This window comes from Halorussus rarus, assembly GCF_003369835.1.
Taxonomy (GTDB): domain Archaea; phylum Halobacteriota; class Halobacteria; order Halobacteriales; family Haladaptataceae; genus Halorussus; species Halorussus rarus.
Window position 1 is genome coordinate 934267 of record NZ_QPMJ01000002.1, and the last position, 54803, is coordinate 989069.

Sequence of the window (54803 nt, forward strand, 5' to 3'; positions counted from 1 at the left end):
ACTTGCTCCGCATCGCGGCAACGTCGTCGCCGTTGTACTCGAAGCGCCACGTGGGAATCTCTGTGTCTGCCTTCCGGAACGGGTACCCAGGGACCCAGTCGGAGGCTTTCTCCGAACCGGTCGTGTTGACGACGTACTCGGGCTCTTCGTCCTTCCCGATGTTCTCCAGCAGGTACGTCCGCACCATATACTCGGTAACACTGCTGTCGAACCGATCTGTGACCTTGTTCACCGTGAACTGGTCTCCGGGTTCCAGATCCTCGATGTACTCCAGGATCTGGTCGCCGATCCGCTCGGGAACGGTCGGAACGATCTTTACCGTCGTCGGGTCACGGTCTCCCAGCGATCCGAGGTAACGACCGCCAGCTTCCAAGACGTAGTCGTCTACGAGGAATTCGTTAACCGCCTCGCGGGCGACGGACTCGGTCTCGTCCGGCGGCAGAAACATCGACTCCTCGGCACGGATTTCGCCGATGATCGTGTCGAGGTTCGCGTAACCGTCGTCGTCGATGTGCGTCTCGATGCGGTCTACGAGAGACGATGCACCGACGACCTCCGCACCGCCGACGTCGCGGACCGTCGCGTCGGATTGGGGCTTATCGAGGATCTCGTTCCCTTTGACGATGACGTACTGCTCCTCACGAGCGAGCCGACCGATGGCCCGCATCACGACGTCGTGGCTGTCGCCGTCGATCCAGATCTCGCCGTCTTCGACGAGTTCCAGTTCGAAGTCACCGATATCGAGGGCGGTCGTTCCGCTCCCGAACCGCTGACGCAGTTCCTGCTCGACATCATCGACACCCCACACGTCCACGTCGTCTTGCTGGACGAGGACGGTGTCCAGCGAACTCCCGGAGAGATCATCGCGGAACCCTCCAGTGTCACGGGCGAGCACCGGTTTGTCCGAGAGCGCTTTGACAGTCGCATTTAGGACGTCGTTCGCACTGCCAGGGATCGGAAGGTCCGGGTCGCGGAGGAACTGCTCGTAGATATCTTCTACCGAGATCTCTCCGCGACGTTCTAAGAGATCTTCAGCGATCTCCCAGACGTGCGACTGGAGGTCGAATGGATCTGCGGACGCTGAGTCCGCGATGTTCGAGGCATTCAGCTCTGCCTCGTCGTGAACGTACACGTCAAGTTCCATTGGCGTCATCTGCTCCCAGTCGTTGAGCAGATCGTTCCCGTCAAGCACCTCACCGTACAGGAGTTGGAGTTCTTCACGGAGTTCATTCTCCTCCTGCTCCCGCATTCCCTGGATCGACGTCCGAATTTCGTCATCGAGGGATTCGTCGGCGAGTACCTGCCGTGCGCCCTCGATGTACCGCGCCTTATCGATGTACCGTGTCCCCGACTCGATGGCTTTGTCGCCCGAGGGTTGGACGAACACGAGCGTGTTACGCCACTCCCGGCCACGCCCGTCGTTCGTGATGACCTTCTCGACTTCCTCGTTCGTCCACTGGTCGTCCTTCACGACGACCTTGACCTCGCGGTCGTCCGGGATGTCCTGCATATCGTTCGTCCGGAATCCGACCGGATGCGCGTTCGACCCGAAAATATCGGTGATGAAGTCCGCGACTTCAGCCTTCGCCGACGTCTCGGAGACGTCCACGGCCGCGTTCCGGATGAGCGCGTTCGGGTTCTGCCGGTCGCGGATCGCGTACTTCCCGTTCAGCTTGTGGAGATGCCACGCGACACCGTGGAGACGTTCGAGATTGAGGACAACGTCGGAGACAAGATCGCCAGTCTGGTAGGCACCCATGACGATCTCCGAGACCTCCGCGCCCTCGCCCTCGCTCGGCTTCAGCGAGTACAGGAGGATCGTGTTCAGAATACGTCGGCCGTGGGGAACATCGTCTTCATCGATGCGGCTTTTGATGTCGCCCGTCGCCGCGTTCAACCGCTCGTAGTTGATCTTCGCCAGCTCGTCCTCAAACTCGATAGCGTCGATATCACCGTGCGTGATCAGATCCGTCTGATCCTGCATCTCCAAGAGAACCTTCGAGAAGAGGTAGATCATCCCCCGCGTGTTCTGGTTATCTTCGTCAGCGTAGTACCGCGTCTCAAGCGCGTCCAAAAGCACGGGATGGAACGGATACAGATCGTGCATCTCCGACAGCAGATCATCGGGAATGGAGACGTGATCCGACTGGTCGTACGCGTCGTAGTACCCATTGACGATTTCGCGGGCGGCGTTCTCGTTCACTGAATCGATCAGGCGGTGACGCAGGACCTCGCGTTTGTCCACCTGATTATTCATGTTGACCTCGACCGCCTGTTCCCGGTTCAGGATGTCGTGGACCTCGGAGCCCTCACGGAGGACAGAGACGATAGTGTATAGTTCGAGATCGGAGAGCGCCGTCGATTCGAGGAGCGACTGGAGGAAGGCTTTGTTCGCACTTTTCCGGTCGCCCTGGAGTGTATCGAACCAGTCCTCCAGTTCGTCCACGAAGAACGCGACCGTGTCGTCGCCGACGGCCTCCTGAATCGTCTGCATATCGGGATACCCGCCCGAACTGAACGTTCCAGGATCGTAATCGAGCGCCTCGAAGAACGGTTCCCAGAGATACTCATACTGCTCGTTCTGCATAGCGACTGTGACCGGCGTCGCCGACTCGGGAAGTGCCGTGTCGAAGCCTTCGACCGAGTCGCTTGCCCACGTACCTGCTGCGTCGGGGTCGTCGAAGCAGTGGTACAGCGCCACCATCTGGTGGGACTTCCCACTGCCGTACGGACCGTAGAGGATGTGCGTCCCACGCGGGTCATCGCCCGTGAGCGAATCACGGAGAATCGAAAGCGCCTCACGGAGCCCCTGGGTCATCAGGGTTCGCTCGAAGAAGAGTTCCGCGTCTGACTCGAACTCGTCATCGTCATCCACGTTGTAGAGCTTCACCTGGCCATCGATCTGCCCCTCTTCCCGAAGCTCACGGCTGAGAGTTACCGTGTCTTCGAGGGTGTTCGACAAGGATCCTGTCTGTGCCATCTTGATACTTAAACACACCTCTTGGACACCCAATAAACACTATGGTCCTGCGAACTTCCTCGCTTCTCAGGACCAATCAGACGTGCTCGCCTGCTTCGGTCGGTCACAAAACGTATTTCACGCGAACCTGTCTCTACGAGACTATGGGAAGTTACGACCTCGTTGATGTTGAGGTCACACACGAGTCTGCGGACGATTTTCTCGATTCATTGTCTGAGGATGGTGCAGAGGAGGATCATTTACAGAGCATCCAAGCTGTTCGTCTCCAAGCGGGCCAGCCGGACTCCGAACTTCGCTCGCTGAAAGAGTTGGACGAAAACTCCGTCAAGCTACTGGAACATCAGGTGGATGCAGCCTATCGGGCTCTCTTCGAAATGGACGGGAAGGCCCTTCTCGCTGACGAGGTCGGGCTCGGGAAGACCATCGAAGTTGGGATGATTCTCAAGGAGATGCACTTTCGAGAGACGGACGAGTCAGTCCTCATCCTCACGCCTGCGCAGCTGGCGAAACAGTGGCAGGCTGAACTCCGGGAGAAGTTCGGCCTTGAATTCGTCTGCAACTACGACGATGAATTCGAGGACTTCGACGCGCATGACTACATCATTGCGAGCATCGACACCGCGAAGAGTGAGAGGCACCGCCAGACGGTTCTCGACCGTGACTGGGACGTTCTGGTTCTTGACGAGGCGCACTACGTCAAGAACGAAGAGACGGATCGATACGACTTGATCGACCGACTTTCGTATAATTACGCGTTCTTCCTCACGGCGACGCCGATCCAGAATGAACTGACGGACCTGTATAACGTCGTCTCGCTTCTCCGTCCCGGACTGTTCGGCACACGCGACGTCTTCCACCAGTACTTCGTGAACAGCAATCAGGAGACGTTGGTGAACCGGGACGAGCTACAGGACCGGTTGAACAAGGTGATGATTCGGAACCGGCGAGAGGATACGGATATCGACTTCACGGACCGAACCATCGATACACGGACATTCGATCCGACTCCGAAGGAACGTGAACTCTACCAGGCAGTCTCTGACTACGTCAAGGGTGCCTACAGCCAGGATCAGGGTCAGAAGCTCGTGTTGATGCTCCTTCAGAAGGAAGTCGTTAGCAGTCCCGTAGCGCTCAAGGAAACAATCGAGAAACGACTCTATGAGCAGTCTGAACTCACCCACGCGGACGAACTAGAGTCAATTCTGGATCTGATCGAAGAGATTGATACAGTAACGAAACAGGAGCGCCTTCTGGATATCGTCGAAGAAGCTCGTGACACCGTCGAAATGGGGCGTGTGATCGTCTTCACCCAGTTTCGGGCGACTCAACGCCAAGTACTTGATCGCCTCGCCTCAGAAGGGTATACCGTCCACGCGTTCCACGGTGGACACTCCAGTAGTGAAAAGGAACAGATCGTGGAGGACTTCGAGGAAGAAGGTGGAATCCTTGTTTCAACCGATGCAATGAGTGAAGGTCGCAACCTTCAATTTTGTAACATAATGGTGAACCTGGATTTACCGTGGAATCCAATGCGCGTCGAACAGCGAATTGGACGTGTTCACCGGATCGGACAGAAACGAAACGTCTTCATTTTCAACATGGCGCTAAAGGACACTGTTGAAGAATACGTACTGGAGCGGCTCTACCACAAAATCGACCTGTTCCAACAGAGCGTGGGCGAGCTAAGTTCAATTTTGAGTCGGTTAGAAGAGTCCGGTACGAGCTTTGAAGATCAGATTTTCGACCGACTGGTTAATGCTGGTTCAGAGGTCGATCTGGAGAACGATTTCGATGCGATGGCCGTTGATCTGCAGGAACAACGTGAACTTGCGGATAAACTGGAGGAGTTCAACAACGGAGTCTTCGAAGGATTCGACCTGGGGGAAAGCGATGACTGAGGCAGCACTCGCGGTCACGCAGTCTCTCGTTGAGAGATTCACCGAGAACTACTTGGAGTCACTCGGTGGCACCATTGAGAAACGAGGGGACACCTGGGAAGTTACGATACCAGACAATGAGGATACGGAATTGCCGGCGGGAAGCCTATCGTTGCTTTGTGGCGCAGACAGAGACGAAGATGCTACTGGAGAGTCTCTTCATCCAGAGAGTGAGTTTTTTCAGCGGATTCTCAGAGAGGCAACTGAGCGTCACCCTACCGGGAAACTATCGATAGAAGCCGATCAGGATGACGTGGAAATCCCACAGTGGATCAAAGAAGGCGACGTCGAAGCCAGGGAGGCACAGTTCACTCCGTATTACGACCGCACAGCGATTGTGGTCCTCTTCGAGGTGAGTATCGAAACCGTCAGTGAGTACCAACAAGAGCTCCTTCGCGCCATCGCTATCGACCATCGCTCGGAACAGAGACTTCCAGCGTTGGAAGAGACGTTCCTTCATATGACGTCGATAACCACGAACGGCTCTCCCACTACCACGCAATCGTCATTGGCGGAGACAGACGCACGATCACTGCTTAACACAGCCCAGGATCAGCTGATGAAGGGCATCCAGAACGAGATTGAGGAGGTCCATAATGAGGCATCCAGAGCAGCGGACGCAGAGGTCGAAGAGTACCGCCAACTGCAACAACAACGGATCCAAGAGCTGGAGGAGGAACGTTCTAAGCTGTCCTCAAAGATCGATGAGCTGAGTGAAGCGATCAATGGCAGTGATCAGGACGATCGCGTGGCGAGACTGAAGAAGCGGAAAGAGGCAAAATCTGAGTATGAAGAGGTCGATTCGGAATTGAGTACTCTGCACGAACGACGAGACCAGGGGTTTCCCCAGAAGCAGGAAGAGATACGAAAGCGGCATGCGTTGGATATTCGGGTGACTCCCCTCACGGTAACACAGGTAGAGTACGAACGGGGAGAGATCGATATCGAACTGGCTGAGCAAGGAGTTTCCCGAACGGTGACGCTCGGATATGGGAGCGGGATCGGAACTATGGACACCGTCCAGTGTTCTTCATGTGATAGTGTGTTGAGCGTAGATAACCCTCTGAAGACGATCAAAGGCTCGCTTCAATGCAGAGCCTGCAGTTCTTCTAACGACTAGAGTAGGTACAGCAAAAATAATCGAATGTCAGTAATCATCGTGTGAGAGCAGATCTTTTCCTTCGACATTCTTTGGGAGTCCATCTGCTGCGTCAAGCGGACGGAAGAGGTAGGTGTCGTTGAGGTAGTCGTTGTTGAGGGCCTCCCGGAGTTCGACGAATGTTAGGCTCTCTCCCTGCTGGAGCTTTCGTTGAATTCGGGCTTGTGCTTCGCGTGGGAGGCCGTACTGTAGGTCGAGGTTAAAGTCAAGAACAGTTTGGTCCTCTGTAAGTCCTTTCTCGACCCCGTTCTTGAGGATGTCACGGAACCGATCGTCGGGTGGATATGACTTTGAGTTGGGTGCGTGCTGGCAGAGGGAGAACAGGAACGCGATCGCATCTTCTGCGGCGGTGAATAACTCTTCGTCGGCAATCCCGTCGTCCACAGCTAGTTGGGTTCTGTCTTTGCTTGCTAGTTCTGTTGCGAGGTATTCGAAGTCGTAGAGTGCGTTCCGAGCTCGGTTCCGGATCCGGAGCCGCGCGTTCCGTTCACTATCTTGATTTAGGTTCTTTCGCCCGAGCAGGTATTGTCTGTCATCTTTCGTCAGAACTCCACGGTTTCGGTCCAGTCCAGTCATAATCCGATTCAGTCTACAATCTCGCTCCAATATAAGTATATGGCATAATTCGTCATCTGATTCCGATGACGGCGTTCCCGATTTTACTAACAGGCTACCGGATTGGGTGGTACATGGATACGAACTGAACTATGAAATTGGCAAAAATAGACCCTCACGTCAGCTGTCCGATCATCTGTGGCGGATACATGCGCGCAAGCGGCTTCTTCTTCAACGCCGAGGATCAAACCTACCTCATTACCGCTCGCCACAACCTCCTGCCCACAGACGCGTCAACCCTCGCCACGGGCCAACTCTCGCTTTCTTACCGAACCGAGGACTACCTCCCAACGATTGATATCTACCTGCGAGATGATCCCGCCTTCACGGTGAAACGGGTCAATCTCACCGAACAATCAGGCATTCTTCTTGATGCCGGCATTGACGTGATCGGCGTCCCCATTACCTTCTCGCCCGAAGACTACGGGTATGTCGTCTGGACGCTTGATGACATTACCCCCGAGAACTCGCCTGAATTCCTTGATATCATCGGCTACCCCGGACCATCCTTCCCGGACCCCGACCCGTACGACAGGGAGACCTACGCACAGACGATCACTGAGCCGTACATTCTCACGCTTCAAGACGACTTCCCCACTCACCAAGAGGTATCACCTTCCACCGATCAGATTGCATTGGGAATCGTTAGCGGTGTAGATGATAGTACTCCCAGCTACAGGGGGTACAGTGGTTCGCCTGTCCTCGGAGACAACCTCGCAGGCATTCACTGCGCAGATGTCGGAATAACGGCGATAAACCCAGATACTGGCGAAAAGAGCGCACATCCGGCTATCGCCTACTGGCAGGCAGACGTCCTCGGACAACTCCTGAAATAATCCCGACTTCTGGATGCAGCCACAAGGCCTGAACACCCAGTGGGCAACTTTCCAACTTTATATAGTAGTCTAAGAGCCACGGTCTGTATGCGAAACAAAGGGCAACTCAGACATCGGGAACCGGGTCTTCGAGGCCGACCCCACGGTTCACACGGCGATGTCAGCAGTGGCTTCGATGTATGCACGCCAATGTATGTACCACCCGGACGAACGTGCATAGATTCGTCCTCGCCACCGCCCATGTTGCCACGGCCGCGACGCGGCGGAGAAGCACCGCATATAAACAAAACCGGGTTCAGTCACCGCAGATTCACGCTCTGACGACCCCCGTATGCACAACGCCTTATGACGACTGACCGCACTACTCTCCGACTCAGCGACGACCGGAAGCGGCTGCTTGACCAGGCGAGCACGATCGTAGCCTCCGACCCGACGGACGACCCGCCGATGTCGGACGTCATTGATGCCGCACTGACGCACCTTATCGAGTCACATGAGAACATAGAGGATGTCCGCGATCAGTACCCGGCGAAGCAGGTTAAACAGTGCTGTAACACGTCTGTGCTTAGATTGCGATACCGAACGTCCATCGAGTCGAAGTGGCGGTAGCTACGTCAACAGGCCGAATATCGACGAAAAACCGGATATTCTTCCACCGTCAGTTAAGATCGTCCGCAGCCGGCACCTGCACGTCCTCTAACGGTAGACTCACCGACCTTGCTCCTCTGGCTCGCTGCCCTGTCGATTGCATCAGCGAACTCGTCCGGATTCCAATCGACAATTTCTGCACCGTTCTCTTTCAATTTGTCAGGCACGTCCTCATCAGTGATGTTGTCATCCACCTTGATAGCCACCAGACCATTCCCGTCTTTCAGTGACCGTTCGATCTCGTAGTCCACCCAGTCGCTGTCCTTCGTGTTCTCGCCTACTAAGACCACCGTAGTGGAGGTTCCCTTGATCTCATCCCGGATACACTGCTGGATGTACCCTCTGTTCGTGCTGTCAACAGGATCCAGAAGGTGTCGGTCCTGGAACTCAACATCGACGTTTTTGTTCCATCGAAGCAGCCGGAAGCCCTTTGCTTTCATCCGATCGCTTCCTTCGTAACTAATAAAGACTCGACGGGTGGTCATTATTTCATCCGGCCTGGTAAGCCGTGCTTATTGACACAACGTGACTAGGCCTCTTGTGCTTTTCGCGTAGTAATCTCCCAGTACCGATTCTCCTGACTCGTGAGCGCCATCACCCGCTCGACAAACATCTTCTCGGGATTCTCCGCGCCCTCGTATTCCTTTGTCCCGGTTTTGAACATCTGCTCTTCCCGTCGAAGCCCTTCAGCGGTGGTCCGATAGTTCATCCACTTCTTCTGATAGTTCAGGTACGATTCGAGGGCTTCGAGGATGATAAGTAGAACAGAGGCGATGATGATGGTATTCTGCCAAAACGTGCTGGAAGTTACCGGGAACAACGTGACGGCAACGGGAAGAAGCGCAGCTAAAGCAATCTGGGATATCTTCATCCATCGGTGATACTTCTTGTTGCTGATTGCCTTTGTATCGTACCACTCGAATTGTGGCTCATAGAATTCTTCGTAGAATTCGTCGAAGTTCTCTACCATATGTGATGCCCTGTGTTACAGAATGGACTCTTCTTCAATTTTGGTCCATCGGTCGCTTAGGATCTGCTCAAGGTCGGTACCCAGGTTCTCCGCAGCGATGAGAAGGTTAGAGACGGTTTCTACTGTCTCCTCTTCCAAGACCTCGCGGGTGTTCATCGGTTCCATGTGGTCCAGCGATTCCATCGCGTTCGCCATACGACCCGCCGGAGAGGCCATTCGCGTGAACAGCCACTCTTTCAGTTCCTCCGAATCCATCACTTCATCGGAAGGATTCAGCGCTTCTCCCCATTCAGCGACTCCGTCTGCCTCAAGGCCGAACATCTCCTCCAGCTCACTTTGCAAGTCCAAATTAAGTGTGTTCGCCGCTGCCAGTCCGACGATGAAGCTGTCAGCAAGCGTCTTTTCGATTTGTTCAATCCGCATATCATCATCGGAATAATCACGGGACATACGGCCTACGTACTTCGAAAAGTGATGCACGTAGTGGTTCATCCTGTCCGGATATGGGAGTGTAAAGATATCTCGGTGATGCTCCTTATCGTGTTCTTGCTGCCGTTTCTGCAGGTCAAGTAGTGTGGTGTTGCTCATGTGTTGATCGCTCTTGCGGGAATAATTCCCCCACCATTATCACAGTTAGGGCACAGTTTCAGTGGAGCCTCATTTTCAAACTCGTGGTCACATATCAGACAGAACCAGTTGGACACGCTCTCTGAGGCGATAAGAGATGGGTCAATGTTCATCGTCTCCATTTTTGTTTCAAGAATCTGCTTTGTTTCGTTATCTTCCCCGGCTTGCATCGTCCCCACGTAGCTCTGGACAGATTCCCAGTCGAATCCGGCTTCTCTCTCCCAAGTTGGGTACCGGTATTCGTGATACCGCTTGTTGATAAGTTCCAGTCGTCGGATCTCGTTCAGGTACTGTTGGGAACAATCCTCCCGATCATCGAAGAGATCAAGAAGAGCGTCGGTTGTCTCGGAGGAGATGAGTTTCTTTCTGAACCCGGTCAAAATCCCGTCGAACCCAGTTTCATCGGCTACGGTTTCGAAGCTGATCGGTGGGTAGATCCACTTCATCTGGTCCGCCACGAGACGGTAGTCGTCCTGGATACTGCCGTTCCGGTAATTAGTGAGCAGCGGTGGACCCAGCGAGTACCAGCCAATATGGTAGTACCCGGCAAGATGGCGCTCACCTTTGATGTTTGTGCAGAAGAAGAGGTAGGGGCGGTTGTTCTTCACCAGGCCGGATCGAATGTCCCGGGTGCAGGTAGAGCACAATCCGTAACTCATCGTCTCAAGGTTCGGGTCGCTCTTGTTGTCGTTGACCTTGGTCACCTCTCGGACGGGATATTTGCTGATCTCGTCCTCACAGTAGTAGAGTGTCAGATAGCTTTGGGCATCTTCCGATGCCTGATGCTCCTCCCACGATCCGTTAGGAGGCGCGTAATCAGGTGCCCCATCGGATTCATACCTCATTTTACGTCTGGGTTGATGTATTCTCCCCATAAAGTGTTTCTCCTGCCTAATATTCGGTGAGGACAAGTGTGTCGTAAGATTCAATGAGTCAACGATTGGCTTTCAGAACATACGAGTAATGTCTGAGTCCTTGATACAGCCCGATGATATTCGGAATAGTCTTGACGAGGAATCACTTGATCTGTTCTGGCAGTTCATCACCGAACGGCAGCAGGTATGGTATCGTCGGGTCATTGAAGGCCGACCGTCACCATGGACTGATGACGAGATTTTGCAGGAGTACCGGTTCACGAACGTTTACCGCGAGCTGGACCCCGGGACACAGTACGTGATTCAGAAAATCTTGGAGGCGGACGCCTCGCGTCAGGACAAGATTCTGAACGTGATGCTATACCGGTTGATCGGCCGGCTCGAAACCCACGAGTATCTCGGGTTTCAGTCACTGGAGACCTTCGATGCAGCAGAGTTCGAAGAGGAACTGAAACATCGACGGGACGACTTAGAGGAGACGGTATTCACCGGGGCGTACATGGTGAGCGGCTACAATCAGATGGGTTCTTCTGATAAGGTGGAAAATGTAGCTTCGCTTTTCAATGAAATCACGGATGAGACAGAGTTCTTTGACAACATGCTTTCTACCGAATCTCTGGAAGAGGCCTACAAGCTAATCCGTTCACAGCACGGGTTCGGGAATTTCCTTTCGTACCAAGTTCTTGTCGATCTTCTGTATCCTGTAGACTACTACGATGGCGACTCTGTACTCTTGTTTTCTCCGGATGACTGGTCGGCTCCCGGCCCGGGTGCTCAGAAGGGGCTAAAACAGCTTGTCACAGAGTTCAATGGTTTTGATCGTCTTGACGTGATGCGGTGGCTCCGCCAAAACCAGCAACAGGAGTTCGAACGATTGGACCTGGACTTTCCTTACCTGGAGACAAAAGACGGGGATCGTTTGGAGCTGTCATTAGCAAATATCCAGAACTGCCTCTGTGAGTTCTACAAGTACCATAAGATTCTGCACTCGAACGGCCGTGCCCGGCGCTGCTTCCGGAATACCGAAGCACGCTCATATGACGAACTGCGTGACCTATATGAAGGATCACCTGTGATTAGCCTCCCAAACACCGCCGAATAGATGATTTCGGCTTTGTTGGAACTCTTATATAGTGATATATTCAGACACGGTTACGGTCAGTACAGGGCGCATATTCAGCATTCCAGATCGCCGGTCAGAATGAATAGCCAGTGGCCAGTATAGTCTATTCTCTCCTCAGCCCGACTGATTAGCGGTTTAGGTTAGCTTCTTTACTTCTCCTTGGTCAACTATTCTCAAACCTTCCCATTTCAATATATTATTCAAGTTCTCTACAATTTGTTCTCTTTCTTTATCATTCCTCATATAGTGTATAGGATGAGCTAATTTTCCAATAATAGATATTATATTTGACGGGTTTTCTTTATTTAGCTCTTTGAGTTTTTCTAAAATCGTGCTCTTCCTTGCACTCTCTAGATCTACTCCCATTTCTTTAGCCTCAACTGGAAATGTTGCAACCCACTCATGTATACTGCCTTCTTTTGCATCATCCCAATCTATCTCAAAATTTAATCGCTCAAAAAATCTTTTGATTTCCGTCCCTTGTTTTACATCTCCGATAATTTCCGCGATATAGTCCAGGGATTCAGGATCAAAATCTTCCAAATCGCTATTTGTTAGCGGTTTTGTGCGACTTTCCAATATCTCTTGGTAGAGTTCCTGGGCGACCTCGGAAACAGACATTGAATCTCCGGCTCTGTTGAAACCCTCAGAGAGTTACAGGTTGGGCCGGTAGTCTGACCGGATGGAAGCCCTCCCGAAGTCACGGTTGCTCCGGTTCGTTGAGCAGGCGTATCACTTGGCTCGACGAGCTGTTGCTCGCTACTCCTCAAAGTTCTCGAAACGACGGTACACACTTCATCAACACATCGTCCTCCTCTGTCTCAAGGTTCGGAAGAATACGACGTATCGAACGCTTCTTGACGAACTTATCGAGATGCCCCGGATTCGGAGTGCCATTGATCTGACGGAACTCCCCTCACCTTCGACGTTGTGTAAGGCGTTCAAGCGACTCGACATGGCTGTTTGGCGGGTTCTTCTCAACCTCTCAGTCACGCTTCTCCCGACCAATGGTGTCGTTGGGATTGATGCCTCCGGTTTCGACCGGAGTCACGCCTCGAAACACTATACAAAGCGAACGGAGATGACGATTCAGCAGTTGAAAGTCACGCTCCTCGTAGACACAAGGTCGAACGCAATCATTGACTTACACGTGACGACGACACGAAAACACGACTCACAGATCGCACCGTCGCTCATCAAGCGGAACTACGGTGACGTAGAGATTCTCCTCGGTGACAAGGGATACGACGATCAGAAGATTCGTGTCTTAGCTCACGAGGAGGGTGTTCGCCCGCTCATCAAGCACCGCGAGTTTTCGTCGCTACACAAGGCGTGGAACGCTCGGTTGGACGCTAACCTCTATGGTCAACGGAGTCAGAACGAGACAGTAAACTCCCGCCTCAAGCGCAAATACGGTGCATTCGTCCGCTCACGCTACTGGTGGAAACAGTTCCGTGAACTCGCTATTGGCTGTCTCACACATAACATCGACAAGACACTCTGAGCGTTAGATACCGGTAGTACACTTATCGCGCTGTACAAGCCAATTATATAATGGATGGGGAGCATAGTATTCGACATGGGCGACTCCGACAACCTCCCCGAAGCCGAAATTCGGCGCGCTGTGCGAGAAGAGATGTCAAGAGCGGGGCGGTCAGTTCTCTCAACTGTCTTTTGGACGATACTAGCAGCATTCACGGTTCTCGTTGGCCTTCAAGCGGTTCAAATGGCATTCTACACAACTGGCTTGGCTGCTGTGGCCTTTATTGCGGTTGGTATACTCGTTACGGGCGCTAGCATCTATCTCCTTTATCTCCTTCACTGGGCCTAGCAACGTGATGATACGATTGTAGAATTGAATCGACCATCCGCAGTCCTATCTAACGGCAGATTCATCCGGGGAGCTATCAAAACAATAGGGTTTCAACAGAGCCGAATCTCCAGAAATCAGATATCGTTTGCCCAATAGCTTGTGATGGGACAGTACATCTTTCGGTGAAATGTCATAACAAACGGGAAGAATGACTTTATCCATCTCATTCACATCCCGTTGGATTAGTGAATCTAATTCCTCTTGTGTCCAACTCTTCTCAAAGAAAGCTTCAGAAAGGACAACAATACCATGATCTGAGTTATGTAAACCGCGCTGAATTTCGTTCGGAATACTATCTCCGACAGAGAGCTCAAAATCATCATACCATACGTTTAGACCGCAATTTTCCAACTCCTTAGCCAGTGGTTCTACAAATTCATCTTTATCTTCTCCCGCATGGCTTACAAAAGCATCCCACATATTTCAGTTACTTATTGTCATTATTGCCCCAGGAGTTAAAAACTCATCTGTGAAAATGGTCAATACCTGGTCCATCCAGTTGGCACAAGTTGAGCGCGCGATCAGAATCCCGGTCTCAGAACTAAGCGAGAATAGTGTCTTGTGCGAGCGCTCCGTCAAACAGCTAACTTTCCATAGTTGGATTGTGCTACATTGTTGAATTGGGCAGTACGCACTCTTCAGCGACCGGCTGTTTCAGACGATAGTGTGTCTGAGGAAGAGGATTTCAACAGAGCATGATTCCATTTCGTACGCCTTCACGGAATACTGTAGAGGAAACATCTCGTCATTGACGACGGACACCGCGAGGTGGTGAATTTAATCCTAACCCGTATGCGATGCAGAGACGACCCAGTCACCGGAGTTCTGGTGTCTTGCTACGGAATTTCTCCGAGGTTATATCACACCAAAGTGGATCCTTAAATCCGAGCCATTCTTTATCGTCCTTTTCTGCTCCGTCGTGATCATGACCGCGGACGCGGAATTCATCAGCGAAGTCATCAGTGAGGTAGTACTGGCTAGAGCCGAATCGATCATACGAACTAATTTGGAGTGCTCGTGAGAGCAATCCTCCTGGGTCTGTGCCATCAATTATTACGACGTCATCGTGCTTTGACTCCCCCTCACCCTGGAAACGGAGTGAGTGAGCATTATTCGGGGACTCATTAAGCAACTCAGCCTGACGCTCGCCTCTATGATGTTCTAAGTCGATTACGTTGTTGACGGTGAAATGGCCAATCACATAGCGATGTTTTCGGCCTTCATTCTGAAGCCCCGCATAGAAGCCGAGAACATCCCCTTGCCGTAGTTTTTTGAGTTCCCTACCGGTTCCGTTATCTCCTTTCTTGTCTCCAAAGGTAAGCGCCTCAAAATTCGGGTCTCGATGGAAAGGATGGTTATCGAGTTCGTCTCCTTGAATCCACTCTTCGTCTTTATTCGGCCGTATACGACGGAAGTAGGTTGCTGCTGTCGTGTCTTGGTACGCAAACCCCCAATTCGCGTAGGTCATAGGTTCGGCTGTTCCTGTCTGTGTTTCAGGGATCGGGACGTACTCAAACGTCCCATTATCATAGATGGGAGGAAGTGGCTTTGTATTAGTGCCATCAGCTCCGATTCCAATTAGTAAAACCTTGGAGCCTTGATTTCCTTCAGACATACTTGCATCAACTCATCCCTTACTCATCAACTCAATGGAACCAAGCTTCAAGAATTATCACTACGCAGGATAATTCCTAATAACATGCGTTCACTCACGGAACACGACTACTCTATTGAAGCGGAACGAGGGGAAGAGCCAGACTCCTCTGAGTTTAGAACACCCAATGACATCCGAGACTGGATGTCTAACAAAGCGAGAGACTATGCTGATGTATACGATGTAGAAGGCACAAATCCACGAGGTCGGTTTTACGTTGCAAAAACAATCGAGTATCAACCAGAGGCTGGGCTAACACAGACGGGAAGCGCTCCGGGGTACCATGGCGGAACTTGGTCTCTAGCCACCTGTAAAAAGACAATGCGAGGGTACGGAACGGTTGACAGGCAATTTCGATCAAAGACAGAAGATGGCGTTCGACGTCCGAAGTACCCTTTCTTTGTAGCGGTTTTCGGAACTCGTGATCCGGATCGGTACCACACAACGCCTCCAGAAGCACAGAAGCACCAGAATTGGCTCGTTTCGGTTGCTCTCGTAACTGCCGGTTTCGAACGTATGGATGAGATGGCAGATTATATCTCGGAAAATCACTCCGAAGCTGCTCTACTCCACCGTCGAACTGCCGCGAGTGATAGTACTCCGCGTGCAAGGAACAGAGGCGATCTCCACGTTGATGACGACCACTCTGTAATGTATCCCCCAGAAGACCACCAACACGGACCCAACAAAACGGACACCTCCAGTCATTGTGGTTGTTCTCACCAACAGTCCGAGAATCGGAATCCGCTAGAGCACGAGGACAACCAGCATAGTCACATCAAAATGGTTTCGGACCCCGGTGATTGGATCGCGTGGCGTCAACCGACCGTGGCATTTGAAGGTGGGTTGGAGCAGGGGAATCGAAAACTGGACGGGAGCTACGATTCACTAATTAGCAATCTTACATCAGTTCAATAGAGGTCCGCTGTACGTATCATCCAAGAGTAGCCATTAAGCCCCAGAAGTGCAACTTCGGTGTATGAATATCAGGAGCGTTCGGGCGAAACACGACTCGCTCTTCGAACAACTAGCGACATCTGAGGGCTCTTCACTCGCACCAAGCCGGATTGCTGGCCAATTTTATTGCGAAAAGAAGGTTGACCTCACACGCGAACACGGAGATATAGAAACCCCAGCAAAGACACGGGGCAGTAAGACTCACGAAAAGGCGGCAGAGGATTCCGAGGAGGTTTCTGACGAAGAGTTCTGGAACGCACTAGAGACTGGCGATCGACAAGTAATCGTGGAGAGTCCATTCGTTGGTGAGGCAGCCGACTTCCTCATCGGTGGAATTCCGGACGCCGTGCTCTTCGAGAGCCAGAAGCCACAGCTGATCTTTGAGCGAAAGACAACATCGAGACCAGATCACCTGTACAAGAATCAGAGTATCCAAGCGTGGCTTTACGGATTCATCCTCGATAGTTTGGGATTCGAGACAGACGATCTGAAGATTGCTATCCTCAGTCACGAACAATCACTTGCGCCCGAAACTGGCAAGGAACTCCAACAGTCGGTTATCGCCAGCTACAACAAATGGGAGTTCGGAGACCAGAAGCTGACTGAGTCACCGAAATCTGTTCTTCATCTCTCCGAGTTTTCGAAGGTAGAGTACCTGGAAGATCTTAATTGGGCTCTCGGCTACTGGCGGGACGAACGTGAACCGATACCGACTAAGAAGGCTGGAAAGTGCCGTGCGTGCGAGTATAATAACGTTTGCCCGGACTCTCGGGCTTGAAAGCTCTTACTGTACATCTTGGCGGTTCGTCAGAAGCGAAATCCCGATAAACCGGTGATGAGATTGCCAAATATGGCATTAGTTTCCAGCCTTCCCTCTCGGCCCCTAACCGATGATGAACTATACGCCCTTCACACCAGCGGGAAGTTCGTCGCAGTGGTCCCGATTAACGCCGTCACGGATCCGGATAAAGACCGGAGGAGATCGTTAGTTGTGGGAGCAATCTTTGTCACGGAAAGCACTATCGTCTCAATCGAATACCTTCCGGATGAGCGAAGTTGGTCTAAGGTATTCCGGGACAGGAACGGGCCGGAGTCGGAGAAGAATGCTGAGGGCGTCGTGGACTCGGTCTTTGACGAGGCTGAGGCAGCCCTTGAAGAAGCAGCTGCCAAGATGGAAGCCAGCGGCGACGTGAGTGAAGTAGTTGAGCGACAAGTGGATTCCGATGGAGAGGCAGCTTTCCGGGATGCGGCAGAATTCGGAGAACTTCTACAGCAACAATACGACAACGCCACCTAATCTTGGACATGCCATCCTGAGTGATGCCGCTGGCTTATAGACGTCTTTCTTTGGAGGTGTGATTTGTCTTACCGCGAGACCCATCATTCTGATGCGGGCCCAGCTCTGTTGAAGTGACCAAGGTGAGAACAACGATCATGGCAGTAACTAGGAGGATGGTGGTAGTAACGGTGAGCAGGGCACGCTCACAGGATTCTAGCGCGCAGCTGACTGGTGAAGCCGGATCGGGCGATCGGCCGACCCGCCAAAGTGCTTGCGCTGCAGGCACCCCAAGCACAACACATCCTTTCTAGTCAACTCCCCACCCCACGGTTGAACCCCCACTTTCACCGCGCCGACTCTCGCAAAACCACCAGACGGCGCGACCCGCAACATGAGTCATGTTCGACTCTCACCTGCCAAACCGGCGATCGAGACCCCGAACCCCAAGCTATACGGGGATTATCCTCGACTCTCAGAAAACACGGGCGAAAGTGGGCCGGCGCAGATTCGAACTGCGGTTACGGCCACCCGAAGGCCGAAGGATACCAAGCTACCCCACCGGCCCGCAGGTAGAACAAGAGGCGTCCGAACTTTAACCCTTCCGGATTCTGCCGACCGCCGGAGGGCTACGCGGCGCGGTAGTACTCGACCTTCTCGCCACCGTCGAAGACGACGCGCTTCTCGAGTTCGCCGGCGTGGACGAGGTACTCGAACGCCCATCGGTACTTGTCCTCGGCCGATTCCCCGCCGAGGAACGCGCCGACGTCCTCCCACGTCGACGCCGAGCCGCGCTGGGCGTTGGCCTCGGCCGCATCGAAGATTTCCTCGATGGAGTACGCCGTCGGCTTCTCGTCCGCGAGGAAGCCGTAGATGAGCGCGATGACGCTGTCGTCCGGTTCGGCCTGCTCCCACTGGGATTCAGAGAGTGGCATTACGTCACGTAGCGGACGGACGTCCTTGAGGGTTGTCGCGGTGCCCGGAACGGCTGTCGCGGCTGCGAGACAGCGGGACGCTTCGCGCCGGACGGCCCGGCTATTCAGTGGCCGACTCGACGTACTCTACTGCCGCGCGAGGCGAGTCGACCGGTTCGACCCCCGGCGCGTCGTGGGTGTCGAGGCCGGCGACGGGCCGGTCGTACACGCCCGCGAAGCCGACCTCCGAGAGCGTGCCGACCCCGCCGTCGACCGCGACGACCGCGTTGCCGTTCATCACCACGAGCGCGTTCCTGGCGTGGCCCAGTCCGGTGGCGATAGCGGTGTCGACGTGGGGGTTGGCCGCGGCGAGGTCCTCGCCGGGGAGGATGCCGATGGTCCGCCCGCCGGCCTCGCTCGCGCCGCGGCACGCCGCCGCCATGACGCCGCCGAGGCCGCCGCAGACGACTGTGTGGCCCCGCTCCGCGAGGAGCCGCCCTACCGCCTCGGCGTCCGAGGCCTGCTCGTCGGTGACGGTGCTGCCGCCGATGACGCTGACTCGCATGGATGGAAGTGCTGGTCGCGGGACCGTGAGCGTGTCGTTCGTGGGACCGGTCCGCCGGAGTCGTCCGGGCGTCACCCGAGGAGGTACCGGGTCCACGGATAGCGCTCGACGAGCGGTCGCCCGCCGACCCCGTACCGCTCGATGTACGAGTCCAGCCCGAGAATCCGGCCGGCGCCGAAGGCGGCGACCGAGAGGAACACCAGCATGTACGCGAAGTCGCCGTTGATGTAGCCGTGGGCGATGTCCCAGTTGCCGAGATAGAACAGCAACATCATGAACGCGCCGAAGAACGCCGCGAGGCGAGTCAGCGCGCCCACGAGCAGTCCGAGGCCGATGAGAATCTCGCCCCATGGCACGGCAATGTCGACGAAGGCCACGAACCACGGGGTGTTCCCCATCGAGACGAAGAGGTCGGCGACGGGGCTCCCGTTCGCGGTCGGCGCGTTCAACAGGTAGCCGCTGGCGGAGAACTCGCCCGACAGCACCTTGTCGAGACCGCTCTGGAGGAACGCCAGCCCCATCATGAGCCGAAGCGCGAGGATGAACCACACGCTGAGCGTGTGAAGTTTGCCCGCCGCCGTGAACCCCGCGACCGTGCTTCGAAGTGCCACTTCTCGATCTGACATTGTAACACCGGATATCAGTCAGTTCGGACACTTCGTTCTTGGGGACGGAATCCGAGGGGACGAGCCGGTCACTCGGCCGCAGGAAACGCGTCACCCGCGTCCAGTTTGTTCCGGGCCGACCCTAGTACTCCGCGAACCCCTCGGTGTCGAGGAAGTTGTGCGCGACCGTGATGGCGTGGTCGGCGTGGAGCAACTCCGGGCCCAGCCGCACGCGCTCGTCGGCGGCCGCCGCGAGCAGGTCCGCCTCCCCGTCCGCGAAGTCGTGGTGGTCCGAGAGCACGAAGACCGGATCCTCTGGCGGTTTGACGTCGACCACGGGGGCGCCGTCCTCGTGGAGCTGGATTACGGTCCCGTCGCGGGCTGCCTCCTCCAGGACCGGCTCGAACCCGCGCTTCGAGAGGTGGACGCCCGGCGAGCTCTCGGTCTCCATGTGGCCGATGGCCTCGTCCTTCGCGTCGAGCGCGTTGCGGATGAGGGCGGCTGTGCTGCGCTCGTCGGGATTGAGCCGCCGGAGCTCCGACCCTTTGAAGCGGACGGTCACCTCGTCGGCCAGCACGAGGTGGACCCGCACGTCCTCCCGGATGGCGTGCGAGAGGAAGAATGCGGAGTTGACGCACCGACAGAGCACGTCGAGGCGGCCCGCACCGCCCGCGAGGTCGTCCAGCGAGAAGTCGGGGGTCGTCGGGGCGTCGTGGCCCAGGACGATGAACTGGCGCATGCGGTCGGCTACTCGCGCCGGCGTAATACGGGCGTCGAAGCTCGCGGGCGGAGTCGCCCTCTCGGAAGAGAGGTCGGGACGACTACACACTCGGTGGTAAGCGGTCTTTACTGTCGAGAACCGCCGGACGGCGCCGGAGCGTTCCGCGAGGTTCGACGGACAGGGAGGTCGAGAGCGGCCGTCGAACAGACCGCCTGCCGCCGCGCCCCGCCGGTCGCTCGCCGGGGCGAGAACTCGTGTGGCACCGCCTGAAACCCCGTGTGCCGCCGTATAACTATGGGTACGACTCCCCTCGTGAGCAGGTACAGCCGATAGGCCCGGCCCGACGCGCAGTCAGTGACCGGGTACCGTTCGCACATCGGCGTTAGGGAGGCACCAAAACATGAAGCTCGCAATGATCGGCTTCGGACAGGCCGGCGGGAAGATCGTGGACAAGTTCGTGGAGTACGACCGGGAGACGGGCAGTGACGTCGTCCGGTCGGCCATCGCAGTCAACACCGCGAAGGCGGACCTCGCGGGGCTCGAGCACGTCCCCGAGCGAAACCGGGTGCTCATCGGCCAGGCCCGCGTGAAGGGCCACGGCGTGGGCGCCGACAACGAGCTCGGCGCGGAGATCGCCGAGGCGGACATCGACGAGATCCAGGGCGCGGTCGACCAGGTACCGGTCCACGAGATCGACGCGTTCCTCGTGGTCGCGGGGATGGGCGGCGGCACCGGGTCAGGCGGCGCGCCCGTGCTGGCCAGTCACCTCAAGCGCATCTACACCGAACCCGTCTACGGGCTCGGCATCCTGCCCGCCGAGGACGAGGGCGGCATCTACACGCTGAACGCCGCCCGGTCGTTCAAGACGTTCGTCGACGAGGTCGACAACCTCCTCGTGTTCGACAACGACGCGTGGCGCGAGACCGGCGAGTCGGTCCGGGGCGGCTACGACCGCATCAACGAGGAGATCGTCCGACGGTTCGGCGTGCTGTTCTCGGCCGGCGAGGTCCAGCAGGGCGAGGACGTCGCCGAGAGCGTGGTCGACTCCAGCGAGATCATCAACACGCTCTCGTGCGGCGGCGTTTCGACCATCGGGTACGCGACCGAACAGGTCGACGCCGCGGGCGGCGGGCTGCTCGGCCGGTTCTCCGACGAGGAACTCGACGCCACCGAGACCACGAACCGCATCACGAGCCTGATCCGGAAGGCCGCGCTCGGCCGGCTCACCCTGCCCTGCGAGGTCCGGAGCACCGACCGGTCGCTGGTGGTCGTCGGCGGCCCGAAGGACCACCTCAACCGGAAAGGGATCGAGCGCGGCCGGAAGTGGCTCGAGAACGAGACCGCGAGCATGGAGGTCCGGGGCGGCGACTACCCGATGGCCGGCACAGACCGCGTCGCGGCGGTGACGCTGCTGTCGGGAGTCACCGACGTCCCGCGCATCAAGGACCTCCAGGGCGTCGCGGTCGAGACCCAGGACAACCTCGAGGCCATCGAGGAGGAAAGCGACCAGAACCTCGAGAGCCTCATCCGGGACGACGGCGACGAACTGGAGGCGCTGTTCTGAGGCCGGACTGACCCCGCTCCGAGTCCGGGCGGCGGCGTCGATTGATTCTTGGTTTGGTTGGGTCGACGCGGCCGCCCGGTGCCGTCTCTGCGGTGCTGGTTTTCTTCGACGGATTTATCGTTCTTCTCGTTTCGGCGCCTCGAAGTCGTACTTATTTCTATCGAGTCGGCCGCGATATCCGCGCGCCGAAGCGGATAGTATAAACAATACCGGATCAATTTGAATATATACAATATTTTTACTATCCTCGGGTGACCTGCCCTCACTAGTTACCACCATGACCACTCCCCACGCGCTCCGAGATCTCGCGACCCTCATCGAGACCATCGACGACGCCGACATCTCTATCGACGGCGTGCGAACGCCCGAGGGGTCGCTCGTCGACGGCCCGACGCTCACCGCGGAGCTGACCGTGCGGCTCGACTGGGGTGCGCTCGACGACGTCGGGAGTCCGGTCTCGGTCGCGCTTCCGGACGACGGCGAGGTCGAGTCCGACGAGTCGGGGGTCGCGTTCCCGCTGGACGTCGAACTCGACGTCGGCGACGGCGAGACGGAGACCGAACCGGTCGCAGGAACCGGAAAGACCGCGGAGACTGCGAAGACGCAGGTCACCGACGGCGGCGTCGCGATGGTCCGGAGCGACGACCCGGCCGACGCGGACGCAGACCGCGACGCGGAAACCGACGCGCCGGAAGCCGACGAGGAAACTGGCGCGACGGAGGCCAAAGAGGAGACCGGAACAACAGAACGCGAAGAACAGATCGATGCGGCGGAGAGCACCGAGACGTCGGACGAGGCGGACACCGACGACGGCGCGGAGGCGGACGCGACGCCGGAGCCCCACCGCGACCCGGAGCGGCTCCGCGAGGCCTACGAGTCGTGCGACACGTTCCCGGAGATGGCCGAGGCGCTGGGCGCCAGCGTCACGCCCCAGACGGTCCGATACCACGCCATCGAACTGGGCATCCACCGACCGCACGAGCGACCCAGTTCCGCCGGTCGAGCGGAGGTCGAATCAGCCGGCGACGAGTCCTCATCGGCGGACCACTCGGACGAGCGTCACGCCGAAAGCGAGCGCGAGTCGGTCGATTCGGGGTCCGAAGCCGAGTCGACCGTTTCGGCGACTGACGATCAGCCGAGCACACCCGGGACAGAGAACTCGGCAGCGGCAACCGAGACAGCGGACGACGAGGGGGAATCCCGACCGCCCGAGCCGCGGACCGAGGACCTGCCGGCCGACGTCGACCTGCCCTCGCACGTGACGCTGGCCGACCTCCGGGACGCGGTCAGCGACGCGACGACGCTCTACGAGGTCCAGCGCGACCTCCGGGTCGACAGGAGCGCGGCGCGGCGACTCCTCCGGGACCTGAACCTGCTCGACCTGGTGACCGGCCGCGCGGCCACCGCCGACGAGCGGAGCACCTCCGCGGCGAGCATCGACGAGCGGATCCGTCGGGCCTGCGCGTGAAAAACGGGGAGTAGCGGTCGGGCGATTCGGGTCCGTCGCGGCGCGGCATCACCAGACGCGGGCGGCCGGCGTGCCGCAACTCTCGCAGACCACCGCGTCGTCGCCCTTGAACGAGTCGCGCGCCAGCGTGCCGGTCGCGCACCACGCGCAGCCGTCGCCGACGAGCGGCGCGAGGAGGGCGTCGGGGTCGACCTCTGAGGATACGGATTGCATCGTTCGAAGGCGCACGGCAGCGAACCATGAAAGTGTCGGAATTGAAACCACAACTGACATGTCGTCGGTGAGAACTGGATTGGAATCGAGCCCTCGCTCGACTTCAATCAACCTGCCGGTGTGGAAATATAATGTAGATTTATTATTCAGTAGACAGACATAGCTACCGTGTCGATCTACACGAGAGTGTGTGACTGCTGCGGAAACGCAGTGGAGAGAGGCAAAGGCGACTTCTGTCGTCGGTGCAGGGCGGCGGATTGCGGCGCGGACGAGGCGAACTGCGGCTGAGCGCTCGCGACCGGGAGGAGACCCGAGCGGCCGCGTCCGGAGTCCGGGAAACTGACGCCCTGCCGGACGTCCGACGACCGAGTCCCGAAGCCGACTGGTGACCGCCGAAGGACGCGTGTTGGACGGTACGCAATCACTCCAGCTCGACCGTCTCGTACACGCCGGGGATTCCCGTCTCCTCGACCGTCGCGGTCACCTCCCGTCCCTCCCCGGCGGCCGTCTCGGTGACGAGCGTCGCGGGCTCGATGGGCCGGCGCGTCAGGAACGCCCGCACGCGCTCGACCCACGACGGGGCGCCGCCCTTCCGGCAGACCAGGACGTACCGCGACTCCGCCAGCGTTCGCAGCTCCTCGTCGAGGTCGTACTCGTCCAGTTCCTCCGGCGCGACGACGTGGAGCACCTCGGCCCGCAGCGTCTCGGTCATATCGGAACGAACTGCTCGGCGTGGATACGTCTTGCTCGTCGGGGCGAGGGAGTCGCACCGGACGTCACCGCGTTCGGAGAAGCCCGTCACCGCAGCTCCGGGAGGAAGGCGAAGATGGCCGCGACGACGGCGAGCAGGCCGCCCAGCACCAGCATCGCGCCGTCGAAGTAGCCGGCGTCCGCGAGCACGCCGACGAAGAACGACCCGGTCGACGCGACGAGGAAGTAGCTGGTCCGGATGAGCCCCCAGGCTCCGTTGCGGTCCTCGGGCGGGAGGGCGTTGATGATGTAGGTGTTGGTCACCGGCGCGATGCCGAGCTGGACGCCGGCGAGGGCGACGACGGCGGCGATGGGGAGCGGCCCGGAGACGTACGGCAGCGCGAGCAGCGGCGGGACTCCGACGCCGGCGAGCGCGACCAGGACGGTCCGGTTCCCGAAGCGGGTGACCGCCCGGCCGCCGGCGACCTGCGCGACCGCGCCGCTCACGAACAGCAGCGAGAACAGCGCGCTGGCGGTCACGCCGTCGAGCCCCTTGACCGTGATGAGGTACGTCGGGAGGAACGCGGTGAGGCCCTGGTAGACGAACACGCGAACGGTCTTTCCGCCGACGCCGAGCAGGACGGACCGGCTGCCGACCGCCGACCCCAGGCCGCGGAGCCGACCGCGGACCGACGCGCCGGCAGCGTCGGCGGGGGTCGTCGACGGGACGACGCGCCAGGCCAGCACCGTCGTCGCGAGGAGCAGCGGCGCCGCGCCCGCGATGGTCGCGCGCCACCCGAACCGGGTCGTGGCCGCGCCGGCGACGACCGGCAGCGCCGCGGCACCCAGGCTCCCGACCGCGAGCGTGACGCCGATGGCCGTGCTGTCGTTGTCGGGGTAGAGCGACGAGAGCAGCGTCCCGCGCGTGGGGCCAAATAGCCCGTTGCCGACGCCGACGAGTGCGGCGGTCACGAGGAAGACCGCGAACAGCGGCGCGGCCGCGAGCGCGACGATGCTCACGGTCATCACCGCCAGGCTGGCGACCAGCACCGTCCGGTCGCCCACGCGGTCGCTCAGCAGGCCGGCCGGGAACTGCGACAGCCCGTACACCGCCCAGATGACCGTGACGGTGACGCCGGCGGTCGCGTTGTCGATGCGGAACGTCGCCTTGATGCCCGGCAGCAGCACCGGAATCGTGATTCGGGTCCCGAGAATCAGCAGCCACCCCAGCGCGATGGCGACCAGCGCCCACCCGCGGCCGTCGCCCTGCAGCGGCGCGACCACCCGTTCGACCCGGTCTCGTAACGGTGCCGTAATCGTCCCGACCATTCGGTGCGGTGCGTTACCACCACTCTGACGACCGCATTATACGTTCCGGCCTCGGCAACCGGGAACGCGTTTCGACACGACCGAGGCGGAACGCCGAACCGCGGCGGACGCCGCCGTCCCAAGAGCAATGGTGGTGTGCGGTGATACGGGGATATGAGCGACCTGTGCGAGGTATCGATCGTCGGCGCCGGCGCGATGGGTCACGGGCTGGCCGTGCAGTGTGCGGTGTGCGACCGGGACGTGACGCTCGTCGACCACAGACGGGCGAATCTCGACCGCGCCCGCGGGCAGGTCCGGGACGCGGTCGCGTTCCTGCACGACGAAGGGCTCACCGACCGAGTGCCCGACAGCGTCCTCGACCGTATCGAGTTCACGCTCGACCGGGACGAGGGCGTCGAATCGGCCGACGTCGTTCTGGAGACGATATCCGAGGACCTGGCCGCGAAGCGCGACCTCTTCGCGGACCTCGCCGAAGCCGCCCCGGCGGACGCGGTGCTCGCCTCCAACACGTCGAGCATCCCCATCACCGACATCGCCGAAGGCGCGCCCGACCACGCCGACCGCATCGCCGGCTGTCACTGGTGGTACCCGCCGTACCTTCTGACGCCCGTCGAGGTCGTCAGGGGCGAGGCGACCGCCGACGGGACCGTCGAGCGACTCCGGTCGTTCGTGGAGGCGGTCGACCGCGACCCGATTCTGGTCGAGCGCGACGCCCCGGGGTTCGTCTGGAACCGCGTCCAGTTCGCCGTCGTCCGGGAGTGCCTCCACATTGTCGAGCAGGGCATCGCCTCGGTCGACGACGTGAACCGGGCGATACGGGACGGGTACGCGACCCGGACGGCCGCCATCGGCCCGTTCGAGACGATGGACATCGCGGGGCTGGACCTGTTCGAAACCATCGCCGAAGACCTCTATCCCGACCTCGCGACCGACGAGTCGCCCCAGGCGGAACTCCGGGACCGCGTCGACGAGGGCCGGACCGGCATCGACGCCGGCGCCGGGTTCTACGAGTACGACGACGCGCCAGGGGAGGTCACCCGCCGGCGCGACGAGACCGTCGCGGCGATTCGGCGAGCGCTCGAGGAACGCGCGGACTGACGGACGAATCCGCGGCCGGAGATCGACTCGATGACCGGAGGCGGGATTGCGAATGTTACGCGCCGAAACGCTACTAGCCAGGTCCGAAGGCCGCGATATCGGCGCCCACCGTCGCCAGTGCGTCGGCGGGGTTCGGGTCGCTGTCGGCCAGATGCGTGTACCGGTGGTCCGGGATGCTCGACAGCGCCGCCGTGACGGCCTCGCTGTACGTCTCGACGCCCGGTTCCGTCGGGTCGTCGCCGCCCCAGACGTCTCGGATGACCGTCATCGAATCGATGCGCACCTCCAGCATGCGAGGTTCGTAGCGAGCCAACAGTTCCGAAAGCCCGAGCTGGAGGGCGACGTACTCGGCGGTGTTGTTCCCCGTCCGGGAGCCGACGGGCCGGCCGAGACGGGCGAGTTGATCCTCCGAAGCGTCCATGATGACAGCGCCCGCGCCTGCGGGGCCGGGGTTGCCGCGTGAGCTGCCGTCGACGTAGAGGACGAAGGTGTCGCTCGTCGGCTCGGAAACGGGTGGCCGTGTGAGTCCCGACCCCCGCAGGCTTTCGAGCGCGCGACGCAACTCGTCGGAGGTGGTCGCGGGGTCGAAGAGACCGCCGTAGCCGGGGACAGCGTCGTCGATAGCGTCGGTGGCGGCGGGCATCTCGTAGCCGACCCCCGCGAGTACCTCGTCGACGAGCGCGGCGAGCGGCGAGAGGTGTTCGGCCGGGAGGCGGTCGTCGGTCACGTCACGTCCCCCTTCGGGCTTCGGTTCCGGGGCCTCACACCCTCGCTCCCGGATACTCTCGTTGGCTGGTCGCACCACTGCATACAGATTCTCGGTGGGCGAGCGGGATAATCCCTTCCGGTGGCACCGGTGGCGGGCCGTCTGGAATCAGTCGCCCCCTCGGAATCCTCAGCGGCCGGTGCAAACGGCCTGCTGCATATGCGCCCTGAATCCGGCACGGCTCCAACATCCAGCACCGCTCAAGAGTTCGACAGAGTCAACAGACTGAAAACGCGTTCGGTGGGTTCACGCGAGGTCCTCGACCAGTTCGAGCACGTACCCGTCGGGACCCTCCAGGAACGCGACCCGGGCATCCGCGTCGTCGACGGTCATCGGCCCCTCGACCACGTCGCACCCGGTCTCGTCGACGATGCGCTCGCACTCGGCGTCGACGTCGTCGACCGAGACCGCGATGTGGTCGACGGTCGACCGGTCGGGCTCCGGGTCCGGGCGGTCGGGGTCGTGGCGGAGCTGTATCTCGCCGTGCTCGCCGCCGACGTAGACGTTCTCGACGCCGTCGAGGGTGAACGACCAGTTCTCCGAGAGGCCAACCGCGTCGACGAAGAACTCGCGGGCCTCGTCCAGGTCCGATACCCAGATGGCCGTGTGGATGACGTCCATGGGCAGAGGACAGGCCGAAGGATAGTAAATCTCGCTCCGGTCGCGCCCGCCGGACCGCCAGTGTCGTCGAACCTCGGGAGTCCCGATACCTCGTAACGCCGGTCGCCGAACCGCCCCGACGCTGACCGACCCCAAGCCGTATCCCGTTCGACCCGAAACGATGACCAGCACCATGACCTTCGACCCGACCGACCAGGGGCTGGACGCCGACGAAGCGCGCGACCGCGTCGACGAGGCCATCGCGGAGAACGAGGTCGTCCTCTTCATGAAGGGGGACGCGCGGATGCCCCAGTGCGGCTACTCGAAGCGCGCGCTCGGTCTCGTCCGGACGTACCGGGACGACGTCGAGACGGTCGACGCGCTGCAGAACCTCGACGCCTTCCGGGAGGCGCTCGAAGCCCACAGCGGGTGGGAGACCATCCCCCAGACGTTCGTCGACGGCGAGTTCGTCGGCGGCAGCGACGTGCTGGCCGAACTCGACGAGCGCGGCGAGCTCGCGGAGACGCTGAACGCCGACCCCGCCGAGGGTGCCACGGAGCGGGCCGGCGGGGACGACGCCGGCGTCGACGCCCCCTTCTGACGCCCTGGAGTCACTCCAGCGACTCGACGAGTTCGACCCGCCGACCGTCGGGGTCGCGGACGAACGCCACGCGGGCGCCCGCCTCCGGATGATCAGTGGGCTCCTCGTCGACCCCGTAGTGGTCGATCTCCTCGAAGACCCGGTCGACGTCGTCGACGCCGATGGCGAGGTGGTCCCACGCCGAGCCGGGCTCGAAGTCGGTCTCGCCGTCGGTGTCCGAGAGCTGGAGCTCGACGCCGTTGTCCGCGGCGATGTACCGATTGCGGGTTTCGCCGTCGGCGGTCTCGAACTCCCAGGTCTCCTCGAAGCCGAGCTGCTCGTAGAAGGCTATCGTCTCCTCGGCGTCCGCCACGTTGACGTTCACGTGGATGAGATCCATGCTATCGAATCGCTCGCCCGTCGGATAACCGCCGCGGTCGTGGCAAGACGTGTAAACGACTTGGTCGCGGAGGACATGGCCGACGTATGGACCCGGACCCAGATGCGATTCGCGACCGCCTGCGGGTCGTGCACCTCGACGAACAGCTCTCGCTGGGCGAGGGCGCGGTCGTGTACGCGGAGGGCCCGGAAACGGGGTGCATCGGGCTCGGCGAGGCCGAGGCCGAGGCCGAGGCGGTCGGAAACGCCGTCGCGGTTGTCGCCAGGTACGAGCGCGAGGAGCCCGGTAGCATCCCGTACGTCAAGGCGCCCGGGCGAGTGATCGAGAAGAAGTGGGAAGACGACGAGTCGGGGCGGTTCGGTTCGGTCCGGGACCGGCTGTAACTGGTGGACGCGGCGCGGAAGCTTTTGTGGACCGAGGGTGTGGGATGGAGTGGCAACCATGCAGCAACTCCAGACCCACCACGTCGGCGTGGTCGTGAGCGACCTCGACGAAGCGGTCTCGTTCTATCGGGACGCGCTCGGCCTCTCTGTGACCGACGAGTTCACGCTCGCCGAGGACGGCATCGGGACCGCAATCGGCGTCGACGGGGCGACCGGGGACTTCGTCCACCTCGACGCGGGCGGTGACGAGGGTGACGGTACCCGAATCGAACTGATCGAGTACGACCCCGCCGGCGAGGACTGCATTGCGGACGCGATAAATCAGGTCGGCGCGAAGCACGTGGGTTTCGCCGTCGACGACATCGGCGAGTTCTACGAGAATCTCCCCGACGAGGTCGAACCCATCAGCGACCCGCAGGCGATCGAGATCGACACTTCGATCCTGTTCTTCCGGGACCCGGAAGGCAACTTCGTCGAGGTCGTCGAGGTGTAGCGGGAGATGGACCGAGCGCTTTTCGAGCGCGTCCTCGTACTGGTAGCCGTGCAGGTCACCGCGTACGGACCGCTTCGGAGCGCCACGGGCGGGAAGACGGTCGAGTTCGAATTCGACGGCGGCACGGTGCGGGACGCGCTCGCCGTCCTCGTCGAGGAGTACCCGCGGGCCAAATCACAGCTCTACGACGACGAAGACCGGCTCCGGACCAGCGTCCGCCTGTCCGTGAACGGCGAGCGCGTCGACCCGGACGACGAGTGCCCGGCGGGCGCCGAGCTGACAGTGTTCCCGGCAGTCCAGGGCGGTAGATGGCGTCGCCAGAAAAGCCGCAGTCGGCGTTAGAGGCCGTACTGCTCGCGGACGAGGTGGTCGAGGCCGCGCTCCTCCAGCCGGTCCATCGGCGCCAGCATCGAGAGCTGGACCACGCCCGGGAGCCGGCCGATCTCGACGCCGCCGGTGAAGGTGCAGCGGGCGCGGACCTCGCCCTCGGTCATGTCGAGGAGCGTGCCCGCGCGGTCGAAGGCGTTGTCGGTAGCGTCGTTGATGGTCGCGCCGCTGCCGACGACCTGGAGCGGGCCGAGCTCGTCGACGCCGTCGACGTCATACTGCTCGGCGAGCCGTTCGCCGCGCTCGCGCTCCTCGTCGGTGTGAGGTTTGGCGATGTGCGGGAGGTCCTCCTCGTTCGGCAGCAGCAGCGGGCCGTCGATGTCGAGATCCTTGATGACCTCCACTTCGAATTCTGCGCGCCCGCTCACGTCGGTGGTGTGCAGCGAGAGCTCGCCGTCGCCCTGGTTGGCGTGCATGTCGCCGACGTAGACGCCGCCGCCGTCGACCTTGACCGGGCAGACCAGCACCGCGCCCTCGCGGACCGCGTTGATGTCCATGTGGCCGTCGGTGCGCTGGGCGAGCTCGTCCTCGCTTTCGAGGCCCCAGTCGTGCTCGGCGCCGATGAGGAACTGCCCGAAGTCCCCGGCGTTGTGCGAGTCGGGCAGTTCGACCGGCGGAGTCGTCCCGATGTTGCCGATGAACGGCCGGAGGTGGCCGAGCGTGCCAGGCATCTCCGAGGGCTTGTAGAGTAGGATGGGGTGCTGGCGGGAGTTCTCGGGGAGCGCCATCGCCTCGTCGGCGCGGTTCGCCAGGTCGTCGGCGCCGCTTTCGCCGACGGTCAGCCCGACGCTCCGGTCGTCGTCGAAGGCGACGGTGTAGCCGTACTCGAACCCGAACGAGGAGGCGTTCGCGCCGCACTCGGCGCACTTGATCGACTCCTCGCCGGTCCCCTCGACGACGCTCTCGGGCCACTCGGTCCCGCACTCCGGGCACCGGTGGTCGACGAAGGGGTCGTCGCCGAACGCGCCCTCGCGCTCGGCCATGCTCCCGGTGCTGGTCGCGACGCTCGTCACCTCGATGTCCTCGATTTTCAGCGCGATGGCGTCGCCGACCTCGGCGTTCTCGACGCGGATGGGCCGGGTCACCTCGTGGCCGCCCCTGAATTCGGGCGTAATCATCGGGCCCCAGCACGCGGGCGGGGTGTGGGTCCTGATGGTGCCGCCGTCGGCGACGGTGCCCGCCCACTCCTGGTCCGGGCCGACGAGGCCGAGCGTGTACCGGTCGACCGACAGCTCTTGCTGGACTTCTTGCTGTGCCATGGTTCCAGGTGAGAGGTTGGTTCGGCAGTAGCTTAAACAGTCGTTCAAGATTTCCGAGTTCCGAGCCTCGAACGCAAGCGTCGGTGGTCGCCGACTCGACGGACAGAGAAAGCAGTGTTCGGGTTCGCCGGCCGGACTCACCGGTCGGGAACGAACTGCTCGGCGTCGGTCACCTCGTCCGCGAGCGTATCGAGGAACCGCGCGGCGTCGGCGCCGTCGACGACCCGGTGGTCGAAGCTCAGGTCGAAGTTGAGCTGGCGACGGAACTCGACACCGTCTTCCCCGCGCTCGGCGCGTTCCCGTATCCGGTTGACGCCGAGGATCGCGACCTCGGGCGGATTGATGACCGGCGTGAACGAGTCGACGCCCAGCACGCCGAGGTTGGTGACGGTGAACGTGCCGCCGCGGAGGTCGCTCATCGAGTACTCGCCCGCCTGGACGTTCTCGGTCAGTTCGCGGCGCTCGGCCGCAAGGTCGGCGAGCGACGTCGAACCGACGTCGCGGAGCACCGGCGTCACCAGTCCGGCCTCGACGTCGACGGCGACGCCGACGTTGTGCTCCTCGTAGACGCGGTGGGTCTCGTCCTCGAACGTCGCGTTGAAGGCGGGGTGCTCGTCCAGCGTCGCCGAGAGCGCGCACAGCACGAGGTCGACAAGCGAGACGTCGGCGTCGAGTCGGTCGTCCGCCGCCTCGGTCGCGGCGACCAGCGCCTCCGCGTCGATTTCCCGGCTCGCGGTCACGTGAACAGCGTTCTGATAGCTCTCCTGCAGGCGGTCGGCGATGGTCCGGCGCATCGGGGAGAGCGACCGTTCCTCGCTGACGGTCCGGCCTTGTTCGTCGGTGTTCCCTGGCTTCTGTTCGTCGTCTCGGTCGGCCTCGGTCTGATCGTCGCTGTCGGATTCGGTATCGGTAGGTGGCATGCTCTGTAGCGTGAAATCGTTCAAAACACGGTGAAATGCCGAGGGCGCTCAGTCGGGGCGAATCCAGGCGAGCGTGGCGCCGCGCTCGAACTCGTCGTCCTCGTCGAGTGCGATCTCGTCGAGGGTGCCGGCAACCGGGGCGGGCACGTCGACGCTCACCTTCTCGACCTGGAACTCGCAGAGGTCGTCGCCCTCGTCGACGTGGCTCCCTTCGCCCGCGAACCAGTTGACCACGACGCCCTCCTCCGCGTCGGCGTCCTCGGGCCAGACGTCCTCCGTGTCGACGGCGACGCGGTCGTCGTCCTCACTCATGCGCGGTGCTCCCGGCTCATTCTTGGTGGGCGTTTTGGACGGCCTGGCTGATGTCCTCGACGCCCGGAATCACCTCGTCCTCCATCGGTCGCGCGTACGGGATGGGCACGTCGGGCACCGCGACGCGTTCGACCGCCTCCAGGTCGCCGAGACCCTCTTCGGCCGTCCGCGCGACGATCTCGCCGGTGACGCCGAACGACCGGTAGTCCTCGTCGACGACGACGAGGCGCCCGGTCTTGGCCACCGACTCTCGTACGGTTTCCATGTCCAGGGGGACGAGCGTCCGGAGGTCGACGACTTCGGCGTCGATACCGTCGTCGGCCAGCGATTCGGCGGCCTCCATGGCCCGGTGGACGTGGAGGCCGAGCGTGACGACGGTGACGTCCTCGCCCTCGCGCTTGACGTCGGCGCTGCCGAACGGGATGGTGTAGTCGTCCTCGGGGACGCCGGTCTTCGGGCCGTCGGGCGCGGGCAGCCAGCCGATACCCATCAGGCGCTTGTGGAACAGGTAGACGACCGGGTCGTCGTCGCGGATAGCGTTGTGCATGAGGCCCTTCGCGTCGTAGGCGGTCGACGGGACGACGACTTTCATGCCGGGCAGGTGGGCGAAGGTGCCGTAGAGGGTCTGGGAGTGCTGGGCGGCGTCGTTGTAGGTGCCGCCGACCGCGGCCGTGAGCACCATCGGGACGCTCACGTTCCCGCCGCTCATGTAGGTGTTCTTCGCCATCTGGTTGTAGATCTGGTCCATCCCGACGCCGAAGAAGTCGACGAACATCAGCTCGGCAATCGGGCGCATCCCCTGCTGGGCCGCCCCGACCGCCGCGCCGATGTACGCCGTCTCGCTGATGGGCACGTCCATGATGCGGTCGTGACCGAACTCGTCGAGGAGGCCCTCGGTGCTGTCGAAGATGCCGCCGTAGTCGGCGACGTCCTCGCCCATGTAGAACACCTCGTCGTTCTCGCGCATCTCGTGGGCGATGGCCTCGACCATCGCCCGGCTCATCGTCAGCGACCGGTCGGTCTGGCGCGCCGCACCCTCCTCCTGCTGAGCCATCAGTCGTCACCTCCCGTGACCTCGGCCGACGGCTCGTTATCCGTGACCCCCGAGGGCGGATTCACGAAGACGTCCTCGTAGGCGTCGTCCGGGTCTGGTTCGGGCTGGTCCTTGGCCCACTCGATGGCCTCCTCGACGCGGTCCTCCGCGCGGTCGCGAATCTCGTCGAGATGGTCGTCGTCGACGCCGTGGGCGCGGAGGTCCTCGGCGAGTCGCTCGATGGAGTCGCGCTGTTCGGCGGCGGCCTTGTCCTCGTCGGGGCGGTAAGTTTCGGGGTCGCCCATGAAGTGGCCCATGCGCCGGTGGACCTGGACTTCGAGGAGCGTCGGGCCGTTGTTGTCGCGGGCGCGGCCCACGGCTTCCTTGGCCGCATCGTAGATGGAGACGGCGTCGTCGACGTCGACGCGCTGGCCGGGCAGGTCGAAGCCGCCGGCGCGCTGGGCGCCGTCCTCGACGTCGGTGACCCGCTCTTTGGGCATGCTGATGGCCCAATCGTTGTCCTCGACGACGAAGACGACCGGGAGGTCCCGGACCGCCGCCAGGTTGAGCGATTCGAGGAAGGCGCCCTGGTCGATGGCGCCCTCGCCGATGTAGGCGACGGCGACGCTGTCGGTGTTGCGCTTCTTCGCGGCCAGGCCGGCGCCGACCGCGGGCGGGCAGCCCTCGGCGATGATGCCGCTGCACGCGAAGTTGACGTCCGGGTCGAACAGGTGCATGTGGCCGCCTTTCCCCTTGCTAAGACCGGTTTCCCGCCCGAATATCTCGGCGGTCATCCGCTTCAGGTCGACGCCCTTCGCGATGGCGACGTGGTGCGGGCGGTGGGGCGCAGTGACCGTGTCGTCGTCCCGGAGGTGCTGGCAGACACCGGCGCCCGCGGCCTCGTGGCCCGCGGCGAGGTGGAGTTCGCCCGGGATGGGGCCGGCCGAGATGTCGAACGCCGGCTGTTTCCCCTCGAGGTACTCCTCCTGGAGGCGCTCCTCGTAGTGACGCGCGGTCACCATGTCCTCGTACATCTCTTGCAGTTCGCTAACTCCTACCATGGTTGCTCAATGAAGTGACGGTGGGAGCCGACAAATAGCTAGGGAACCCCGGCCCTGGGTGGGACCTGGAGAACGACGGCCCGGCGCTACCCGATGCCGAGGTACAGTTCCATCAGTTCGTCCTCGTCCGAGAGGTCGGCCGGCGGGCCGTCGAACTGGAGGTCGCCCTCCGCGAGGATGTAGACGTGGTCGGCGAGTCGGAGCGCCGCGGTGACGTTCTGTTCGATGAGGACGACCTGGGCCCCGCGGTCGACCAGCCGGGAGACGAGTTCGAACGCGTCGTCGACCAGCGCGGGCGCGAGCCCCGCGCTCGGTTCGTCCAGCAGGTAGGTGTCGGCCCCGGTCATCATCGCTCGGCCGAGGCTGACCATCATCTGCTGGCCGCCTGAGAGCGAACTGGCCTTGGCTTCGAGCTTCTCCCGGAGGTCGGGGAACACGTCGAGGACGTCGTCGATCCGCTCGTCGAGGACCGCCGGGTCGTCGACGGTGAATCCGCCGACCCGCAGGTTCTCCTCGACCGTCAGCGTCCCGAACACGCCACCGCCCTGGGGCAGGCTGGCGATGCCGGTCTTCACGATGTCCTCGGGCGTGGCGTCCGTGAGGTCGCGTTCGCCGTACCTGATGGCTCCCGACCACACCGGGACGACCCCGTTCATCGTCTTCATCAGCGTCGACTTGCCGCTCCCGTTCGGCCCGAAGATGCAGGTGACGCCGTCGTGCGAGCGGACCGAGACGCCGTGGATCACCTCGTGCTGGTCGTAGCCGGTGACGACGTCCTCGGCGACGAGGACGGGCGGGTCGCTCATATCGGGACCTCCTCGTCGGACGCCGCGCCGAGGTACGCCTCCCGGACGCGGTCGTCCTGCTGTATCTCGTCGAACGGCCCCTCGGCGATGTACTCGCCCCGGTCGAACACCGAGACGGAGTCGGCCATCTCCCGCATCACGCTCATGTCGTGTTCCACGATCACGAAGGTCATCCCGTCGTCGTTGAGGTCCTGGATGTGCTCGAGGACGCGCTTCTCGAGCGCCGGGTTGACGCCCGCGGTCGGTTCGTCGAGCAGGATGCAGTCGGGGTCCAGCATCAGCACCCGGCCGAGTTCCAGCAGTTTCTGCTGGCCTCCGCTGATACCCCCGGCGTCGTTGCCCGCGATGTGGTCGATCTCCAGGAACTCGAGGACCTCGTCGGCCCGGGATTGCTTGTCGACCCGGTCGGGGGCCCGCCCCGCGAGCAGGTTCTGGCGGACGGTCATGTTCTTGAACGGCGAGACGATCTGGAACGTCCGGACCATGCCGCGCCGGGCGATGCGGTGGGGGTCCCAGCCGGTCACGTCGGTCCCGTCGAACTCGACGGTGCCCGCCTCCGGGTCGAGGAACCCCGTGACGCAGTTGAAGAACGTCGTCTTGCCGCTGCCGTTCGGGCCGATGATGCCCCGGATCTCGCCGCGCTCGACGGACAGCGAGATGCGGTCGTTGGCGGTCAGTGCGCCGAATCGCTTGGTCAGGCCGTCCGTGCTGAGTATCGTGTCGGTCATCGGAACTGGAATCGGTCAGCGAGTTCGCGGAGGTTGGTTCGCACGTCCGTACTCGTCGTCTCGCCCCTGAGGATGCCGACGATGCCGCTGGGGGCGAACAGCACGACCAGCATGATTATCCCGCCGATGAGCGGGAGGTAGAACGTGGTCTGTCCGAGGAACAGCGACGAGAGTCGCTGGAGCAGGAACACGGCGATGCCGCCGAGAATGGGTCCGGTGATGGTGCCGAGCCCCCCGAGCAGCGCCATGATGACCATCTGGTCGGTCACGATGGCCGCCAGCACGTCGGTCGGGTGGATGAACGTGATGAAGAAGGCGTGGACGCTGCCGAACAGCGCGGCGATTACGCACGAGAGGACGTACACCTGCCGCTTGACCCGCGTGGTGTCGATGCCGAGCGCTTCGGCGGCGTCCTGGTTGTCGCGCAGCGCCTTCACCCGGTAGCCGAACTCCCGGCGCTCGAACAGGACGTACGCGAGCGTCACGGTGCCGACCGCGAGCACGAGCATCGCGTAGTAGAAGAACGTCTCCGACGGGCCGCCGGGAATCGGCAGTCCGATGGTCCCCTCGCCGGTCGGGAGGCTCATGCCGAACGTGCCGCCGGTGATGTCGAGGACGAGCGCGAGCTGTTTGGTGGCTTCGGCGAACGCCCAGGTCGCGATGGCGAAGTACGCGCCCCGGAGCCGCAGCGTCGGCACGGCGATGACGTACGCCAGCACCGCGCCGACGACCCCCGCGAGCGCGAACCCGCCGAGGAACGGGTAGCCCAGCGTGTTCATCCCGATGCCGGTGACGAGCGCGCCGACGCCGAAGTACGCGCCGTGCCCGAAGTCGAGGTAGCCGGCGTAGCCCCCGATCATGTTCCACGACTGGGCCAGTCCGATCCACATCAGCGCGCCGAGCGCGATTCGGGTCCAGAACGGTCCGAGCCAGATAGGGAGCAAGACCAGCGCGACCAGGATCAGACCGACGACCCAGAGCGGCGGCTCGCTGAGGCCGCGGACCCGGTCGAGGTAGGTCCCGTGGCCCCCGCTCTCCTCGTCGGTGCTCACGAGGCGTGCTCACCTCCCTTGCCGAGGATGCCGGACGGCGAGACCAGCAGCACGACGTAGATGAGCGCGAACAGCACGAACAGCACGACCTCCCCGCTCCAGTAGACGGCGGTCAGCGACTGGGCCAGCCCGAGGACGACGCCGCTCACGATGACGCCCGGCAGGTATCCCAGGCCGGCGAGCACCACCATGAAGAACGCGAACGCGGTGTACTGCAGGCCCATCCCGGGGTTGGCCGTGAATATCAGCCCGATGAAGACGCCGGCGGTCGCGGTCATGCCGGCGTACGCGCCGTAGGCGATGGACTGGTACCGGTTGATATTGATGCCCATCAGCCGGGCGTTGGTGCGGTCCTCGGCGATGGCACGGATGGCCATCCCGCCCCTGGTGTTGTAGAGGTAGTACATGAAGACCGCCAGCGCGAACACGCCGACCGCGGCGGTGACGACCCGGACGGTCGGGAAGATGCCGATTCCCGGAATCGTGACGCCGCCGACGAGCAGGTCAGACGGGACGTTCCGGTTGTTCGGACCGAACAGCGTGAGGACCGACCCCCGCACGAATATCGCCAGCCCGAACGTGAACACCAGCCCCATCAGGACGGGCATCGGTCGGTCCCCCGACGTGACGTGGTGGATGAACGGCTGTATCAGGAACCCGACCCCGAAGAACGCGAGGAACACCAGCGGGATGACGAAGACGCCTTCGGAGCCGAAGGTCGGCGCGAGCAGCGCGCCCGCGAACGCGCCCAGCATCACGTACTCGCCGACCGCGAAGTCGATGACCTCGAGCACGCCGAACGCCAGCGAGAAGCCGACGCCGATGCTGACGTAGATGCCCCCGAGCAGCAGCCCGTTGATGACGGTCTGGAGCAGCAGGCCGACGTCGACCATCGGGTCAGCGCTCGCTCCACGAGGGCACCGGGTAGGTCGGTTCGCTCCCGCCCTCGGAGCCGACGATGACGGGCGAGCCGTCCTGGTCGAGCTGGATGGCCAGCGGCGAGGTCTGGGTGTTGTTGTGGTAGTACTCGCCCTCGTTGTCGAAGCTGACGGTCCCGTAGAACGTCTCGACCTCGATGCCTTCGAGAATCGACACCAGTTCGTCCTTCTGCTGCTGGTTCAGCGGCGGGCTCGCGCCGAGTTGCTTGAACGCCTCGCCGAAGACGATGCCGGCCGCGGTCGAACCGGCCTGCGTGTAGTCGGGCGCGGTGTCGAACGTCGACCGGGACGCCTCGACGTAGGCCTGGGGCGTCTCGAACAGGGTGCCCCCGCTGCGCTCGACCTGCGGGAGCCAGACGGTCGCGCCGAAGGTGTACGCCGCGCCGTTGCCCGCGCCGTCTTTGTAGCTGTCGGTGTTGACCCCGTAGTGGAACATCATCCCGTTGGGGTTGTAGTCGAGCTGCTGGGCGGCGTTGACGAGGTTGACGTGGCTGCCGATGTGGCCGCCGTGGAAGTGGAGGTCCGGCCCGGCGTTTTTCGCCTGCGTGACGACGTTCGCGTAGTCGGTCCCGCGCGGGAACAGCTCGTAGCCGAGCACCTCAACGTCGGCGTTCTGGGCCGCCGTCCGCATCGCCTGCGCCGTGCTCTTCGAGAACGGCTCGTTGACGCCCGTGATGTAGACCGACTCGGCCTGCGGGTCGAGGTTGAGGATGTTCGTCGCCGCCTGGTCGGCGATGATCGAGACCGTCGGGATGGTCCCGAACGTGTACTTCGGTTGCTGCTGCCAGATCTGGGGCGACTCGGCGCTCCCGGTGATGTGGGGCATCCGGTTCTTCTCCATGATCGGCACGACCGCGAGCGTGACGTTGCTGGAGTACGGGCCCAGCACCGCGTCGACGTTCTGCTGGGAGATCATCCGGGACGCGGCGTCGGCCCCCGTGCTGGGACTGGACTGCGCGTCGGCGTAGACCAGCTCGACCTGGTGGCTGCTGCCGCCGACCTGGATGCCGCCCTGTTCGTTCACCGCCTGCTTCCACAGCTCGTAGCCGCGCCGGGTCACCTGACCGCCGAACCGGAGTTCGCCGGACAGCGAGGTGACGACGCCGAGTTTGAAGTTGTCCCGTCCCTGCCGAGCGCCGAGATACCCCGTCGTCGCGCCGGCGACGCCGACGCCGCCGACAGCCCGCAGGAAGTCGCGCCGTCCGGTCGCGCTGTTCGTCTCGCTACTCCGTGTCGTTTCCCCGTTCCCCCTCATGTCGTCCATTGGTAACACTGACCAATACAAATAGCTACTCGAATATTTCACAGGCCGGAAACGGTCTCACAACAGTTCTGTAAACATCTCAGCGATTTAATGGCAATAAAATGAATTATTGGGCGTCGGTCGCCACTGCAATCGCGTCCGTGACGATGTCCATCCCCGTCTCCGCCTGCTCGCGGGTGAGTACCAGCGGCGGGATGATCCGCAGGACGTTGCCGTGACGACCGGCCGTCCAGACGAGCACCCCGTTCTCGTAACACGTCGTCTGCACGTCGAGGACGGTCTCCTTCCAGGGGTCGCCGTCCGCGTCGACGAACTCGGCACCGACGAACATCCCCTTGCCGCGGACGTCGGCGAGGTGCGGACTGCCTTCGGCGACTTCCCGGAGTCGCGTCCGGATGTACTCGCCGACCTCCCGGGCGTGTTCGAGCAGGTTTCGTCGGTCGATGTACTCGATGGCGCGCACCCCGGCGCGCATCGCGGGGAGGTTGCCGCGGTAGGTGCCGACGTGGCCGCCGGCCTCCCAGGTGTCGTACTTCTCGCGGTACATCGTCGCCGAGAGCGGCAGGCCGATGCCGCCGATGGCCTTCGCCATCGGCATGACGTCGGGCGTCACGCCCTCCCAGTCGCTGGCGAACCACTGTCCCGTCCGGCCGAATCCCGTCTGAATCTCGTCGACGATCAGCGGGACATCGTTGTCCTCCGCGATCTCCTTGAGCCGCGGGAGGAACCCCTCCGGCGGCGCGACGACGCCGCCCTCACCCTGAATCGGCTCGACCCAGATGCCGGCGGGGTTGGCGAGCCCGCCATAGGGGTCCTCGAGGATGGAGCGGACGTCCGCGAGCGACCGTTTCATCGCTTCCTCCTCGCTCACATCGTGCCTGAAGGCGTAGGGGTACTGGGCGTACTGGACGTCGCTCAGCAGCGGCGTGTACTCGCGCTTGAACTTCTTGGCGCCGGTCAGGCTGAGCGCGCCCGAGGTCGCGCCGTGGTACGACCCCCGGAACGCGACGAGGCCGTCGCCGCCGGTGTTGTACTTCGCGAGTTTGATGGTGGCCTCGATGGCGTCGCTCCCGGTCGGCCCGCCGAACACGACGCGGTTGTTCCCCGAGAGGTCGCCCGGCGCGATCTCCCCGAGCTTCTCGATGAGGTCGAGGCGGGGTTCGGTCGGGAAGTCGATGGAGTGGACCAACTGTTCGGTCTGGTCGTTCACCGCGTCGACCACGTAGGGGTTCGAGTGGCCAACGTTGAGGACGCCGATGCCGGCGAAGAAGTCGAGGTACGTGTTCCCGTCGACGTCGCGGAGGGTCGCGCCTCGGCCCTCCTCGAAGGCTATCGGGACTCGGTCGGGATAGGCGACCGCGCTGCTGTCGAGTTCGCGCTGTCGGTCGAGTAGTTCCCTCGAGTTCGGTCCGGGGACCGACTCGACGCTCGGCGCCTCGTCGAAGTGCAGGTCGTGTATCGGTGGTGCGTCCCCCATAGGACAACGTGTGGTAATCACACGCATATATGTTCGCTAATGTAGCATTTCAGATAGTCCAGACGTGCATCGCGGCGGAGCACGCCGTACCGTATCCCGATTGCTCCGCAGGAGATACCAGTCGCGCCTGGAACACCCGAACTACCGTGCAGCGCGCACTCGGAGTGCGTCGCGCTTTGACCAGGCCGGGACCAGAAAGTATTCAAGGACTACCGAGATCTTATTACTCATGTCTCCGGTGGGTGACCAAGGGAGAGAACCGCAGCCGATACACCTGCTCGCGTCCGCCGGTCGAGTCGCGGCCCGGGCAGGCAACGTGACCGCGAAAAGGAGGCGACGACCGTGAACCTCGACAGCGAGATGCTCCACCAGCTCGGCGGCATCACGGGGATCGGGTGGACGGCGTCGGTGCTCGGATACGCCACCACGGTCGTCGGCTACGGGAGCGGGTACCTCTCGCGGCTGGCCACCGAGCCCCACTCGTTCCTCTACGCCGGCGGCGTCCTCTTCCTGGCGACGCTCGGCCTCGACCGGCTGGCGAAGTCCGACGCCGACGAGTGAGGCCACCCGCGCTCGCGGCATGCGAGACTGCGCACCCCGTTTCGTCCAGCCCCTTTTAGAGAGGTAGCTTCTCCTATCTCCACCTCCATGGCGTTCCATGGACCACGTAACTGCGCTGGAGTGTACGCTCTGCGGAGACCGATACGACCCCGGAGAGATCATCTACACCTGCCCGAACCACCCCGGCGTGAAGGGGATTCTCGACGTCCGGTACGATTACGACCGTATCGCCGACCGGTTCGACGAACCCCTCGACGGTGGTATCGACTCGCAGTGGAAGTACCGCGCGTTCCTCCCCGTGCCGGCGGACGCCGACCCGGTCACGCTCGGCGAGGGCGGGACCGACCTGCTCGACGCGCCCCGGCTGGGCGAGGCGCTGGGCGTCGACGCGCGAGTCAAGGACGACGGCCGGAATCCGACGGGCGTGCTGAAGGACCGCGCGACGTCGGTGTCGGTGACGAAGGCCCGGGAGTTCGACCGCGAGGTCGTCACGTGCGCGTCGACGGGAAACGCCGCGGCCTCGCTGGCCGGCTACGCCGCTCGCGCCGGTCTGGACTGCCGACTGTTCGTCCCGGGCGACGCGCCGGCGGGGAAGCTCGCCCAGCCGCTCGTCTACGGGGCGGACGTCCTCGGCGTCGAGGGGAGCTACGACGAGGTCTACGACCTCAGCATGGCGGCGACCGACCGGTTCGGCTGGTACAACCGGAACGCCGCGGTCAACCCGTTCCAGGTCGAGGGCAAGCGCACCGTCGGCCACGAACTCGCCGAACAGACCCGCGGCGACGTCCCCGACTGGGTTGTGTTCTCGATGGGCGACGGCTGCACGATCGCCGGCGGGTGGAAGGGGTTCCGCGAGTTCGCCGACCTCGGCTACGTCGACGAGACCCCGAAACTGCTCGGCGTGCAGGCCGAGGGCGCGAGCGCCATCCACGACGCGTTCCACGAGCACGGGGACGCCGACGATGTCGCGGAGACGCTCGCCGACAGCATCGCGGTCGGTCGCCCCCGCAACACGGTCAAGGCGTGCACGGCGCTCGACGAGAGCGGTGGGACGTCTGTGACCGTGAGCGACTCGGAGATACTGGACGCCGAGGCGCTCCTGGGTCGCACCGAGGGAATCTACGCGGAGCCCGCGGGCGCGGCGCCGGTCGCCGGCGTTCGGAAGGCCCGCACCGAGGGCGTCATCGAGGCGGGCGAATCGGTCGTGGTGGTCGTGACCGGCAACGGGCTGAAGGACACCGAGAGCGCGATGCGGGCGGCGGGCGAGGTCGAGTCCATCGCACCGGATATCGATGATGTCATCGAGCGCTACGGGGCAGACGGTGGGATCGCCGAATGAGGACCGGCTTCCGTCGGCTTCTCGTCCGGTTCCGTAGCGCGGTCAGAGGAGACGTTGGCGACGATTTCGCTCTCGTCAAGGATGTAGTGGTGTCGAGCATATTGTCGTCCACTTTTCGAGCGCAGTCGACTCAAGCAGCCGAACCCTTATACTGCTCATGCCGTAACTACGACTATAATGGCCAGTTCGTCGCAGGACGGGGGTGCACACGATAGTGAGATCCGCTTGTGGCGTGAGGACGACTGGTGGATTGCGAAAGACGTCGACACGGGTGTGACCTCTCAAGGGCGATCTCGAGAAACTGCGCTGGAAAACCTCGACGAGGCTGTCGCGCTTCACAGAGACGAAATCGGTCGTGAGCCGACCGACGAGGAACTCCGCGACTTAGGGATTGACCCGGCAGAGAACTCGACGGGTGACGAACAGCCACCGGACGTCCTCGAGTAGTCGATGGGACGGCGCACGTTCTCCGGGATGGAAGTCGTGAAGGTGCTGGTAAACGCCGGCGGGTTCGAGTGGCGACGGACAGTCGGTGATCACGCCCAGCTGTACTACGAACACCCAACGAACGAAGACGACCGCCGACGAGTGACGGTTCCGCTGCACGACGAACTCCGGACGGGGACGCTCCGGGAAATCGCCGAAAGCGCTGGTGCCAAGGACTTCGAGGCGTTCTGTGACTGGGTCGACCACAACGCGTAGTCGCACCGCAACTCACCGTCGCTCTGTCACCACGACCGAGCAGGACTGCCAGCGCGTCACGCGTCGGTGTCGCCGCTCGATTCCGGCGGAACGCGAGGATACGACTGGCGGTGCCCGGTGGAGTTTCGCGCGAGTATTTGGGTGAGGGCGCCCGTGCGGCCGTCCGACCGCTCCTCCGTTCGCTCGTCGTAGTAGAGGACAGTCAGGTCCAGGCAGGCGTGGAGGAGTTCGTTCGCGGCGAACCGGTAGCGGTCGCCGCTGGGGCCCGAGTCTACGGGGTCGGACGTGCGCAGGTGGTGCTGGACGAAGAGGACGCCGCCGGGCGCGAGCGCCTCCGTGATGTCCGGAAAGCGGTCGACCGCGCGGTAGAAGCTGATCGTGATGACGTCATAGGTCGCGTCCGGGAACCCGTACGTCGGCACGTCCGCTTGAATCCAGTTCGTCCGGTCCGCGACGCCGCGGTCGACCGCGTTCTCGCGGGCGATCTCCAGCCCCGCCCGCGACTGGTCGATGCCGTCGACCTGATAGCCGTGCGCGGCCAGGAACACCGCGTTGCGGCCCGTGCCCGTCGCGACGTCGAGCGCTCGGCCGTCCGGGAGCGCATCGATATATCTGCGGAGCACCGGCGACGTCTCCGGATTCTGGGGGTACTCACCCTCGCGAAAGCGTTCGTCCCACATCGTCATACGGGAACTAGGGGAGGAGAGCACGTCAAAGGTCGGGACGGTTCGCCGAACTGCGCGTTGCAACTGAGATACTGAGCGCGTCGGTGTATTGCGATATCGCTACCAAGTTAACCCTTCGTAGGTCAGACCGTCGCGGCGGTCGACGATTCTGCGGCCGTCCACGACGACCGAGTCGGCCATCGCGTCGAACTCGTCGTCGAGCGCCGCGAACTCGTCCCAGTCAGTGACGACCAGCGCGCCGTGGGCGTCGGCGAGCGCCGCCGCGGCCGAGTCGGCGTACTCGACGTCGGGGAAGCGCTCGCGCATGTTCTCGGTGGCGACCGGATCGTAGGCCACGACTTCGGCATCGCGTTCCTGGAGGCCCTCGATGATGGGGATGGCCCGGGAGTTGCGGGTGTCGTCGGTGCCGGGCTTGAAGGCGAGGCCGAGGACGGCGACGCGTCTGCCGGCGTGATCGACGTGGCGTTCGAGCAGGTCGAGCATGCGCTCGGGCTGCTTGTCGTTGACCTCGACCGCGGCGTCGAGCAGAGTCGGCTCGTAGTCGGCGTCGCGGGCGGCGGCGATGAGCGCGGCGGTGTCCTTCGGGAAGCAGCTGCCGCCCCAGCCGACGCCCGACCGGAGGAAGCGCTCGCCGATGCGGTCGTCGAGGCCGATGGCCTCCATGACCTCGTAGGCGTCGACGCCGTACTCCTTGCAGACGTTCCCGAGTTCGTTGACGAGGCTGACCTTCGTGGCGAGGAAGGCGTTGTTGGCGTACTTGATCATCTCGGCTTCGCGGAGGCCGGTCTCGACGAGCGCGGCGTCCGAGTCGGCGAGCAGCGGGTCGAAGACCTCTCGGAGGCGTTCGTTGGCGAGGTCGGTTCGCGTGCCGAAGACGACTTTGTCCGGGTTCTGGAAGTCCTCGACTGCGCTCCCCTCGCGGAGGAACTCGGGGTTCATCGCGACGTGGGTGTCTTGGTCGAGCGTCTTGCCCGAGGTTTCCTCGAGAATCGGGGCGATGGTGTCCTCGGTGGTGCCCGGAACGACGGTGGACTTGACGACGACGACGTGCGGGTCGTCCTTCGCAGCGAGTGCCTCGCCGAGCGACCGCGCGCCGGCTTCCATGATGTCGAGATCGATGCTGCCGTCGTCTCGCGAGGGCGTGGGGAGTGCGAGGAACGTGACGTCGGTGTCGCGGACCGCGGCGTAGTCGGTGGTCGCGTTGAGTTGGTTGCCGCCGTACTCGGCGACGAGGTCGTCGAGGCCCGGTTCGTGAATCGGGGCTTCGCCCGCGTTGATTGAGTCGACGGTTGACTCGTCGATGTCGACGTTCGTTACCTCGTGGCCGTAGTCGGCGAGGCAGGCGGCGACGGTGGTGCCGACGTAGCCGCTGCCGACGATGCTGACGTTCATTAGGAAATTAGTCTGCGTCGCTGGCCTTGAGCGTTCGGATGCCCGACTAAATGACCCCACCCTTGCGTTGGTCAACTGAATGGGACACGCCGTCACGGATACTGCCACTCCCGACGATTTGTACGCTCACCTACGACGTCCCTCGAAAACGCTCTTACGGCTCGAATCGGCGGCGACGTAGTCCCAATTGGGCCGTTAGAACTCCAGATTGCCTACAAACTACACCTCGGCGCGCAGAAGGACATCGAGGATGCGGTCCACCTCTACACGCTTTTCGAGGAAAGCCTTAGTGTCTCCCACCTCGAAGAGTGGGTAACACGACTCGACGTCGAAGACGAATATGAGCGACTCAAACGCGCGTGAGCAGCTCGACGCGAAGCACGAACGCAACCGTGAGCAGCGCATCGAGGGTATCAAGCGCTGGGTCGAGTACATTCAATCAGAGCCACCGGAGACGTGGGGGCCGCAACAGAACGCGGTCGTCAACGACCAACTTGACGCCGCCCAAAGCGTGCAGATGTCAGCCGATCACCAGCAACAGGTGGCGGACATAGCGAAGGAAATCGTCGAAGCACGAGACGCTTCCGGCGAATCGTCGGAGTAGTCTGAGGATTGGAAGCGGGCTTGCTGCGATTTCAAGACTAAGGTATTTAGTACCCTCGTACGAGTCGAAGATACATGAAAGCCGTCGTGCTCGCTGCCGGTGAGGGAACTCGCCTGCGGCCGCTGACCGAAGACAAACCCAAGGGGATGGTCGAAGTCGACGGAAAACCAATCCTGTCCCACTGTTTCGAACAACTGGCCGAACTCGGGGCGGACGAGTTCGTCGTGGTGGTGGGCTACCGCAAGCAGGACATCATCAGCCACTACGGCGACGCGTTCGAGGGCGTTCCGATCACGTACGCCCACCAGCGCGAGCAGAAGGGGCTGGCGCACGCCCTGTTGACCGTTGAGGAGCACATCGACGACGACTTCATGCTGATCCTCGGCGACAACATCTTCGACGCAAATCTGGGTGACGTAGTCAAGCGCCAGCGCGAGGATCGTGCGGATGCCGCGTTCCTCACCGAGGAGGTCCCGTACGAGGAGGCCGGCCGGTACGGGGTCTGCGACACGAACGACTACGGCGAGATTACGGACGTAGTCGAGAAGCCCGAGGACCCGCCGTCGAATCTGGTGATGACCGGGTTTTACACGTTCACACCCGCCATTTTCCATGCGTGCCATCTGGTTCAGCCGTCGAACCGCGGCGAGTACGAGATCAGTGAAGCAATCGACCTGCTGATTCAGAGCGGGCGGACCATCGACGCGATTCGGATGGACGGCTGGCGCGTCGACGTCGGCTACCCCGAGGACCGTGACCGGGCGGAGCGGCTGCTCCGTGGCGAGGACGTCGAACCGGAGTCCGACTCGGCCGAAGCGTAGACACCATTCTCATTCCGTCGCAGAATTACGTCTTGATGGACCCGCCAGAGGTCGATTATAGTAGAAGGACTATCAAACAACTAATCCCAGAACGCCTGAATTCGAGCATCCAGCTCCTTCAAGACCGTCGTTAACACATCCCGCCAATCATTTGAATAGTTTTCGTCCTTCCCTGGCGTTGCTGCATCCGGCGGTGGATGAAAGTGGTCTCGCGAGTTGTGATCGTTCAGATGGCGGTCCCACCGACACTCCCACGATTTCTCATCACCGTACTGCTCGGAGTAGTGGACGCTGAAATCGTTCGTTTCGAACCACCGGATTCGAAGATACACACGGTCGATGCCTGACGGAAAATACCCCGTATCGTGTTCGGCCACCACTGAGTTGAGAGCGTACTCCGGCCGAGAGACGACCCCGTCGAACCGGCTACTCCCCCGGAGACGCCGAGCAACCCGCTCGAGTACTTCAGTATCGACTGCACCGACGTCTCCATTCGACTCGTCCTCAGGCATCGATACGCCCGACGTCCCCACCCGGCGTATATTCGTCTCGGCGTGCCGCATCCAACAACGCCGCTCGCTGTTCTAGCGTCTTCCATTCGGAGAGTGCTTCCCACACTTCCTCTACCTCCCCGTCACGGTTCGTGTCTACCAACGATACCTGATTCGGACTGTTCGCGTCGAACTGCTCTCGGTACTCTCTGGCAGCCTCTATTGTCTCCGCGAGTTCCTCAACAATTTCCTCCTCCGAATACTGGTTCCGGATCTGCTCGACTCTGCGCCACCGCAGATACGAGTCGTTCCGCACGTATCTGACGGGCCGGCCGACGATCTCTCTGACCATCCCCATCGACGCGAACCACTCCAGATAATCCCGTGCAGTCTCCGTATCACAGTCGGCTCTGTCAGCTATCGTCGAGACCTTGGTCGGTTCGCGCAACTGCAGTACGACGTCGAGCATCCGCTCTCGCGTCGACCCGCCTTCCAGCACCTCCTCCGGGTCGGCCCACTCGTCGAAGTCAGGCGGTTCCTCATCGGTATCGCGAACATCACCGGGAGTATCGGTCAAATCCATCCCTCCTCACCTCTCTACGAGAACTAAGCTATGATCGGTGAAATATCTACCGCTAACTGAATTATTCCAGTATATCTGGCGTGGTGGTAGCGATGAATATGCCGAGACGGTGTAACGGGGAGGCGGGGAAGAAGGAAAGAGACGCTCACAAGGGAACGTAAACTCGGGTCGCACTATGCCTCGATAAGTTCGACCAGATTGTCCTCGGGGTCCCGGAGGAACAGGATTCGCGTCCCGCTGACGGTCGTCTTGGGCTCACTCAGCGTTTGGACGTCGGACGGAAGGTCTTCGTAGAAATCGTCAAGGTCGTCGACCACGAGGCCGAGGTGTTTTGCGCCAGGCTGGTTGACGTGTTCGGTGTCGCGGTCCTCGCCCTCGGGGTCGTACTCGACGAGTTCGACGCGGGCCGACCCGGCGTCGAGGTGGGCGAAGTTCCCAGTCGCCCCCTCAACGTCGACGCCTTCCGAGAAGGTCTCTCCGGACACCGAGAAGCGGTCAAGCATGTCGAGACCGAGCGTCTCCTCGTAGAACTCTACTGCACGGTCAAGGTCCGTTACCGTCACGCCAAAGTGATGTGCAGATGGTTCCGTCATGTATCATACCGAGAGAGATACTGGGAAAGGTCTGTCCCTGTATTTGGGTACCTGAGTTGAATCACTTGAGGTAGATTTATGTCTAGTGACGGAAGGGCTCAGTGTATGTCACGACTCCCGTTTCCGTTGGTTCCACGTTGGCTTCGGTGGACCGGTGTATTGGCAGTTGCGACCGTGATCGTATACTTCTCCGTGTTCCAGACTGTTCCTGCGCCGCCGAGCGGTCCGATGGGTTTGGCCCAGATCTGGGACAAGAAGCTCCATTTTGCCGCGTATGCTGGCTTTGCGTACTCGCTCGCGTATGCAACCGTCGAGTCTCGCGACCGTCCGCGAAGACGGATTGGCGGTGTTCTCGCCACCGCGTTACTGTTCGGACTGGCAATTGAGCTCGTACAAGGGCCACTCCCGATGCGGTATTATAGCGTCGCCGACCTCCTCGCAAATTGCATCGGCGCAAGCCTCGTTGTACCGTGGTTCCTCGTAGAATCACAGGTCCGGTATTGCAGTCCACGACGGGCGTTCGAAACGTAGATGCCAGCCACGAGTTGACGCGCGAGTCGCGGTGGGTCAACCGAACCAGATGCTCGGGCTACCAGACGGTGGCCCTCAGCCCGTCAGGATCCAGAATCAGACGGCGGTAGCGATGCACCCCCGATTCTCCGGAACGTGAACTCGTCCGCCGTGTGAGGGGCGATCACCGTTTCGGAACGAGTCTCGCTGACACTTACTCGACACGAGTTCTGCTCTGCTCGCGCATGAACTGCTGAAGATACCAGTAGCCACCTGCGAACTTCCCGGTCGTCCCGGAGAACTTCCAGCCGCCGAAGGGTTGTGCCTGGACCAGCGCGCCCGTGGTCGCGCTCTGGGACCGGTTCGCGTAGCACATCCCGGCCTCGGTCTCGTCGAACCAGCGGTCGATTTCCTCGTCGTCCTTCGAGAAGAGCCCCGCACAGAGGCCGTAGTCGCTGCCGTTGGACTTTGCGATGCCCTCTTCGAGGTCGGAGACCGGGTGAATCGTCACGAACGGGAGGAAGTGTTCCTCCCGGGCGAGGTCGTGTTCGTGGGGGATATCGGTGACGACGGTCGGTTCGACGTACCGCCCGTCGGGGAGGTCGTCGTCGACGACGGCCCCGCCCGTCCGGACCGTCCCGTCGGTCCGCGCCCGCTCGGTGATCGTCCGGTAGCGTTCGAGTGCGCTGTCGTCGATCACGGGGTTGACGACGGTCTCGAGGTCTTCGCCGGGCCCGATTCCCAGTTGTTCGGTCGCGTCCACGACTCGGTCGGTGAACTCGTCGTAGACGTCCTCGTAGACGTACACGCGGGAGGTCGCGGAGCACTTCTGGCCGCTGTACGAGAACGCCCCCATCGTGACGCCGTCGACCGCGCCGTCGAGGTCGGCCGCGTCGCTGACGATGACCGGGTTCTTCCCGCCGAGTTCGGCGATGACGGGCCCGCGTTTGCCCTGCTCTCTGAACGTCCGCTCGATGCCGAGGCCGACCTCACGGGAGCCCGTGAACGCGACACCGGCGACGTCCTCGTGCTCGGTGAGGGGTTGGCCGACTGCGCTGCCGCCGCCCGTGACCAGATTGAACACGCCGTCGGGAAGCCCTGCGTCGTCGAGGATGTCGGCGTACTTGTGGGCGATGAGGGGTGTCGCGCTCGCGGGCTTGGCGACGACGGTGTTGCCGGTGACCATCGCGCCGGTGGTCATCCCTGTGAGGATGGCCAGCGGGAAGTTGAACGGGGCGACGACCGCGAAGACGCCGTACGGTCGCAGCAGGTTCGTGGTGTGCTGGTGTGGCGTCGGCTGGCCGGTGTCGAACTGGTAGCCGTTCGAACGTTCGAGTTCGAGACTGTAGAACCGGAGGAAGTCGATGGCTTCGTCGACGTCGGCCATCGCCTCGGTCCGGTTCTTCCCATTCTCGAGCGAGAGCGTCGCCGCCAGCTCGAACTTGCGGTCCCGCATGCAATCGGCGGCCGTCCGGAAGATGTCGGTGCGCGAATCGACGTCGTGGTGCTCCCACTCCGGGAACGCGTCGGCGGCGGCGCTCACCGCGGCGTCGACTTCTGCGTCGCCACCTGCGGCAAACTCACCGATTTCGAGGTCGAAGTCGCCGGGGCTCGTCACCGCGAATCGGTCCTCGGTGTCGACGTGAGCACCGTCGATGCGGAGGGCGTGGTACTCCCCCAGGTCGGCCTTGACTGTTTCTACGGCCGCCTCGTAGGCGTCGTGGAACTTGTCTTCGTCGCCGTCTTGCTGGTAGGTGAGCAGCGTCAGTTCGTTCTCGAACTCGACTGGTTGCACGGGCCTAGAAGGCCGTTGATGCGTTTATACCTTCGTCTCAGCGTCGTGGGTGGTTGCTCAGTCACTAGCGCGTTCTCTGGGGGCACGTTTTGCCCTTTGTGGCAAGTGTTTCGCCACGTGATACATGGATTAGTGCAGTCGACGATGTCGGACGAGATACCAGCTCAGGTGGTTAGCCCGGAATCCAGTCGGTACTGGTAGTTAGAAGCCAGGCTTCCGGATATCGGTAGGAAGTAGTTGCACCGGTGTGGGTGACGATGACGCATACCCGTGGACGTCTCCCCCATACTGTAGTTTCCGGTGGAATTGCGCATCTAGTCTGCGGAGCAAGTTCACAGGTTTTAAGCTATCCTGCTTTGCGGGATTGAGTGATGGTCTCCGGGTTGCGGTATCGCGTGCTAAGTGTCGTCGGCACTATTTTGATTACCGTTCTTGCGGTGATGATTGCGAATCTCCCCGCTGTACAGTGGTTCCTATCGACAGCCGTGCCGGTGGTTCAACGATTGCCCGCGACCGTGCTCACCGGAGAGAAACTTACCGTGGCCGTGGCGACGGCCGTGGTGGTCGTCGTGTTGAATCTCATTCCGCTGTTCAAGCCACGGCCGCGCCGGATCCTCGATACGATGTTGGTGACCCAGCGGCGCGTGCTCATCGCCGGGCTCGCGTTAGCGACGATCGGCTACTTCGATTACTCCTACCAGCTTCCGCGCTCGACGCTCGTCCTGACGACGGTCGGCCTCCTCGTCTACCTCCCGCTGTGGTTCGTGACGATTCGTCGTCGCCCGTCCGAGCGGGACCGAGCAATCATCGTCGGCGATGACCCTGAGGAGATTGCAGACGTGCTAGAGGAAATCGATATTCCAGTTCTTGGCTACGTCTCACCGCCGAGTCCGTACTACACCGACCGCGAGCCGGTCGCGGGTGGGCCTGCGGTTGCCGACGGCAGCGGTGAAGCGTTACTCAACGATCTCGACTGTCTTAGCGGGCTGTCGCGCCTCGACGAGGTGCTGGTCAACTACAACATCGATACGGTCGTGCTGGCGTTCGCCCATCCTGACCGCGCGGAGTTCTTTGGGGCGCTCGACACCTGCTACGAGCACGGTGTCGACGCGAAGGTACATCGGGAGCACGCCGACGATGTGCTGACGACGACGGCCGCTGGGGACGAGGTCCTCGTTGATATTGAGTTGGAGCCGTGGGACTGGCAGGACTACGTGTTCAAGCGGGCGTTCGACGTGGTGTTCGCGGTGAGTGGTCTGCTGGCATTTGCTCCCTTTATGACGGTCATCGCAGTTGCGATCAAACTCGACAACCCAGGGCCGGTGTTATATCGTCAAGAACGCACGGCAGAGTTCGGGGACACGTTTACCATCTACAAATTCCGGACAATGGTTCCCGAGAACGAATCCGCGACTCCCGTCGAAGATGAGGAGAACGACCGAATCACTCGCGTCGGACGTTTGCTCCGTAACACTCATCTCGACGAAATTCCGCAACTGTGGTCAATTCTGATTGGCGAAATGAGCGTTGTGGGTCCACGAGCCGTCTGGACGAACGAAGAACAGTTGCTGGAGGAAACAACGGACATGTGGCGCAAGCGCTGGTTCGTCAAACCTGGGTTGACCGGGTTAGCGCAAATCAACAATGCAAAAAGTACAAACCCAACTTCGAAACTCCGCTACGACCTCGAATACATCCGTCGACAGTCCTTCTGGCTCGACGTGAAGATCGTCATTCGACAAATCTGGAAGGTTTTCGAGGACTTGTATCGAACGTGAGTGTCGAACCGGGTATGTAATTGACTGCTTAGTCTTCTCTCTCGAGGAACACTGTCAGCATCGAGTGTCGCAGGCTTTAAGCACCGCTCACGTAATGCGACTCTCATGACCGACGTACGCGAGGCGACCGACGACCTCGTCGCGGAGCGGCCGGACCTCGAGGCTGATCTCCGCGAAGTCCTCGCGGTCGACGAGCGCACTGATGGGTGGACCTTCGATGATGTCCCCGTCGATTCGGGGACGTTCGGCGAACTCGTCTCTCGGGATATCGTCGTTAAGGATGGCGATGAGTACGAGGTTTCTGACCCTGGTAGTGTCCGAGCTGGACTCGATGGCGACGCGGAGGCAAACCAGGCATCCGACACGGGAAGCCAGTTGCGGCTGTCGACAGTATCACTACCGTCGGTGTCTCGCGTGGAGGCCGGAGCGCTCGGCGGTGCATTAGCGGTCGTCCTCCTGATGCGTACGTACATCTTCCCGAGCGTCTTCCGGGGGGAGTACGTTGTCCTTCCCTCGAACGATCCCTACTACTATCGGTACTGGGTCGAACAACTTTCGGCCGAGGCGACCGGTGTCTTCGACTTCAGCGTTCTCTCCGGACTTCCTGGTGCGGTGGCTAAAGGTGAACCCCTGATGGTGGGAACGCTGTGGTGGTTTACGAATCTACTCGGTGGAGCTGACGCTTCGGGGTGGGTTTTATCGTGGTATCCCGTCGTCTCAGCGCTCGTAGTGGGTGTGCTGATCTACGCGATGACGGCCCGTGTGACCGGCGATCGTCGAGTTGGCCTGGCTTCCGTCGTCTTCCTCGCAGTGATTCCGGCATTCGCGTATCGGACGGGACTCGGGTTCGCCGACCACCACGCCTTCGACTACCCCTGGCTCGTGTTGACGGCATTATCGCTTGTTTGGGTGGCCGACGTGGACCGCGAGAGCCTTCGAGAAATCCGGCTCTGGTTCGTGTCTGGGTTGCTCGGCATCGCCGTGGCCGGGCAGGTGATGGCCTGGGAGGCTGGACCGCTGCTCATCGGTGCACTTGGAGTCTACGTCGCGGTCCGTGCCGCCGCGGACGTGCGCGCCGATCGGTCACCACTCGTCGCGAGCATGCCGATTCTCGCTGGACTGATGGTTGCGTCCCTGCTCTCGCATCTCACCCATACTGGCTTTGGATGGCACACTGATGTTGTCGCCTACTCGCCGGCGCTGTTGTTCGTCAGTGTGCTGGGCGTCTCGCTCATCGGCGAGGGAGTTCGTCGAACGGGAATGCCGGCATTCGTTCTGGGTGCGACCGAAATTGCGGTCGGGCTGAGTGGGCTTGCAGTTCTTCGAGTCCTGTTGCCGACGTACGGTGATAGACTATTCCAGCAGCTCGATATTCTCCTCTTCAATTCGGGTGCAGCCGAAACGCGATCGCTGTTCGCTGGCGGTCCGGCTGGGTTCTTCCTCGGTCCTATTCTTGAGCTGGGCTTTGCGTGGTTCCTCGGCCTGGCAATGCTTGCACTGATCTCGTGGCGGGCCTACCGCCGTGAGGACTCAACGTGGCTCGTGGTCTGTACCTACGGCTGGTATTTCCTCGTCTTAACGGCGTTCCAGCGCCGGTTCGTCGGTGAACTTGCGCCCTTCATGGCGATACTGGCGGGATACGGATTCGTCGTCTTCGCTGTGAAACTTGACGTGCTGTCACCACTGGCGCTCGACGGCGACCGACATAATCGGCGGTTGGCCAGCGACGGGGCAGGGTCGAACGCTCGGAAGGACGAGGACGGTCAATCGCTCGGTTTGCCCACTCGAAGCA

The 54803-nt window shown here is 61.7% G+C and carries 61 protein-coding genes, 1 tRNA gene and 1 pseudogene (2 of these 63 only partly in view); 26 read left to right on the top strand and 37 right to left on the bottom strand.

Annotation, left to right across the window (positions count from 1 at the left end):
- A protein-coding gene (locus DVR07_RS12890) for a DUF499 domain-containing protein (protein WP_115797689.1) crosses the window boundary here: on the bottom strand, positions 1-2980 show its 5' portion. Its footprint begins 227 nt before the window's first position; the window shows 2980 of its 3207 coding nt (coding positions 1-2980); it begins with the start codon at positions 2978-2980; the stop codon falls past the left edge of the window.
- A gap of 143 nt (positions 2981-3123) precedes the next feature.
- Here DVR07_RS12890 and DVR07_RS12895 point away from each other — a divergent pair, with 143 nt between their 5' ends.
- The gene (locus tag DVR07_RS12895) at positions 3124-4878 is read left to right on the top strand and encodes a DEAD/DEAH box helicase (RefSeq protein ID WP_115797690.1); all 1755 of its coding nucleotides are present in this window, start codon (positions 3124-3126) and stop codon (positions 4876-4878) included.
- Positions 4871-6037, top strand: coding sequence for a hypothetical protein (locus tag DVR07_RS12900; protein WP_115797691.1), 1167 nt, complete (start codon positions 4871-4873; stop codon positions 6035-6037). The genes DVR07_RS12895 and DVR07_RS12900 overlap by 8 nt, the downstream gene beginning before the upstream one ends.
- Before the next feature lie 27 nt (positions 6038-6064).
- Here the strand turns inward: DVR07_RS12900 and DVR07_RS12905 are convergent, their stop codons facing one another.
- Complete coding sequence (locus tag DVR07_RS12905) at positions 6065-6652, bottom strand: hypothetical protein (RefSeq protein ID WP_162829556.1); 588 nt, start codon at positions 6650-6652, stop codon at positions 6065-6067.
- Positions 6653-6840: 188 nt separating this feature from the next.
- On the opposite strand from DVR07_RS12905, the gene DVR07_RS12910 reads away from it, so the two are divergent.
- Complete coding sequence (locus DVR07_RS12910; RefSeq protein ID WP_115797693.1) at positions 6841-7527, top strand: hypothetical protein; 687 nt, start codon at positions 6841-6843, stop codon at positions 7525-7527.
- Between the two features lie 345 nt (positions 7528-7872).
- Positions 7873-8136 (top strand): DUF7386 family protein, encoded by a 264-nt coding sequence (locus tag DVR07_RS22605; protein ID WP_115797694.1) that lies wholly within the window; start codon positions 7873-7875, stop codon positions 8134-8136.
- A 53-nt stretch (positions 8137-8189) separates the two neighbouring features.
- Here the strand turns inward: DVR07_RS22605 and DVR07_RS12920 are convergent, their stop codons facing one another.
- From DVR07_RS12920 to DVR07_RS12935, 4 genes are read right to left on the bottom strand one after another with little or no spacing between them, the layout of a single operon-like run.
- Positions 8190-8660, bottom strand: a complete 471-nt coding sequence (locus DVR07_RS12920; protein WP_115797695.1) for a TIR domain-containing protein — start codon at positions 8658-8660, stop codon at positions 8190-8192.
- Positions 8661-8704: 44 nt separating this feature from the next.
- Positions 8705-9145, bottom strand: a complete 441-nt coding sequence (locus tag DVR07_RS12925) for a DUF4231 domain-containing protein (RefSeq protein WP_115797696.1) — start codon at positions 9143-9145, stop codon at positions 8705-8707.
- 15 nt (positions 9146-9160) lie between these two features.
- Positions 9161-9733, bottom strand: a complete 573-nt coding sequence (locus tag DVR07_RS12930; protein WP_115797697.1) for a hypothetical protein — start codon at positions 9731-9733, stop codon at positions 9161-9163.
- Positions 9730-10617, bottom strand: coding sequence for a hypothetical protein (locus tag DVR07_RS12935; RefSeq protein WP_115797698.1), 888 nt, complete (start codon positions 10615-10617; stop codon positions 9730-9732). Before DVR07_RS12935 ends, DVR07_RS12930 begins: the two co-directional genes overlap by 4 nt.
- 118 nt (positions 10618-10735) lie before the next feature.
- Between DVR07_RS12935 and DVR07_RS12940 the strand changes: the two genes are divergently transcribed.
- Positions 10736-11749, top strand: a complete 1014-nt coding sequence (locus DVR07_RS12940; protein ID WP_115797699.1) for a nucleotide kinase domain-containing protein — start codon at positions 10736-10738, stop codon at positions 11747-11749.
- Positions 11750-11905: 156 nt separating this feature from the next.
- Here DVR07_RS12940 and DVR07_RS21665 read toward each other — a convergent pair whose 3' ends face one another.
- Entirely contained in the window at positions 11906-12391 is a 486-nt protein-coding gene (locus DVR07_RS21665; protein WP_162829557.1) for a hypothetical protein, read from the bottom strand.
- A gap of 61 nt (positions 12392-12452) precedes the next feature.
- On the opposite strand from DVR07_RS21665, the gene DVR07_RS12945 reads away from it, so the two are divergent.
- Entirely contained in the window at positions 12453-13274 is an 822-nt protein-coding gene (locus DVR07_RS12945; protein ID WP_089872610.1) for an IS5 family transposase, read from the top strand.
- Between the two features lie 75 nt (positions 13275-13349).
- The gene (locus tag DVR07_RS12950) at positions 13350-13601 is read left to right on the top strand and encodes a hypothetical protein (RefSeq protein ID WP_089872649.1); all 252 of its coding nucleotides are present in this window, start codon (positions 13350-13352) and stop codon (positions 13599-13601) included.
- Positions 13602-13646: 45 nt separating this feature from the next.
- On the opposite strand, the gene DVR07_RS12955 is transcribed toward DVR07_RS12950, so the two are convergent.
- A complete protein-coding gene (locus DVR07_RS12955) occupies positions 13647-14063 on the bottom strand; it encodes a toll/interleukin-1 receptor domain-containing protein (protein WP_115797700.1) in 417 nt (138 codons plus the stop codon).
- A gap of 394 nt (positions 14064-14457) precedes the next feature.
- On the bottom strand, positions 14458-15258 hold the full coding sequence (locus DVR07_RS21670; RefSeq protein WP_162829558.1) for an Nmad3 family putative nucleotide modification protein: 801 nt from the start codon (positions 15256-15258) through the stop codon (positions 14458-14460).
- A 1018-nt stretch (positions 15259-16276) separates the two neighbouring features.
- Between DVR07_RS21670 and DVR07_RS12960 the strand changes: the two genes are divergently transcribed.
- Both DVR07_RS12960 and DVR07_RS12965 read left to right on the top strand, forming a co-directional pair.
- Positions 16277-17032, top strand: a complete 756-nt coding sequence (locus DVR07_RS12960; RefSeq protein ID WP_115797701.1) for a PD-(D/E)XK nuclease family protein — start codon at positions 16277-16279, stop codon at positions 17030-17032.
- A 72-nt stretch (positions 17033-17104) separates the two neighbouring features.
- Positions 17105-17551, top strand: a complete 447-nt coding sequence (locus DVR07_RS12965) for a hypothetical protein (protein ID WP_162829559.1) — start codon at positions 17105-17107, stop codon at positions 17549-17551.
- Positions 17552-18025: 474 nt separating this feature from the next.
- On the opposite strand, the gene DVR07_RS12970 is transcribed toward DVR07_RS12965, so the two are convergent.
- The 5 genes from DVR07_RS12970 to trmY form a co-directional block, all read right to left on the bottom strand.
- Positions 18026-18098 (bottom strand) — tRNA-Pro (locus DVR07_RS12970).
- Between the two features lie 61 nt (positions 18099-18159).
- The gene (locus tag DVR07_RS12975) at positions 18160-18465 is read right to left on the bottom strand and encodes a hypothetical protein (protein ID WP_115797703.1); all 306 of its coding nucleotides are present in this window, start codon (positions 18463-18465) and stop codon (positions 18160-18162) included.
- A 100-nt stretch (positions 18466-18565) separates the two neighbouring features.
- A complete protein-coding gene (locus tag DVR07_RS12980) occupies positions 18566-19009 on the bottom strand; it encodes a TIGR00725 family protein (RefSeq protein WP_115797704.1) in 444 nt (147 codons plus the stop codon).
- A 71-nt stretch (positions 19010-19080) separates the two neighbouring features.
- Positions 19081-19635, bottom strand: coding sequence for a DoxX family protein (locus tag DVR07_RS12985; protein ID WP_115797705.1), 555 nt, complete (start codon positions 19633-19635; stop codon positions 19081-19083).
- 121 nt (positions 19636-19756) lie between these two features.
- Positions 19757-20353, bottom strand: coding sequence for a tRNA (pseudouridine(54)-N(1))-methyltransferase TrmY (gene trmY, locus DVR07_RS12990; protein ID WP_115797706.1), 597 nt, complete (start codon positions 20351-20353; stop codon positions 19757-19759).
- 382 nt (positions 20354-20735) lie between these two features.
- On the opposite strand from trmY, the gene DVR07_RS12995 reads away from it, so the two are divergent.
- A complete protein-coding gene (locus DVR07_RS12995) occupies positions 20736-21899 on the top strand; it encodes a tubulin/FtsZ family protein (protein ID WP_115797707.1) in 1164 nt (387 codons plus the stop codon).
- Between the two features lie 277 nt (positions 21900-22176).
- Positions 22177-23367 carry a hypothetical protein gene (locus DVR07_RS13000; RefSeq protein ID WP_115797708.1) on the top strand — a complete coding sequence of 397 codons (1191 nt, stop codon included), beginning with the start codon at positions 22177-22179 and terminating at the stop codon, positions 23365-23367.
- A 48-nt stretch (positions 23368-23415) separates the two neighbouring features.
- On the opposite strand, the gene DVR07_RS22135 is transcribed toward DVR07_RS13000, so the two are convergent.
- From DVR07_RS22135 to DVR07_RS13010, 3 genes are all read right to left on the bottom strand, one after another.
- On the bottom strand, positions 23416-23580 hold the full coding sequence (locus DVR07_RS22135) for an HVO_A0556 family zinc finger protein (protein WP_165881759.1): 165 nt from the start codon (positions 23578-23580) through the stop codon (positions 23416-23418).
- Positions 23581-24001: 421 nt separating this feature from the next.
- Entirely contained in the window at positions 24002-24292 is a 291-nt protein-coding gene (locus DVR07_RS13005; RefSeq protein ID WP_115797709.1) for a DUF7526 family protein, read from the bottom strand.
- Positions 24293-24378: 86 nt separating this feature from the next.
- A complete protein-coding gene (locus DVR07_RS13010) occupies positions 24379-25554 on the bottom strand; it encodes an MFS transporter (protein ID WP_162829560.1) in 1176 nt (391 codons plus the stop codon).
- A gap of 198 nt (positions 25555-25752) precedes the next feature.
- On the opposite strand from DVR07_RS13010, the gene DVR07_RS13015 reads away from it, so the two are divergent.
- Positions 25753-26697 carry a 3-hydroxyacyl-CoA dehydrogenase family protein gene (locus DVR07_RS13015; protein ID WP_115797711.1) on the top strand — a complete coding sequence of 315 codons (945 nt, stop codon included), beginning with the start codon at positions 25753-25755 and terminating at the stop codon, positions 26695-26697.
- 73 nt (positions 26698-26770) lie between these two features.
- On the opposite strand, the gene DVR07_RS13020 is transcribed toward DVR07_RS13015, so the two are convergent.
- Both DVR07_RS13020 and DVR07_RS13025 read right to left on the bottom strand, forming a co-directional pair.
- Entirely contained in the window at positions 26771-27424 is a 654-nt protein-coding gene (locus DVR07_RS13020) for a ribonuclease HI family protein (protein WP_115797712.1), read from the bottom strand.
- Positions 27425-27709: 285 nt separating this feature from the next.
- Entirely contained in the window at positions 27710-28084 is a 375-nt protein-coding gene (locus DVR07_RS13025) for a VOC family protein (RefSeq protein WP_115797713.1), read from the bottom strand.
- 172 nt (positions 28085-28256) lie between these two features.
- On the opposite strand from DVR07_RS13025, the gene DVR07_RS13030 reads away from it, so the two are divergent.
- Positions 28257-28664, top strand: coding sequence for a glutaredoxin family protein (locus tag DVR07_RS13030; protein ID WP_115798335.1), 408 nt, complete (start codon positions 28257-28259; stop codon positions 28662-28664).
- 10 nt (positions 28665-28674) lie between these two features.
- On the opposite strand, the gene DVR07_RS13035 is transcribed toward DVR07_RS13030, so the two are convergent.
- Positions 28675-29043 (bottom strand): VOC family protein, encoded by a 369-nt coding sequence (locus DVR07_RS13035; RefSeq protein WP_115797714.1) that lies wholly within the window; start codon positions 29041-29043, stop codon positions 28675-28677.
- Between the two features lie 86 nt (positions 29044-29129).
- Between DVR07_RS13035 and DVR07_RS13040 the strand changes: the two genes are divergently transcribed.
- Genes DVR07_RS13040 through DVR07_RS13050 form a run of 3 tightly spaced genes read left to right on the top strand, consistent with a single transcriptional unit; the run spans position 29130 to position 30261 of the window.
- Complete coding sequence (locus tag DVR07_RS13040; RefSeq protein WP_115797715.1) at positions 29130-29426, top strand: hypothetical protein; 297 nt, start codon at positions 29130-29132, stop codon at positions 29424-29426.
- 58 nt (positions 29427-29484) lie between these two features.
- Positions 29485-29919, top strand: a complete 435-nt coding sequence (locus DVR07_RS13045; protein WP_115797716.1) for a VOC family protein — start codon at positions 29485-29487, stop codon at positions 29917-29919.
- 6 nt (positions 29920-29925) lie between these two features.
- Complete coding sequence (locus DVR07_RS13050) at positions 29926-30261, top strand: ubiquitin-like small modifier protein 1 (protein WP_115797717.1); 336 nt, start codon at positions 29926-29928, stop codon at positions 30259-30261.
- Here DVR07_RS13050 and DVR07_RS13055 read toward each other — a convergent pair.
- The 11 genes from DVR07_RS13055 to DVR07_RS13100 form a co-directional block, all read right to left on the bottom strand.
- A complete protein-coding gene (locus DVR07_RS13055) occupies positions 30258-31565 on the bottom strand; it encodes an acetamidase/formamidase family protein (RefSeq protein ID WP_115797718.1) in 1308 nt (435 codons plus the stop codon). The two genes, DVR07_RS13050 and DVR07_RS13055, sit on opposite strands and share 4 nt — an antisense overlap.
- A 137-nt stretch (positions 31566-31702) precedes the next feature.
- Positions 31703-32485, bottom strand: a complete 783-nt coding sequence (locus DVR07_RS13060; protein ID WP_115797719.1) for a 2-oxo acid dehydrogenase subunit E2 — start codon at positions 32483-32485, stop codon at positions 31703-31705.
- Positions 32486-32533: 48 nt separating this feature from the next.
- Positions 32534-32797, bottom strand: a complete 264-nt coding sequence (locus tag DVR07_RS13065; protein WP_115797720.1) for a lipoyl domain-containing protein — start codon at positions 32795-32797, stop codon at positions 32534-32536.
- Between the two features lie 16 nt (positions 32798-32813).
- On the bottom strand, positions 32814-33851 hold the full coding sequence (locus tag DVR07_RS13070; RefSeq protein WP_115797721.1) for an alpha-ketoacid dehydrogenase subunit beta: 1038 nt from the start codon (positions 33849-33851) through the stop codon (positions 32814-32816).
- The gene (locus DVR07_RS13075; RefSeq protein WP_115797722.1) at positions 33851-34864 is read right to left on the bottom strand and encodes a thiamine pyrophosphate-dependent dehydrogenase E1 component subunit alpha; all 1014 of its coding nucleotides are present in this window, start codon (positions 34862-34864) and stop codon (positions 33851-33853) included. The genes DVR07_RS13070 and DVR07_RS13075 overlap by 1 nt, the downstream gene beginning before the upstream one ends.
- A gap of 113 nt (positions 34865-34977) precedes the next feature.
- Positions 34978-35697, bottom strand: coding sequence for an ABC transporter ATP-binding protein (locus DVR07_RS22140; protein ID WP_205254529.1), 720 nt, complete (start codon positions 35695-35697; stop codon positions 34978-34980).
- A complete protein-coding gene (locus DVR07_RS22145; protein ID WP_205254530.1) occupies positions 35694-36425 on the bottom strand; it encodes an ABC transporter ATP-binding protein in 732 nt (243 codons plus the stop codon). The genes DVR07_RS22140 and DVR07_RS22145 overlap by 4 nt, the downstream gene beginning before the upstream one ends.
- On the bottom strand, positions 36422-37477 hold the full coding sequence (locus DVR07_RS13085; protein ID WP_240318883.1) for a branched-chain amino acid ABC transporter permease: 1056 nt from the start codon (positions 37475-37477) through the stop codon (positions 36422-36424). Before DVR07_RS13085 ends, DVR07_RS22145 begins: the two co-directional genes overlap by 4 nt.
- On the bottom strand, positions 37474-38370 hold the full coding sequence (locus tag DVR07_RS13090; protein ID WP_115797723.1) for a branched-chain amino acid ABC transporter permease: 897 nt from the start codon (positions 38368-38370) through the stop codon (positions 37474-37476). Before DVR07_RS13090 ends, DVR07_RS13085 begins: the two co-directional genes overlap by 4 nt.
- Before the next feature lie 4 nt (positions 38371-38374).
- The gene (locus tag DVR07_RS13095) at positions 38375-39670 is read right to left on the bottom strand and encodes an amino acid ABC transporter substrate-binding protein (protein WP_240147537.1); all 1296 of its coding nucleotides are present in this window, start codon (positions 39668-39670) and stop codon (positions 38375-38377) included.
- Between the two features lie 115 nt (positions 39671-39785).
- Positions 39786-41156 carry an aspartate aminotransferase family protein gene (locus tag DVR07_RS13100; RefSeq protein ID WP_115797725.1) on the bottom strand — a complete coding sequence of 457 codons (1371 nt, stop codon included), beginning with the start codon at positions 41154-41156 and terminating at the stop codon, positions 39786-39788.
- 342 nt (positions 41157-41498) lie between these two features.
- Here DVR07_RS13100 and DVR07_RS13105 point away from each other — a divergent pair, with 342 nt between their 5' ends.
- The 4 genes from DVR07_RS13105 (at position 41499) to DVR07_RS13120 (ending at position 43758) form a co-directional block, all read left to right on the top strand.
- Entirely contained in the window at positions 41499-41717 is a 219-nt protein-coding gene (locus DVR07_RS13105; RefSeq protein ID WP_205254531.1) for a hypothetical protein, read from the top strand.
- 97 nt (positions 41718-41814) lie between these two features.
- The gene (gene thrC, locus DVR07_RS13110) at positions 41815-43056 is read left to right on the top strand and encodes a threonine synthase (RefSeq protein WP_115797726.1); all 1242 of its coding nucleotides are present in this window, start codon (positions 41815-41817) and stop codon (positions 43054-43056) included.
- Between the two features lie 177 nt (positions 43057-43233).
- Entirely contained in the window at positions 43234-43503 is a 270-nt protein-coding gene (locus DVR07_RS13115) for a type II toxin-antitoxin system HicB family antitoxin (protein ID WP_115797727.1), read from the top strand.
- A gap of 3 nt (positions 43504-43506) precedes the next feature.
- Positions 43507-43758, top strand: a complete 252-nt coding sequence (locus tag DVR07_RS13120) for a type II toxin-antitoxin system HicA family toxin (RefSeq protein ID WP_115797728.1) — start codon at positions 43507-43509, stop codon at positions 43756-43758.
- Positions 43759-43814: 56 nt separating this feature from the next.
- Here the strand turns inward: DVR07_RS13120 and DVR07_RS13125 are convergent, their stop codons facing one another.
- On the bottom strand, positions 43815-44444 hold the full coding sequence (locus DVR07_RS13125; protein ID WP_115797729.1) for a class I SAM-dependent methyltransferase: 630 nt from the start codon (positions 44442-44444) through the stop codon (positions 43815-43817).
- A 99-nt stretch (positions 44445-44543) separates the two neighbouring features.
- A complete protein-coding gene (gene aglM / locus DVR07_RS13130; RefSeq protein ID WP_115797730.1) occupies positions 44544-45836 on the bottom strand; it encodes a UDP-glucose 6-dehydrogenase AglM in 1293 nt (430 codons plus the stop codon).
- A 138-nt stretch (positions 45837-45974) separates the two neighbouring features.
- Between aglM and DVR07_RS22610 the strand changes: the two are divergent.
- The 3 genes and pseudogenes from DVR07_RS22610 to aglF form a co-directional block, all read left to right on the top strand.
- Positions 45975-46199: pseudogene (locus DVR07_RS22610) on the top strand (hypothetical protein); the annotation flags it as partial.
- A complete protein-coding gene (locus DVR07_RS13140; RefSeq protein WP_115797731.1) occupies positions 46177-46440 on the top strand; it encodes a hypothetical protein in 264 nt (87 codons plus the stop codon). The pseudogene DVR07_RS22610 and the gene DVR07_RS13140, both read left to right, overlap by 23 nt.
- A gap of 74 nt (positions 46441-46514) precedes the next feature.
- Positions 46515-47261, top strand: coding sequence for a UTP--glucose-1-phosphate uridylyltransferase AglF (gene aglF, locus DVR07_RS13145; protein WP_115797732.1), 747 nt, complete (start codon positions 46515-46517; stop codon positions 47259-47261).
- 80 nt (positions 47262-47341) lie between these two features.
- Here the strand turns inward: aglF and DVR07_RS13150 are convergent, their stop codons facing one another.
- The 3 genes from DVR07_RS13150 to DVR07_RS13160 form a co-directional block, all read right to left on the bottom strand.
- The gene (locus DVR07_RS13150; RefSeq protein WP_115797733.1) at positions 47342-47773 is read right to left on the bottom strand and encodes a hypothetical protein; all 432 of its coding nucleotides are present in this window, start codon (positions 47771-47773) and stop codon (positions 47342-47344) included.
- On the bottom strand, positions 47766-48335 hold the full coding sequence (locus tag DVR07_RS13155; RefSeq protein WP_115797734.1) for a DUF7342 family protein: 570 nt from the start codon (positions 48333-48335) through the stop codon (positions 47766-47768). Before DVR07_RS13155 ends, DVR07_RS13150 begins: the two co-directional genes overlap by 8 nt.
- 173 nt (positions 48336-48508) lie before the next feature.
- Entirely contained in the window at positions 48509-48928 is a 420-nt protein-coding gene (locus tag DVR07_RS13160) for a VOC family protein (protein ID WP_115797735.1), read from the bottom strand.
- 228 nt (positions 48929-49156) lie between these two features.
- Here DVR07_RS13160 and DVR07_RS22615 point away from each other — a divergent pair, with 228 nt between their 5' ends.
- Positions 49157-49459 carry a VanZ family protein gene (locus DVR07_RS22615; protein WP_368281139.1) on the top strand — a complete coding sequence of 101 codons (303 nt, stop codon included), beginning with the start codon at positions 49157-49159 and terminating at the stop codon, positions 49457-49459.
- A gap of 193 nt (positions 49460-49652) precedes the next feature.
- Here DVR07_RS22615 and DVR07_RS13165 read toward each other — a convergent pair whose 3' ends face one another.
- The gene (locus DVR07_RS13165; RefSeq protein WP_115797736.1) at positions 49653-51233 is read right to left on the bottom strand and encodes an aldehyde dehydrogenase family protein; all 1581 of its coding nucleotides are present in this window, start codon (positions 51231-51233) and stop codon (positions 49653-49655) included.
- Between the two features lie 371 nt (positions 51234-51604).
- Here DVR07_RS13165 and DVR07_RS13170 point away from each other — a divergent pair, with 371 nt between their 5' ends.
- Both DVR07_RS13170 and DVR07_RS13175 read left to right on the top strand, forming a co-directional pair.
- Positions 51605-53011: a sugar transferase gene (locus tag DVR07_RS13170; RefSeq protein WP_115797737.1), complete on the top strand. Its 1407-nt coding sequence runs from the start codon at positions 51605-51607 to the stop codon at positions 53009-53011.
- A gap of 105 nt (positions 53012-53116) precedes the next feature.
- Positions 53117-54803, top strand: partial view of an STT3 domain-containing protein gene (locus DVR07_RS13175; protein ID WP_115797738.1) — the 5' portion only. The gene runs 728 nt beyond the window's last position; the window shows 1687 of its 2415 coding nt (coding positions 1-1687); it begins with the start codon at positions 53117-53119; the stop codon falls past the right edge of the window.

Excerpts from the sequence above, each read along its gene's own strand:
- DVR07_RS12895 (WP_115797690.1), top strand. The coding sequence starts at position 3,124 with ATGGGAAGTTACGACCTCGTTGATGTTGAGGTCACACACGAGTCTGCG.
- DVR07_RS12900 (WP_115797691.1), top strand. The coding sequence starts at position 4,871 with ATGACTGAGGCAGCACTCGCGGTCACGCAGTCTCTCGTTGAGAGATTC.
- DVR07_RS12905 (WP_162829556.1), bottom strand. The coding sequence starts at position 6,652 with ATGACTGGACTGGACCGAAACCGTGGAGTTCTGACGAAAGATGACAGA.
- DVR07_RS12910 (WP_115797693.1), top strand. The coding sequence starts at position 6,841 with ATGCGCGCAAGCGGCTTCTTCTTCAACGCCGAGGATCAAACCTACCTC.
- DVR07_RS22605 (WP_115797694.1), top strand. The coding sequence starts at position 7,873 with ATGACGACTGACCGCACTACTCTCCGACTCAGCGACGACCGGAAGCGG.
- DVR07_RS12920 (WP_115797695.1), bottom strand. The coding sequence starts at position 8,660 with ATGACCACCCGTCGAGTCTTTATTAGTTACGAAGGAAGCGATCGGATG.
- DVR07_RS12925 (WP_115797696.1), bottom strand. The coding sequence starts at position 9,145 with ATGGTAGAGAACTTCGACGAATTCTACGAAGAATTCTATGAGCCACAA.
- DVR07_RS12930 (WP_115797697.1), bottom strand. The coding sequence starts at position 9,733 with ATGAGCAACACCACACTACTTGACCTGCAGAAACGGCAGCAAGAACAC.
- DVR07_RS12935 (WP_115797698.1), bottom strand. The coding sequence starts at position 10,617 with ATGAGGTATGAATCCGATGGGGCACCTGATTACGCGCCTCCTAACGGA.
- DVR07_RS12940 (WP_115797699.1), top strand. The coding sequence starts at position 10,736 with ATGTCTGAGTCCTTGATACAGCCCGATGATATTCGGAATAGTCTTGAC.
- DVR07_RS21665 (WP_162829557.1), bottom strand. The coding sequence starts at position 12,391 with ATGTCTGTTTCCGAGGTCGCCCAGGAACTCTACCAAGAGATATTGGAA.
- DVR07_RS12945 (WP_089872610.1), top strand. The coding sequence starts at position 12,453 with ATGGAAGCCCTCCCGAAGTCACGGTTGCTCCGGTTCGTTGAGCAGGCG.
- DVR07_RS12950 (WP_089872649.1), top strand. The coding sequence starts at position 13,350 with ATGGGCGACTCCGACAACCTCCCCGAAGCCGAAATTCGGCGCGCTGTG.
- DVR07_RS12955 (WP_115797700.1), bottom strand. The coding sequence starts at position 14,063 with ATGTGGGATGCTTTTGTAAGCCATGCGGGAGAAGATAAAGATGAATTT.
- DVR07_RS21670 (WP_162829558.1), bottom strand. The coding sequence starts at position 15,258 with ATGTCTGAAGGAAATCAAGGCTCCAAGGTTTTACTAATTGGAATCGGA.
- DVR07_RS12960 (WP_115797701.1), top strand. The coding sequence starts at position 16,277 with ATGAATATCAGGAGCGTTCGGGCGAAACACGACTCGCTCTTCGAACAA.
- DVR07_RS12965 (WP_162829559.1), top strand. The coding sequence starts at position 17,105 with ATGGCATTAGTTTCCAGCCTTCCCTCTCGGCCCCTAACCGATGATGAA.
- DVR07_RS12975 (WP_115797703.1), bottom strand. The coding sequence starts at position 18,465 with ATGCCACTCTCTGAATCCCAGTGGGAGCAGGCCGAACCGGACGACAGC.
- DVR07_RS12980 (WP_115797704.1), bottom strand. The coding sequence starts at position 19,009 with ATGCGAGTCAGCGTCATCGGCGGCAGCACCGTCACCGACGAGCAGGCC.
- DVR07_RS12985 (WP_115797705.1), bottom strand. The coding sequence starts at position 19,635 with ATGTCAGATCGAGAAGTGGCACTTCGAAGCACGGTCGCGGGGTTCACG.
- trmY (WP_115797706.1), bottom strand. The coding sequence starts at position 20,353 with ATGCGCCAGTTCATCGTCCTGGGCCACGACGCCCCGACGACCCCCGAC.
- DVR07_RS12995 (WP_115797707.1), top strand. The coding sequence starts at position 20,736 with ATGAAGCTCGCAATGATCGGCTTCGGACAGGCCGGCGGGAAGATCGTG.
- DVR07_RS13000 (WP_115797708.1), top strand. The coding sequence starts at position 22,177 with ATGACCACTCCCCACGCGCTCCGAGATCTCGCGACCCTCATCGAGACC.
- DVR07_RS22135 (WP_165881759.1), bottom strand. The coding sequence starts at position 23,580 with ATGCAATCCGTATCCTCAGAGGTCGACCCCGACGCCCTCCTCGCGCCG.
- DVR07_RS13005 (WP_115797709.1), bottom strand. The coding sequence starts at position 24,292 with ATGACCGAGACGCTGCGGGCCGAGGTGCTCCACGTCGTCGCGCCGGAG.
- DVR07_RS13015 (WP_115797711.1), top strand. The coding sequence starts at position 25,753 with ATGAGCGACCTGTGCGAGGTATCGATCGTCGGCGCCGGCGCGATGGGT.
- DVR07_RS13025 (WP_115797713.1), bottom strand. The coding sequence starts at position 28,084 with ATGGACGTCATCCACACGGCCATCTGGGTATCGGACCTGGACGAGGCC.
- DVR07_RS13030 (WP_115798335.1), top strand. The coding sequence starts at position 28,257 with ATGACCTTCGACCCGACCGACCAGGGGCTGGACGCCGACGAAGCGCGC.
- DVR07_RS13035 (WP_115797714.1), bottom strand. The coding sequence starts at position 29,043 with ATGGATCTCATCCACGTGAACGTCAACGTGGCGGACGCCGAGGAGACG.
- DVR07_RS13040 (WP_115797715.1), top strand. The coding sequence starts at position 29,130 with ATGGACCCGGACCCAGATGCGATTCGCGACCGCCTGCGGGTCGTGCAC.
- DVR07_RS13045 (WP_115797716.1), top strand. The coding sequence starts at position 29,485 with ATGCAGCAACTCCAGACCCACCACGTCGGCGTGGTCGTGAGCGACCTC.
- DVR07_RS13050 (WP_115797717.1), top strand. The coding sequence starts at position 29,926 with ATGGACCGAGCGCTTTTCGAGCGCGTCCTCGTACTGGTAGCCGTGCAG.
- DVR07_RS13055 (WP_115797718.1), bottom strand. The coding sequence starts at position 31,565 with ATGGCACAGCAAGAAGTCCAGCAAGAGCTGTCGGTCGACCGGTACACG.
- DVR07_RS13060 (WP_115797719.1), bottom strand. The coding sequence starts at position 32,485 with ATGCCACCTACCGATACCGAATCCGACAGCGACGATCAGACCGAGGCC.
- DVR07_RS13065 (WP_115797720.1), bottom strand. The coding sequence starts at position 32,797 with ATGAGTGAGGACGACGACCGCGTCGCCGTCGACACGGAGGACGTCTGG.
- DVR07_RS13070 (WP_115797721.1), bottom strand. The coding sequence starts at position 33,851 with ATGGCTCAGCAGGAGGAGGGTGCGGCGCGCCAGACCGACCGGTCGCTG.
- DVR07_RS13075 (WP_115797722.1), bottom strand. The coding sequence starts at position 34,864 with ATGTACGAGGACATGGTGACCGCGCGTCACTACGAGGAGCGCCTCCAG.
- DVR07_RS22140 (WP_205254529.1), bottom strand. The coding sequence starts at position 35,697 with ATGAGCGACCCGCCCGTCCTCGTCGCCGAGGACGTCGTCACCGGCTAC.
- DVR07_RS22145 (WP_205254530.1), bottom strand. The coding sequence starts at position 36,425 with ATGACCGACACGATACTCAGCACGGACGGCCTGACCAAGCGATTCGGC.
- DVR07_RS13090 (WP_115797723.1), bottom strand. The coding sequence starts at position 38,370 with ATGGTCGACGTCGGCCTGCTGCTCCAGACCGTCATCAACGGGCTGCTG.
- DVR07_RS13095 (WP_240147537.1), bottom strand. The coding sequence starts at position 39,670 with ATGAGGGGGAACGGGGAAACGACACGGAGTAGCGAGACGAACAGCGCG.
- DVR07_RS13100 (WP_115797725.1), bottom strand. The coding sequence starts at position 41,156 with ATGGGGGACGCACCACCGATACACGACCTGCACTTCGACGAGGCGCCG.
- thrC (WP_115797726.1), top strand. The coding sequence starts at position 41,815 with ATGGACCACGTAACTGCGCTGGAGTGTACGCTCTGCGGAGACCGATAC.
- DVR07_RS13115 (WP_115797727.1), top strand. The coding sequence starts at position 43,234 with ATGGCCAGTTCGTCGCAGGACGGGGGTGCACACGATAGTGAGATCCGC.
- DVR07_RS13120 (WP_115797728.1), top strand. The coding sequence starts at position 43,507 with ATGGGACGGCGCACGTTCTCCGGGATGGAAGTCGTGAAGGTGCTGGTA.
- DVR07_RS13125 (WP_115797729.1), bottom strand. The coding sequence starts at position 44,444 with ATGACGATGTGGGACGAACGCTTTCGCGAGGGTGAGTACCCCCAGAAT.
- aglM (WP_115797730.1), bottom strand. The coding sequence starts at position 45,836 with ATGAACGTCAGCATCGTCGGCAGCGGCTACGTCGGCACCACCGTCGCC.
- DVR07_RS13140 (WP_115797731.1), top strand. The coding sequence starts at position 46,177 with ATGAGCGACTCAAACGCGCGTGAGCAGCTCGACGCGAAGCACGAACGC.
- aglF (WP_115797732.1), top strand. The coding sequence starts at position 46,515 with ATGAAAGCCGTCGTGCTCGCTGCCGGTGAGGGAACTCGCCTGCGGCCG.
- DVR07_RS13150 (WP_115797733.1), bottom strand. The coding sequence starts at position 47,773 with ATGCCTGAGGACGAGTCGAATGGAGACGTCGGTGCAGTCGATACTGAA.
- DVR07_RS13155 (WP_115797734.1), bottom strand. The coding sequence starts at position 48,335 with ATGGATTTGACCGATACTCCCGGTGATGTTCGCGATACCGATGAGGAA.
- DVR07_RS13160 (WP_115797735.1), bottom strand. The coding sequence starts at position 48,928 with ATGACGGAACCATCTGCACATCACTTTGGCGTGACGGTAACGGACCTT.
- DVR07_RS22615 (WP_368281139.1), top strand. The coding sequence starts at position 49,157 with ATGGGTTTGGCCCAGATCTGGGACAAGAAGCTCCATTTTGCCGCGTAT.
- DVR07_RS13170 (WP_115797737.1), top strand. The coding sequence starts at position 51,605 with ATGGTCTCCGGGTTGCGGTATCGCGTGCTAAGTGTCGTCGGCACTATT.